This window comes from uncultured Treponema sp., from assembly GCF_945873775.1.
Lineage (GTDB): Bacteria > Spirochaetota > Spirochaetia > Treponematales > Treponemataceae > Treponema_D.
Map to the genome: position 1 here is coordinate 1 of NZ_CAMCEC010000021.1, position 40,838 is coordinate 40,838.

39 protein-coding genes are annotated in these 40,838 nt (G+C 39.7%); 23 read left to right on the top strand and 16 right to left on the bottom strand.

Features of this window, described 5'->3' with window-relative positions:
• The 4 genes from Q0N70_RS09690 to Q0N70_RS09705 all read left to right on the top strand — a co-directional run.
• On the top strand, window positions 1-519 hold a 519-nt coding region (locus Q0N70_RS09690), incomplete at its 5' end, for an iron-containing alcohol dehydrogenase (protein WP_294016199.1).
• On the top strand, window positions 519-1,331 hold the full coding sequence (locus tag Q0N70_RS09695; RefSeq protein ID WP_294016201.1) for a TrmH family RNA methyltransferase: 813 nt from the start codon (window positions 519-521) through the stop codon (window positions 1,329-1,331). The genes Q0N70_RS09690 and Q0N70_RS09695, both read left to right, overlap by 1 nt.
• A gap of 56 nt (window positions 1,332-1,387) precedes the next feature.
• Window positions 1,388-2,497, top strand: a complete 1,110-nt coding sequence (locus Q0N70_RS09700; RefSeq protein ID WP_294016203.1) for a glycosyltransferase — start codon at window positions 1,388-1,390, stop codon at window positions 2,495-2,497.
• Window positions 2,494-3,537 (top strand): hypothetical protein, encoded by a 1,044-nt coding sequence (locus Q0N70_RS09705; RefSeq protein ID WP_294016205.1) that lies wholly within the window; start codon window positions 2,494-2,496, stop codon window positions 3,535-3,537. Before Q0N70_RS09700 ends, Q0N70_RS09705 begins: the two co-directional genes overlap by 4 nt.
• Here the strand turns inward: Q0N70_RS09705 and yfcE are convergent.
• A complete protein-coding gene (gene yfcE, locus Q0N70_RS09710) occupies window positions 3,509-4,066 on the bottom strand; it encodes a phosphodiesterase (RefSeq protein WP_294016207.1) in 558 nt (185 codons plus the stop codon). The genes Q0N70_RS09705 and yfcE overlap by 29 nt on opposite strands.
• A gap of 86 nt (window positions 4,067-4,152) precedes the next feature.
• Here yfcE and lspA point away from each other — a divergent pair, with 86 nt between their 5' ends.
• A complete protein-coding gene (gene lspA / locus Q0N70_RS09715) occupies window positions 4,153-4,698 on the top strand; it encodes a signal peptidase II (protein WP_294016209.1) in 546 nt (181 codons plus the stop codon).
• A gap of 3 nt (window positions 4,699-4,701) precedes the next feature.
• Window positions 4,702-5,070, top strand: a complete 369-nt coding sequence (locus Q0N70_RS09720) for a hypothetical protein (RefSeq protein ID WP_294016211.1) — start codon at window positions 4,702-4,704, stop codon at window positions 5,068-5,070.
• 4 nt (window positions 5,071-5,074) lie between these two features.
• Here Q0N70_RS09720 and Q0N70_RS09725 read toward each other — a convergent pair whose 3' ends face one another.
• The 5 genes from Q0N70_RS09725 to Q0N70_RS09745 all read right to left on the bottom strand — a co-directional run bounded on the left by Q0N70_RS09725 (window position 5,075) and on the right by Q0N70_RS09745 (window position 12,220).
• On the bottom strand, window positions 5,075-6,850 hold the full coding sequence (locus Q0N70_RS09725; protein ID WP_294016213.1) for a dihydroorotate dehydrogenase: 1,776 nt from the start codon (window positions 6,848-6,850) through the stop codon (window positions 5,075-5,077).
• Window positions 6,851-6,899: 49 nt separating this feature from the next.
• Window positions 6,900-7,808, bottom strand: a complete 909-nt coding sequence (gene pyrF / locus Q0N70_RS09730; protein WP_294016215.1) for an orotidine-5'-phosphate decarboxylase — start codon at window positions 7,806-7,808, stop codon at window positions 6,900-6,902.
• Between the two features lie 165 nt (window positions 7,809-7,973).
• Complete coding sequence (locus Q0N70_RS09735; protein ID WP_294016217.1) at window positions 7,974-9,335, bottom strand: PFL family protein; 1,362 nt, start codon at window positions 9,333-9,335, stop codon at window positions 7,974-7,976.
• A 277-nt stretch (window positions 9,336-9,612) separates the two neighbouring features.
• Entirely contained in the window at window positions 9,613-11,346 is a 1,734-nt protein-coding gene (locus Q0N70_RS09740) for a flavocytochrome c (RefSeq protein WP_294016219.1), read from the bottom strand.
• Between the two features lie 73 nt (window positions 11,347-11,419).
• A complete protein-coding gene (locus Q0N70_RS09745; protein WP_294016221.1) occupies window positions 11,420-12,220 on the bottom strand; it encodes a leucine-rich repeat domain-containing protein in 801 nt (266 codons plus the stop codon).
• Window positions 12,221-12,341: 121 nt separating this feature from the next.
• On the opposite strand from Q0N70_RS09745, the gene Q0N70_RS09750 reads away from it, so the two are divergent.
• The 3 genes from Q0N70_RS09750 (at window position 12,342) to Q0N70_RS09760 (ending at window position 15,036) form a co-directional block, all read left to right on the top strand.
• Window positions 12,342-13,259 (top strand): RluA family pseudouridine synthase, encoded by a 918-nt coding sequence (locus Q0N70_RS09750; protein WP_294016223.1) that lies wholly within the window; start codon window positions 12,342-12,344, stop codon window positions 13,257-13,259.
• Between the two features lie 107 nt (window positions 13,260-13,366).
• Window positions 13,367-14,386, top strand: a complete 1,020-nt coding sequence (locus tag Q0N70_RS09755; protein ID WP_294016225.1) for a methionine ABC transporter ATP-binding protein — start codon at window positions 13,367-13,369, stop codon at window positions 14,384-14,386.
• Window positions 14,383-15,036 (top strand): methionine ABC transporter permease, encoded by a 654-nt coding sequence (locus Q0N70_RS09760; protein WP_294016227.1) that lies wholly within the window; start codon window positions 14,383-14,385, stop codon window positions 15,034-15,036. Before Q0N70_RS09755 ends, Q0N70_RS09760 begins: the two co-directional genes overlap by 4 nt.
• Here the strand turns inward: Q0N70_RS09760 and Q0N70_RS09765 are convergent.
• The 7 genes from Q0N70_RS09765 to putP all read right to left on the bottom strand — a co-directional run bounded on the left by Q0N70_RS09765 (window position 15,033) and on the right by putP (window position 22,762).
• Window positions 15,033-16,277: a DUF763 domain-containing protein gene (locus Q0N70_RS09765; protein WP_294016229.1), complete on the bottom strand. Its 1,245-nt coding sequence runs from the start codon at window positions 16,275-16,277 to the stop codon at window positions 15,033-15,035. The genes Q0N70_RS09760 and Q0N70_RS09765 overlap by 4 nt on opposite strands.
• 1 nt (window position 16,278) lies before the next feature.
• Window positions 16,279-17,043 carry an RsmE family RNA methyltransferase gene (locus Q0N70_RS09770; protein ID WP_294016231.1) on the bottom strand — a complete coding sequence of 255 codons (765 nt, stop codon included), beginning with the start codon at window positions 17,041-17,043 and terminating at the stop codon, window positions 16,279-16,281.
• Between the two features lies 1 nt (window position 17,044).
• On the bottom strand, window positions 17,045-18,274 hold the full coding sequence (locus Q0N70_RS09775) for a cation:dicarboxylase symporter family transporter (RefSeq protein ID WP_294016233.1): 1,230 nt from the start codon (window positions 18,272-18,274) through the stop codon (window positions 17,045-17,047).
• Between the two features lie 57 nt (window positions 18,275-18,331).
• The gene (locus Q0N70_RS09780) at window positions 18,332-19,135 is read right to left on the bottom strand and encodes an ABC transporter ATP-binding protein (RefSeq protein ID WP_294016235.1); all 804 of its coding nucleotides are present in this window, start codon (window positions 19,133-19,135) and stop codon (window positions 18,332-18,334) included.
• Complete coding sequence (locus Q0N70_RS09785) at window positions 19,132-20,049, bottom strand: ABC transporter permease (protein ID WP_294016237.1); 918 nt, start codon at window positions 20,047-20,049, stop codon at window positions 19,132-19,134. The genes Q0N70_RS09780 and Q0N70_RS09785 overlap by 4 nt, the downstream gene beginning before the upstream one ends.
• An 8-nt stretch (window positions 20,050-20,057) precedes the next feature.
• Entirely contained in the window at window positions 20,058-21,032 is a 975-nt protein-coding gene (locus Q0N70_RS09790; RefSeq protein WP_294016239.1) for an ABC transporter substrate-binding protein, read from the bottom strand.
• Between the two features lie 212 nt (window positions 21,033-21,244).
• Window positions 21,245-22,762 carry a sodium/proline symporter PutP gene (putP, locus tag Q0N70_RS09795; protein WP_294016241.1) on the bottom strand — a complete coding sequence of 506 codons (1,518 nt, stop codon included), beginning with the start codon at window positions 22,760-22,762 and terminating at the stop codon, window positions 21,245-21,247.
• Between the two features lie 429 nt (window positions 22,763-23,191).
• On the opposite strand from putP, the gene Q0N70_RS09800 reads away from it, so the two are divergent.
• From Q0N70_RS09800 to aspS, 8 genes are all read left to right on the top strand, one after another.
• On the top strand, window positions 23,192-24,523 hold the full coding sequence (locus Q0N70_RS09800) for an ABC transporter substrate-binding protein (RefSeq protein ID WP_294016243.1): 1,332 nt from the start codon (window positions 23,192-23,194) through the stop codon (window positions 24,521-24,523).
• Window positions 24,524-24,663: 140 nt separating this feature from the next.
• Window positions 24,664-25,512, top strand: coding sequence for a carbohydrate ABC transporter permease (locus Q0N70_RS09805; RefSeq protein WP_294016245.1), 849 nt, complete (start codon window positions 24,664-24,666; stop codon window positions 25,510-25,512).
• Window positions 25,509-26,354: a carbohydrate ABC transporter permease gene (locus Q0N70_RS09810; RefSeq protein ID WP_294016247.1), complete on the top strand. Its 846-nt coding sequence runs from the start codon at window positions 25,509-25,511 to the stop codon at window positions 26,352-26,354. Before Q0N70_RS09805 ends, Q0N70_RS09810 begins: the two co-directional genes overlap by 4 nt.
• Window positions 26,355-26,447: 93 nt before the next feature.
• A complete protein-coding gene (locus Q0N70_RS09815) occupies window positions 26,448-27,485 on the top strand; it encodes a LacI family DNA-binding transcriptional regulator (protein ID WP_294016249.1) in 1,038 nt (345 codons plus the stop codon).
• Between the two features lie 23 nt (window positions 27,486-27,508).
• Window positions 27,509-28,993, top strand: coding sequence for a 4-alpha-glucanotransferase (gene malQ, locus Q0N70_RS09820; protein ID WP_294016251.1), 1,485 nt, complete (start codon window positions 27,509-27,511; stop codon window positions 28,991-28,993).
• Between the two features lie 297 nt (window positions 28,994-29,290).
• Window positions 29,291-31,450, top strand: a complete 2,160-nt coding sequence (locus tag Q0N70_RS09825; protein ID WP_294016253.1) for a glycoside hydrolase family 9 protein — start codon at window positions 29,291-29,293, stop codon at window positions 31,448-31,450.
• A 60-nt stretch (window positions 31,451-31,510) separates the two neighbouring features.
• Complete coding sequence (locus Q0N70_RS09830) at window positions 31,511-32,836, top strand: HD-GYP domain-containing protein (RefSeq protein ID WP_294016255.1); 1,326 nt, start codon at window positions 31,511-31,513, stop codon at window positions 32,834-32,836.
• Between the two features lie 126 nt (window positions 32,837-32,962).
• Window positions 32,963-34,795: an aspartate--tRNA ligase gene (gene aspS / locus Q0N70_RS09835; RefSeq protein WP_294016257.1), complete on the top strand. Its 1,833-nt coding sequence runs from the start codon at window positions 32,963-32,965 to the stop codon at window positions 34,793-34,795.
• Between the two features lie 16 nt (window positions 34,796-34,811).
• On the opposite strand, the gene Q0N70_RS09840 is transcribed toward aspS, so the two are convergent.
• Both Q0N70_RS09840 and Q0N70_RS09845 read right to left on the bottom strand, forming a co-directional pair.
• Window positions 34,812-35,279, bottom strand: coding sequence for a hypothetical protein (locus tag Q0N70_RS09840; protein ID WP_294016260.1), 468 nt, complete (start codon window positions 35,277-35,279; stop codon window positions 34,812-34,814).
• Window positions 35,272-35,547: a nucleotidyltransferase family protein gene (locus Q0N70_RS09845; protein ID WP_294016262.1), complete on the bottom strand. Its 276-nt coding sequence runs from the start codon at window positions 35,545-35,547 to the stop codon at window positions 35,272-35,274. Before Q0N70_RS09845 ends, Q0N70_RS09840 begins: the two co-directional genes overlap by 8 nt.
• Before the next feature lie 194 nt (window positions 35,548-35,741).
• Between Q0N70_RS09845 and Q0N70_RS09850 the strand changes: the two genes are divergently transcribed.
• From Q0N70_RS09850 to Q0N70_RS09870, 5 genes are read left to right on the top strand one after another with little or no spacing between them, the layout of a single operon-like run.
• On the top strand, window positions 35,742-36,377 hold the full coding sequence (locus tag Q0N70_RS09850) for a sulfite exporter TauE/SafE family protein (RefSeq protein ID WP_294016264.1): 636 nt from the start codon (window positions 35,742-35,744) through the stop codon (window positions 36,375-36,377).
• Window positions 36,378-36,397: 20 nt separating this feature from the next.
• Window positions 36,398-37,561, top strand: coding sequence for a 4Fe-4S binding protein (locus Q0N70_RS09855; RefSeq protein ID WP_294016266.1), 1,164 nt, complete (start codon window positions 36,398-36,400; stop codon window positions 37,559-37,561).
• 25 nt (window positions 37,562-37,586) lie between these two features.
• Window positions 37,587-38,999 (top strand): glucodextranase DOMON-like domain-containing protein, encoded by a 1,413-nt coding sequence (locus tag Q0N70_RS09860; protein WP_294016268.1) that lies wholly within the window; start codon window positions 37,587-37,589, stop codon window positions 38,997-38,999.
• A 10-nt stretch (window positions 39,000-39,009) separates the two neighbouring features.
• Window positions 39,010-39,447: a LytTR family DNA-binding domain-containing protein gene (locus Q0N70_RS09865; protein ID WP_294016270.1), complete on the top strand. Its 438-nt coding sequence runs from the start codon at window positions 39,010-39,012 to the stop codon at window positions 39,445-39,447.
• A 13-nt stretch (window positions 39,448-39,460) separates the two neighbouring features.
• On the top strand, window positions 39,461-39,886 hold the full coding sequence (locus Q0N70_RS09870; RefSeq protein WP_294016272.1) for a DUF3021 family protein: 426 nt from the start codon (window positions 39,461-39,463) through the stop codon (window positions 39,884-39,886).
• 16 nt (window positions 39,887-39,902) lie between these two features.
• Here Q0N70_RS09870 and Q0N70_RS09875 read toward each other — a convergent pair whose 3' ends face one another.
• Window positions 39,903-40,238, bottom strand: coding sequence for a helix-turn-helix transcriptional regulator (locus Q0N70_RS09875; RefSeq protein ID WP_294016274.1), 336 nt, complete (start codon window positions 40,236-40,238; stop codon window positions 39,903-39,905).
• Window positions 40,239-40,388: 150 nt separating this feature from the next.
• Here Q0N70_RS09875 and Q0N70_RS09880 point away from each other — a divergent pair, with 150 nt between their 5' ends.
• Window positions 40,389-40,811 (top strand): hypothetical protein, encoded by a 423-nt coding sequence (locus Q0N70_RS09880; protein ID WP_294016276.1) that lies wholly within the window; start codon window positions 40,389-40,391, stop codon window positions 40,809-40,811.
• Window positions 40,812-40,838: the final 27 nt, after the last annotated feature.

A 40,838-nucleotide genomic window follows, 5' to 3' on the forward strand; every position in this document is an offset into this window, starting at 1 on the left:
AGCGATATGATTATAGAAAAATCCGTTCAGCTTTTGAGCTATGCGGAAGATGGTGCGCCGAATCTTTCTGTTACAACTCCGCAGGAAGTTCTTTTGGCTCAAGGCGGATGCATGGCTTCTTTGGGAGCCGCTTCAAGTTCTTTTGGAGCTGCAAATCTTCTTTCGCTTGCAATAAATTCAAGATATAAAATTTCCCGCTCGCTGATTTCTGCAATTTTGCTTCCGTATATTATTGAAGATGCGGCTTCATTTAAGGCTGAAAAACTTGCGGTTCTTTCACGGCTTTTGAATGCTTCCCGCCCGGAAGATTCTGTTTCTTCAGCAGTTGCTTCTCTTGCGGACTATGTAAGGCAGAAAATTGCGAAGATAAATATTCCGGCACGTTTAAAAGACCTTTCGCTTTCTATAGAGCAGCTTTCTGTTGCGGCGGAAGATGCTGGCGAGCTTGAGCTTATAAACAGCCTTCAGCGAAGCATGACAACTGATGATTTGTTTGAAATCATAAAGAAGGCTTACTGATGATAAATCCTGGAAAACTTTTTCAGCTTGAACCGGGACAAAAAAGGCGCAAGCTGGCTCTTACTTTTGGCGAGCTTGAACGCGACATTGCCGGCATTGCGGAACATGGAACTGAATATAATTTTCCGGGAATGACACGTGCCGAATACACAAAAACCGTTGCGCAGATTGTGTTGGATGACCCAAAGCTTCCACAAAGCGCAGCAGAAGAACTAAAAAAACTTATTGAAGCAGAAGTTTTTGATGAGCGAAGAGTTTGCAATTTTGCCCGGAATTCCTTGCTGGCCATAATAGGAACTTTTCCAGCGGAATGGGATTTAGTTATTGCGCCGCATTCCAGTGAAAATCTTTGTGTTCAAAGCAGAAAGTTTTTCAAAGGTGTGAGTGTTTATGCAGAAGACATCCGCTCTCCGTTTAACATTGGCTCTATTTTTAGAACTGCGGAAGCGATGGGCTGCGAAAGTGTTTTTATTTCCCCGAACTGCACAGATCCAAATCAGCCTCGTGCGTTAAGAAGCGGAATGGGCTGCATAGAAACTTTGGGTTACAAAAGATGTTCACTAGAAGAACTTCCGAAGGATAAGCCTGTATTTGTTTTGGAAACAGGCGGAACTCCCATAACTGAATTTTCTTTTCCAAAAGAAGGAATTGTAATAATCGGCTCAGAAGAGCTTGGTGTAAGCCCAGAAGCATTAAAAAGAGCTGACTACGGAAGAGTTTCAATTCCGATGACAGGATTAAAAGCGTCTTTAAATGTTGGCGTTGCTTTTGGAATTCTTATGCAGGCTTGGGTTCAATCTCTTTCAGTCTGAAATTCATTGAAAACAATTCAGATTTACATTAAAATTCATTCATAGGAAAACGAAAAATGAAAGTTGCAATTGTACATGACTGGCTTGTAAATTATGGCGGCGCTGAAACTTGGGTTGAATATATGCTTCGTCTTTATCCAGATGCTGATATTTACACTCTTGTGTACAACAAAAAAAAGATGGGCAGTCATTTTGCCAATAATAAAATCTACACTTCTTATATACAAAAACTTCCTTTTGCTTCTCGAATTTATACAAAGCTTTTAAAATTCATGCCGAATGCGTTTGAGGCTTTTGATTTTTCAGGATATGACTTGGTTCTTTGCTCTTCATCTTGCTGCGCAAAAGGTGTAATTACGCCGCCTTCTGTTCCTCATGTTGCATATATTCATTCCCCGATGCGCTATGCCTGGGATTTGTTTTTTGACTACAGAAAGAGAAGCGGAAAACTGACACGCTTTTTTATGAACCGCTGGATTCCTGCTTTGCGGCAGTGGGATTTTATTTCAAGCCAGAGAATTGATGCTGTTGTAGCGAATTCAAACTATATTGCCCGGCGTATAAAAAAATTCTGGAACTTGGACGCTAAAGTTGTTTATTGTCCTATAAATACTGAACGTTTTTTCCCTGCTGATGTTGAGCCGGAAGATTTTTATGTTGCATTTTCGCGCCTTGTGCCTTACAAGCGTATTGATTTGGCTGTGAGCGCGTGTAAAAAACTTGGACGCAAACTTGTTGTTATCGGTGCTGGCTCTGAAATGGAGAATCTAAAGAAACTTGCAGGAAACGACAAGAATATTCTTTTTGCAGGAAGAGCAGAAGATTCAGAAGTCCGTTCATATCTTCAGCGTTGCCGAGCTCTTATTTTTTGTGCGGAAGAAGATTTGGGGCTTACTCCTTTGGAAGCTCAGGCTTGCGGTCGTCCTGTGATTGCATTTGGAAAAGGTGGAGCTTTGGAAACTGTTGTTGACGGAAAGACAGGCATCTTTTTTGACAAGCAGGAAACAGACAGCGTTGCTGATTCAATTCTTGAATTTGAACAGCTTGATTCAAAAGGCACTTTCAAGAAAGAAAAAATTATAAGCCATGCGCGCCAGTTCAGCATAGAAAAATCGCTGGAGCAGTTCCAAAAAATCATCAAGGAAACACAGGAAAAGTTAAAATGACAAACCAGACTTTGGCAGACTTGCTTGTTCTTGCTCTGCTTTTTATAGGAAACGCCAGATTTGTTTTTGTGAACCATTCCAGAAAAGATTCGCTGTCGATTGCGCCTTTTGCGGGGCTTTTTATTGCGGTTGTAAATATTTTTGTTTTTACGCTTTCTGTTGAAAATTTTTTTATTTTTGCGCTTGCATTTTTGTCTGCCGTTTGGAATGTCCGCTCTGTTTTGAGGATGTTCTCTGATGTTATTTTGGATCAGTATGAATTAAAACTTATTTTGATTTGCTCGCTGAACGCTCTTTTTGCCGCGCTGATGATTTTTGCAGTTATCTATTTCCGCCCGATGAATCCTAAAAAAAATCGCTTGCCTGTAAAACAAAAAACTGTTTTGTATTCAGGAAGTTTTCAAGAAGGATTTTCTGAGCTGAAAAAGCCTTTCACAATTCCTTCTGCAAAGCTTTATAATTTTGAGCCGGAAACAGAAAGTCCCGCAGGAAGAAAAATTGTTTTGTTTGCGCCGCCAGAAACAGCAGATTCTGAAATTTACACATCATTTTTTTACAAGCTTGCGTATAACGGATTTTCTGTTTATTCTTTGGATTTTTATAAAGAAATTGATCTGGCCTCAAAAAAGGGTACAGATTTAAAATGGATAAGGCGATTTTTGGCAATAAAGCAAAAGATTTTTAACCCTGATAAATATGAACAGATTCAAAAAAAATCAGATTCTACAAGCGAAAAATTTTGGATTCTGCTTTCGTTGTGCAACCCTACAAAAAAGGATACAGTTTTCTTGGTTACAGATGAAGATTTGTCTGGTTCAATGCAGTATGTAAGCCAGAAAAGCTTTGTAAAGATATTTGGCAGTTTTGATTTGGCTTATATAGATGACTATACCACAAAAGGCTTTGGTCCTGTTGAAAATACGGAGCCAGTTTTGGGTGCAGTTCTTGGGGTACAGCCAGACAGAAGCGGTTATATGTCAAATCATTTGGGTACAGTTCTGACAGATTTTATCAATACTCAGATGATAAGCGGATACTAAGTTTTTCCTCATCGCTTTCTAGGTCTTTCCAGCAGAATCTGTCCCCATCAAAAATTATATAGCTGTGCCACGAATTTTCTTTTGGCAGAGAAACTGACCCTGTGTTTAGGTACAGATAGTTTTCATGCTTAACAATTTTTGGAACATGGAAATGTCCGCAGAGCAAAACACTTTTATTTGGCATTTTTAAAGGATTTGTTTCATTAAAAATATGTCCATGAGTTGCAAAGACAAGTCTGCTTCCAACATCTAGGATTGCATATTCCGCCATAATCGGAAAGTTTAAAACCATTTGGTCTACTTCGGAATCGCAGTTTCCTTTTACACAAGTGATTTTTTCTGAAACTTCATTTAAAAGCTCTGTTACAATTTTTGGATTGTATTCTTTGGGTAAGTCGTTTCGTGGACCGTGATAAAGAATGTCGCCTAAAAGCAAAAGTCTGTCTGCCTTTTCCGCAGTGAATCTTTCAAGAAGTTTTTTGCAATAAAAAGATGAGCCATGTATGTCAGAAGCAATCAACCATTTCATGCTAAAATAATAGAGAAAATGAGAAGCCAGTTCAAGTGCATTTTGAATTGTTGTAAAGCCTGGCGTTTTTGTACTATAATTATTTTATGAATCAGAACACAAAAAATAAACTTTTGCCGCTTACACTTTCTTTTGCGGTGATTCTTCTTGATCAGATTACAAAATGCCTTGTTGTGAAATTTATTCCGCGCCTTACAGTTTTTGCCGATGACGCCGTAATTGAAATTTTTGGAAAATATCTGCGCTTAATCCACGTGCGCAACAATGCTATTGCGTTCAGCATGGGATCGGGGCTTTCTGATGGTCTTAGGGGAATTCTTTTTGCCTTGCTGCCGCTTTTTGTGATTATTGCAGTTTACGTGATTTATTTTAGAAACAATGAATTTACAAAGCTTCAGCGGTGGGCTATCTGCGGAATTCTTGGCGGCGGAATTGGAAATTTAATTGACCGTTTTTTCCGGCCGGAAGGAGTCGTTGATTTTATTGACTGCTATTTTTTTGGACTTTTCGGAATGGAACGCTGGCCGACATTCAATGTTGCGGACTCTGCGGTTGTTGTCTGCGGAATTATTTTTGTAATAACATTTGCGCTTCAGGTAAAATCTGACAGCAAAAACAATAAAAAGGAATAAATTATGAACAAAAAAGTTTTTTATCTTCTATATATATTGATTTCAAGCATTGTAAACATTCTTTTTACAGCTCTGATAATAGGCTCGCTTTTTGGAATTTGCTTTGTCTTTTTGAAGTTTGTTTTCCATGCTGCAAATTTTGAAGTTTATGGCAACGCGCTGTTTGGAAGTTTTACAATAGGGCTTGTCCTAAGTTTTTTTCTTTATTCAAAAATCACGACAAAAATTGTAAAAAAATATTCGCTTGATGAAAAATTCGGCGGTTCACCTAAAAAAACAAGAGATTCTTCTGAAAATACAGTTGCCGCAAAGAAAACAGTTCTTCCAGATTCTGTAAAAGAAGAGGAAGAAGATGAAAAATGGCGTGAATAGAATTTTATACTTGTGCTATTCCGCGGAAATCGTCAATTTTCTTGTATCCGTGGGATTGCATAAATTTTTTCAGGCCTTCGATGATTTCTATCATTGTCTTTGGATTTGAAAAAGTTGCTGTTCCAACCTGAATTGCACTAGCTCCAGCCATTATAAATTCTACTGCGTCCTGCCATTTTGAAATTCCGCCCAAACCGATTACAGGAATTTGCTGTTCTTTCGGAAGCGAGTTCACTGCTTTTACAACATCATAGACCATGCGGAGCGCAATTGGCTTTACAGCAGGTCCACAAAGTCCGGCTTTTATATTGTCGAATACAGGACGGCCGCTTTCAATGTCTATTGAAACTGCTTGAATTGTATTAATCAGGCTTAATGCGTTTGCTCCGGCTTTTATGCAGGCAAGGGCCACAGAAACCAAGTCCGGTGCGTTAGGGGACAGTTTTACAATCAAAGGCTTTGATGTAGCTTTTCTAACTGCGCTGACACAAGTGAATGCGGCTTCTGGATTTATTCCCCAAGCCATTCCGCCTGCCTTTACATTTGGGCAGCTTATATTCAGTTCGATTGCTGGAACTGGAGTTTTGTCCAAAAGCTCTGCGCCTTTTACGTAGGAATCTAGGTCGTGTCCTGCAAGGTTCGCAATTGAAACTGTGTCTAGTTTTAGCATTTCCGGCAGCTCGTTTTGAATAAAGTGCGGAACTCCAGGATTTTCAAGACCAATTGAATTTATGTCCCCAGATGAAACTTCGATAACACGTTCACCGGAATTTCCAGCTTTTGGATCTAAAGTAAGACCTTTTGAGCTTATTCCTCCTAGCTTGGAAACATCAAAAAATCCACGGTAATTTTGTCCAAAACCGAATGTTCCGCTTGCTGCGATCACTGGGTTTTTAAATTTTATTCCTGCAATTTCAACAGATAAATCTGGCTCTATGTTTTGCGGCAATGGATTTCTTTTTGCAAATGACGGTTTTTCAAATTCTAGGATTTCAGCGTCAAAAATAGGGCCGTCTTTGCATACCCTGCGGTTTCCTTCTTTTGTGCGTATTGTGCATCCAAGGCAAGCACCGGCACCGCAAAGCATCTTTTTTTCTATGCTCAAAAAACATTTTACGCCTGCTTCTTTTGCAATTTTTTGTATATAGGCTAACATTGGTGTGGGGCCACAAGCGTATACTGCACTGTACCCTTCATTTTTTATGGTGTCAGATGTCAAGGCGGCTGTTACCATTCCATGTATTCCAACAGAACCGTCATCAGTTGTTATTATGAGTTTTTCTGGTTCTATGTTTTCTAAGCCATAAGAGCCGCTTTTAAAGCTTGCGTAGAAGTCGTAGCTTTTTGGTGGAAGCGATGAAGCGAAATTTGCAACTGGAGCAACTCCGATTCCGCCGCCGCAAATGCAAAGTTTGCCTTCTGTTTTTTCAAAACTGTTACCTAAGGGGCCAGATAGTTCAACTAAATCATTTTTTAAAAGGTGGCAAAGCTCAACTGTACCTTCTCCTTTTTGCAAAATTAAAAACTGCACCCTTAAATTGGTGTCGGATTTTCGTTCGACATGATAAACACTTATTGGGCGGCCAAACTGAACATTGCTTCTTGAGCTTTTTACAAGATAAAATTGGCCTGGCAAAGGCGAAATTTGAGTTTTCCGTTCAAGCTCAAGTTCTGTTTCTAAAAGAAATACATTGCTGTGAATTTCCTTGCATTCTATAACTTTTGCATTTCCTGAAAAAAGAATTCCGTTTCCGTCTTTGTCAATCTCTGGCTTATCCATAAAAAGTTCCTTGTTTTATTGCTGACCGTTAGTTTGTGTGTTTTTGATTTTAACGAATGTTAGTTAATTCATTTTTTGAGGCTATGGCAGCTTTTGCAGCGGCTTCTACTATGTCATCAAATGAAAGAAGTTTTCCGTCTTGCTGTTTTTTTATGCAATCAGAATCTTTTTTCCAAGCGCATAGAATTCCGCGAGAAGAATTTACTGTTCCGCCTGCGTTTTTTAACAAAGCTGCGCAAATGCTTGCAGCTCCTCCTTGCGCACCGTATCCTGGAATTAAAAAGAAAATGTCTTTATAAGTTTGCCTAAGATAGTTTGCGTCGCTTTCTTCTGTGCATCCTACAACTGCTCCAACTGGGCTGCATGTTTGTTCTGGAAATATTGCTTTCATTTGGCTGCTGATCCGTTCCAGTTCTTTTCCAACTTCGTCCAGCACGCGTCCGCCTGATTTTAGTTCCTTTTGCTCAATGTCTGTCATTCCTGGATTGCTTGTTCTAAGCAGGACAAAAATTCCTTTCCCTTTGGAAGCGCAGAATTCTGTAAATGGCTTTAATGTGTCGAATCCCATGTAAGGATTTATTGTGATTATGTCTGATTCAAAATCGCCTGAAAAATGAGCTTTTGCATACGCGCTTGCTGTGGCTGCAATGTCGCCTCTTTTTATGTCTGAAATGCAGATTAGCCCGGAATCTTTTACTGTCTTTAAAGTTTCGGAGTAAACTTTAAGTCCTTCAATTCCCATTGCCTCGTAGTAAGCAATCTGGACTTTAAAGCAGCATGCGCTTTTGTCTTGTGTAATTCTTTTTATTAAAAGCTTATTGTATTCAAGAACAGCTTGCGCCGGAGAAAACTGTTCAAGTAAATTCTGCGGAATGTAAGAAGGATCTGTGTCTAGCCCAACGCAAAGAGGTCCGTTTTTTGAGGCTAGCTCTTGTAAAATTTGCATATTGTGTTTCATGCGCTGATTATACCATGAGCTAGTTTTAAAAGTCTATTGCTGTGTAAAACTGAAAAGAAATTCCCCAGTCAAGCTGGGGAATTACAAAGTATGCAAGTATAGACATTATCCGATAATGGCAAAAGTGAGATGCATTATCTGGCTCAATGCAATGCCTATATATTTTTAGTTTCTGAAGCTATGGATTGGAGCCGGGATTCTTCCGCCGCGGTTTATAAAGTCTGCGCAACCGAATTTATTTACATCGATTACAGGGCAGCCTCCAAGAAGTCCTCCGAACTCAACCCATTCACCGGCTTTTTTTCCTGGAGCTGGAATAAGACGCACGGCAGTTGTCTTGTTGTTTACCATTCCAATCGCCATTTCATCCGCCATGATTCCGCTGATTGTTGTTGCCGGTGTGTCGCCTGGGATTGCAATCATGTCAAGTCCGACAGAGCAAACACAAGTCATCGCTTCGAGTTTTTCAAGAGTAATTGAATGTTGCTTTACGGCGTTAATCATGCCTTCGTCTTCGCTTACAGGAATAAATGCGCCGCTTAATCCGCCTACGTTTGTTGAAGCCATTACACCGCCTTTTTTTACCATGTCGGTAAGCATTGCGAGTGCTGCTGTTGTTCCTGGCGCGCCTGCTCCTTCAAGTCCGATTTCTTCAAGAATGCGGGCAACGCTGTCTCCAACTTCCGGCGTAGGTGCAAGTGAAAGGTCTAGGATTCCAAAGTTTACTCCAAGACGTTTTGCGGCTTCTGTTCCGACCATTTGTCCCATGCGTGTAATCTTGAACGCCATTTTTTTAATTCCGTCTGCAAGCTCATTGATCGGGCGGCCTTTATATTCACGGGCAGCTGCAAGAATAACTCCTGGTCCTGAAACTCCAACGTTTATTACAGCGTCTCCTTCTCCTGGTCCATGGAATGCTCCTGCCATAAACGGATTGTCTTCCGGCGCATTTGTAAAGACTACAAGTTTTGCGCAGCCGTTGATTTCGCAGTTGCGGGAAACTTCGGCAGTTTTCTTTATAGTTTCTCCCATGAGCTTTACGGCATCCATGTTGATTCCGTTTTTTGTTGTTCCCACGTTTATGCTTGAGCAGACGAAATTTGTTGTTGCAAGGGCTTCTGGAATTGAGTCAATTAAAATTCTGTCTGCTGGAGTAATTCCTTTTTGAACAAGCGCGCTGAATCCGCCAATGAAATTTACACCGAGCTCTTTTGCGCATTTGTCGAGAGTGCGGCAGTATTCAACGTAGGATTTTTCTCCGCTTGCTCCTGCAACCAATGCGATTGGAGTTACAGAAATTCTTTTGTTAATAATTGGAACTCCGTATTCTTTTTCTATGTCCTGGCCTACACGAACAAGTTTTCCAGCGTAGCGCATTATTTTATCATAGATTTTTTGATTTGCTTTTTTTGCGTCTGAATCTGCGCAGTCTAAAAGCGATATTCCCATTGTTATGCACCTTACATCAAGCTTTTGGCGCATGAACATATTTACTGTTTCTTCGATTTCTACAGGTGAAAAAATCATAAATCCCTCAAAGTTCTAAAATGAATTTTATTTTACTTTATTGCGTGGATTGTTGCAATTGATAGGGTAAAAAGCGGATTTTTGTTTTTAATAAAAGGATTCCCTTGTCAAGCAAGGGAATGACAGTTAAAGTTGTGCAATTACGGTTGCAATAAGAAGTGTCATTTTCGGGCTTGACCCGAAAATCTATTTTAGATTCTCGTATCAAGTACGGGAATGACAGTTAAGAATGCACCATTATTTGTCATTATCCGGCTAGACCGGATAATCTTATATTTTATTTTTTTATTTCTTCAAGCGCGGTGTCGGCGGCGATTTTTCCGTAGATGCAAATGTCTGCTACTGCGTTTCCTCCAAGTCGGTTTGCGCCGTGGATTCCGCCTGTAACTTCGCCAGCCGCATAAAGTCCAGGCACAGGATTTTTATCTGCGTTTAAAACTTGCGCCTTTGTGTTTATTGTTATTCCGCCCATTGTGTGGTGGACTGCAGGACCTACTTCAACAGCGTAGAACGGAGCTTTTGTAAGTGGTCGCGGCATTTCTGAAGACTTTCTGCCAAATGGGTCGTTTCCTGATTTTTGAATCTGCACATAATCTGCCATTGTTTTTTCAAATTCATCGCTAGGAATTTCAAGTTTTTCCGCAAGTTCTTTTGCAGTTTCGCCTTGGGTAATAAGTCCGTTTTTTATATAAGTTTCAATTGCCTTGAGGGATTCGCGCACATCCTGGTCAAATACAAGAAATGCTGTTTTTCCTTTTTGCTCAAGAATTGCCTTTGACATTACATCGCGTGTCGCCATTTCTGTGCAGAATCTTTTTCCATCGCGGTTTACAAGAATTGCTCCGTTTCCGCGGACAGCTTCTGTAATCATTGTGCCGTTTCCTGGAACAACAGTTGGATGAGTTTGTATTTCTTCCATCTGAGTAAGACCTGCGTTGAATTTTTTTATCCAGCCGAATGCGTCTCCAGTTGCGCCCTTGTGGTTTGTAGTTCCAAATCCTTCTAGTTCAGGCTTGTATGAAACGACCATCTGCGGATTTGCTCCGAATCCTCCGGTTGCAATTATTACGGCTTTTGCGCTGATTGTATATTCGCTGCTTCCTGCTGAAACTTTTACGCCAGCTGCTCTTCCGTCTTTTTCTGTTATGTCGAGAACTTTGTTTGAATAGCGGATTTCTGCTCCAGCGTTCAATGCTGCCTTTTCAAGCGCGGGAATCAGGTTTGAGCCAACTGCGGCTCCTCCTTGCGGGCGGTGAGTGCGCTTGTTTGTGGAACCTGCCATTTTTCCAACATCAGTCAAGTCTGCGCCAATTGAAATAAGCCAGTCCACGGTTTCTGCGGATTTTTCAGTCATGTTGCGCACAAGTTCTGGATTGTTTTTGTAATGTCCGCCTTTCATTGTGTCTTCAAAAAACTGCTCGTTTGTGTCTTGAATTCCAAGCTTTTTTTGAATTGAAGTTTCACTCGCATTGAGTCCGCCTGTCGCAGAAATTGTGTTTCCGCCAGCGTTTCCCATTTTTTCAAGGACGATTACTTTTGCGCCTTTGCTTGCGGCTTCTGTTGCTGCAGAAAGTCCTGCTCCGCCCGCTCCGATTATAACAATGTCGCAGGAAGTATCTTTGTATTCTGTCTGTTCTGATTTTTTTCCGCGGGCTGAATTTATTGCGTTTCCCAATGCCGCTAAAGTTGCCTTGGAAGTTATTGTTGCGCCAGAAACTGTGTCGATTCCGGCAGTTTTTCCTGTTGAAGCGAATTTTTCAAGAATTGATTTTATTGCAGGTTTTGCAAAATCTGTTTCTTCTTCTTTTAGAATTTCTGTGGAAGTGATTTTGCCGTCTTTTACAGAAAATGCGATTTCAATTGCGCCGTTTCTTCCGTCTGCTTTGCCAGAAAATGTTCCGTCCGGCAGTGGTTTTGGCTTTGAACAAGCTGACATTACAGCTATTGAAATTCCTGACGCAACTATAAAAACTGCCGCTGCCAGTGAATTCCGTAGATTCTTGTGATTCATATATTCCTCCGAAAAATTTATTGCCGGTAAAAATATACATTAAAAACACAAGTTAGCATAGACTAATTGTTGCTTAAAATTCTTCGTCTTCAAGCTGGACGCAGTTTGGATTGTTGCGGCACCAGTTTTCTGAATATGAAGTTTTTTTGCAGAAAATTTTTACAGAAGTTCCGAATGCGCTGTTTTCAATAAAATCCACTGATTCAGGAATTATTACTTTTGTGTTGCTTCCGCAGTTTACAAAAGATTCTTCGCCGATGCTTATAACGCCTTCCCGAAGCTTTATAGATTCCATGTCTGTTCCAAAAAATGCTCTTCTTCCGATTCCCTTTATTCCTTCAGGAGTTACGACATTTTTTTTGCTTCCGCTGTAAAACAAAAGCATGCTGTTGAATGTGTTGAGCATCATTCCGTCTTCGTACTTGTAGTTTTTGTTTATTGGAAGATATTTTTCACTGTTTGGAAATGCTGATTTTGCGCATGAAATCAAGTTGTCTGGAAGAACAAGATTTTTTATTCCAGTGCAGTTTGCGAATGCCTTTTCATTTATGGAAGTAATGTTTTCGTGCAGAACAATTGACTGAAGCCCTGTGCAGTCTTCAAAAGTTCCTTCTTCAATTGTTGTGATGTTTGAAGGAATATCTACGGATTCAAGGGATGCGCAGTTGTAGAATGCACGCTTTCCGATTGCCATTAAATTTGCAGGAAGCTCAACCGACTTTAAATTCACACAGTCGGCAAATGCGTTTTCCCCGATTACAAGGACGCTTTCTGGAATTTTTATAGAAGAAACCATGCGGTGGTTGTGAAAAGTTGTTCCTGTTATTTCTGTTGTTCCCTCTGGAATTTCAACATCGATTAAAGGCAAATCCATTTTTAGCTCCGATATATAATTAATTATATTATATTATCATTCTTGGCTTTTGATGTCTAATGTTTTTTCGGATTTGTGCGCAACGTTTGAACTTTATTCAGATTATTTATATAGTAGAGACATGAAAGAAACTTTGCATTTTGTAAAAGCCAGCACAAGATACAAGAGAGAGCATAAAAGCGACTATGGAAAGGAACGCATAGAAATTCTGTATGAAGACAAGGATCTTGTTGTTATAAACAAAGCATCTGGGCTTCTTTCTGTTCCGTATCCGGGAAGCAAATCTCGCACAGCAATTGAGCTTTTGGAAAAAATCATGCGTAAAAAAGGAACTTTTTCTGAAAGCCACCGACCCTTTGTTGTGCATCGTTTGGACAGAGACACAAGCGGAGTTATGATGTTTGCCTTGAATGAAAGGGTACAGAAAAAAATAATGTCCAGCTGGAAAACTATGGTTACAGATAGGCTTTACCGTGCTGTTGCAGAAAACCCTAGAAGAAATCATACTGAACTGCCGGATTCTGGCCTCATAGATGAGCCGCTTGCAAAAAATGCGTGCCACCAAGGTTATGTTCCAAAAAAACTTGATGACAAGGCAGAAACTTGTGAAGCGCGCACAAATTTCCGTGTTGTATTGCGGGGCAGAACTCATACACTTTTTGAGCTGTCTTTGGATACAGGCAAGAAAAACCAGATAAGGGCGCATTTGGCTTCAAAGCATTATCCGCTTGCCGGAGATGAAAATTATAGGGCCAGAACTGACCCCTTCCACAGGCTTGCGCTTCATGCAAGGACTTTGGCATTTATTCATCCTGTTACTGGGGAAAAAATGAACTTTGAAATTCCAGAGCCAGAAGAATGGGAGCAGTATGTTCAAAAAGGAGATTTGCATCCAGAAATTCCAGTTTGGGCTAACGAACGTAAGGAGCGGATTCAACATAATGCGCAAGTTGAAAATATGAAAACTCCCGACCATTCGTTACGTCGGCAAGCTAGAAAAATGGATTTTATTGCACGCGGAAAATCAGGAATAAAATAAAACTAACGATAGTTTTTTATTATCACACTGATTTATTAGAAAAAACTATAGCTGGCTATAAAGAAAATCTTCTTGTAGCACAACTTGAATTTCACTATTATTTTATTATGCAGATTAAACTTAACAATTTGAAAAAAACATATTCAGGTCCAAACGGAAAAATTGCCGCTGTAAATGGAATTTCACTGGATATTCCTGAAAATACAATTTTTGGAATAATCGGAAAAAGCGGCGCTGGAAAAAGCAGCCTTGTTCGTTTGATAAGCCTTCTTGAAAAGCCAGACGAAGGTGAAATTTTTTATAACAATGACAGAGTTGACAACCTTGGCAAGCGTGAGCTTATTTTGCGCCGCAGAAAGATTGGTATGATTTTTCAAAATTTTAATCTGTTCAGCTCAAGAACCGCTGAAAAAAATATCGCTTATCCTCTTGAAATTTGCGGAACTCCAAAGGAAGTCATAAATCCGCGTGTTCAGGAAATGCTTAAGCTTGTCGGACTTGAAGACAGAGCTGCTTCTCCGATAAGCACACTTTCCGGCGGACAAAAGCAGAGAATTGCAATTGCCCGTGCGCTTGCAACTCAGCCGGATATTCTTTTTTGCGATGAAGCCACGAGCGCGCTTGATCCGCAGACAACAACTTCAATTTTGAATTTAATCCGCGACATTCAGAAGAAAATGAATTTGACAGTTGTAATGATTACCCATCAGATGGAAGTTGTGCGCGATGCCTGTGAGCAGGTTGCTGTTGTTGATTCTGGAAAAATTGTGGAGCAGGGAAGCGTAAAGGAAATTTTCAGCTGTCCTAAATCAGAAGTTACAAAAGAATTTATGAGAGGAATTGCTTCAAATTCCAAAGATGAAATTGTGCGCTGGTCTGATGAAGGCGGGCAGTTTGAACTTCATTTTGTCGGAGAAAAAACTGGAGAGCCTGTTCTAAGCCGCATGGCAAAGCAGTTCGATGTGGAATTTAATATCAGGGCAGGCGGAATTCAGCGTATAAAAAACGAAGACATTGGAGCTATGTTTGTTGATTTTTCCGGCAAAAAAACTGAAATAGAAAAGGCTCTTGATTTTCTGAGGGAGCAAGGCATTATTGTTGAAGACGTTTCTGGAGGAAAAAAATGAGTCAGATTTTTGTTTTAGTTGGCCAGTCATCTTTGCAGACTTTGGAAATGGTTTTCTTTTCCACATTGTTTTCTCTTGTGCTTGGTTTTCCTGTTGGCGTTTTGCTTTACATTACAAATCCGACTGGAATTTCTTCGCGTCCTGTTTTGAATCAGATTTTAAGCCGGATTGTAAATGTCCTGCGTTCATTTCCGTTTATCATTTTGATGATTGTGCTTTTTCCGCTTTCACGTCTTATGCTGGGAACAAGCATTGGAACAGAAGCTACAATTATTCCGCTTAGCATTGCTGCGGCTCCTTTTGTTGCCCGTGTAATTGAAACTGCTTTAAGCGAAGTTGATTCGGGAATGATTCAGGCTGCAAGAGCGATGGGCTCAACAAACTGGCAGATTATTTACAAAGTTGTTATTCCAGAAGCTTTTCCGTCTGTGATTTCAGGAATAACGCTTACAATTATAAATTTGATTGGATATTCTGCGATGGCTGGAACAATTGGCGGCGGCGGACTTGGAGACTTGGCGATTCGATACGGATACCAAAGATTCCGCACTGATGTAATGATTGCGGCAGTTGTTGTTATTCTTGTGCTTGTTGAGCTGATTCAGTTTGTAGGAACTGTTCTTGTAAATAAAATGCTTAGCAAACGCTAGACTGTTTTTCCGCCCCAGCGAATAGAATTCTGCCTTTCATAGCTGATTGCTTTGTCAAAGTCAGCTTTTGGATCGCAGTTTTTTTCTATTTGAAGAGCAGCTGCATGAAGCCTGTTTATGCATTGGCTTTTGTCATTGTAGCCGAGCTTTGATTTTTCTATTGCGTCTCCAAGAACTCTTATACTTTCATCGTAAATTCTAATCGGAACAGGAAACGGATGTCCGTCTTTTCCGCCGTGAGCAAAACTGAATCTTGCCGGATCTTTGAATCTGCTTGGAGTTCCGTTTATAACTTCGCTGATTAAAGTTAAAGACTGCAATGTTCTAGGACCAAGCCCCGGAGTTAAAAGGAGGTTTTCAAAATTTTCTGCAGGACTTTCATAGGCGGTTGCAAGAACTGCTCCAAGGCGTTTTAAATCTACATCTTTTTCTGTTACATTGTGATGAGCGGGAAGTGTTATGTTTCTTTCATTTTGAATTTGGATTTCAGTTTCGTCTTCAAAAAGTTCCTGCTGAATTTTTTGCGGCAGTCCGAATTTTTGCACGGATTTTATTTCAGCGATTATTTTTTCAGGTTTTTCTTTTGAAAGTTCCAGAATTGAATTTCTTGTGGTGGCTGCGGAAGAATCTGTGAGATTTAAAATCAGGCCTTTGTTTTCTCCTGTGATTCCTGAATGCGGTTCTTCAACAAATGAATTTAAATTTTGCGAGCACCAATGGTAGCGGCGCGCTGTTTTGGCTTGAGTGTTCATGCCTTGCTGAACGATTGCCCAGTCGCCTTGGTCGCTTAAAATAAAATTGTGCTGATAAAGCTGAAATCCGTCTTGAACTGCGGCTCCGTCTACTTTTGCTGAAAGGCGGCTTGCGTTTATAAGAGAAGTTCCGTCCAAGCCTGTCGCTTCGCTTAAATATAAAAGTTCTTGTGGAGTTCTGCGCGAATATTTTCCTCTTCCGCCGCAAATGCAAAGTCCGAATTCTCTTGCCCGTGGATTTATTCCGCGCTTTAAAGCATACATTACGCTCGTAGTTATTCCAGAAGAATGCCAGTCCATTCCAAGAACTGCCCCGAATGACTGAAACCACAAAGGATCGCTTAGCCTGCGCAAAACTTCTTTTTTTCCGTATTGAATTAAAAGCGATTCTACAATCAGAGTTCCAAGATCCCGCATTCTGTCTGCAAGCCATTTGGGAACTGTTCCAACATGAAGCGGCAAGTCTGCGTGTCCTGTGCGTTTTATCATTTTAGTCCAAGACTCCCATGGAATCCAAGATAAGTGAAGTCGCGACTGTTGACGCTGTTTCTGTCCGCAGAATTCTTTTTCCCATGCTTAAAAGCTCAAATCCATTTTGCTTAAAAAGCTGGCGTTCAGAATTTGTCCAGCCACGCTCGCTTCCGATTGCGGCTACTGCTTTTTGAGTTTTTTCTTTCAATGCGCAGGAAAGATTTCGGGATGGATCAATATTGTCAAGCGCAAAAAGTTTTCCTTCAAGGTTTATTTGCTCAAGGCAGTTTTTTAATGTTTGGTGAATAAAAAGTTTTGGAACTTGTGTAGAGCCTGCCTGAATGCTTCCGTCCAAAAGAAATTTTTCTGCCTCGCCTTTTGTTGCAAGGTCTGATTTTAAATACGATTTTTCACCAAGCTCTGTTCCTGTAAGGTGAACTTCCTGCACGCCCAAAGATGCCATGTCGCGCAAAAGCCGTTTGAGCTGAATCGGCCGGGGAAATCCAATAATCATTTTCAGCGGATAAAGTTTTTTTCCATCGGATTCTGGTGTAAAGTCAAAATAAATTTTTCCGCCTTTAAATGTTTTTTTTCCGTCAGAAGATTTTTTTTCTTCGACTTCAATTTTTTTTATGACGGCAGTTCCGGCTTGTCCTCCGATAATTCCTGCTGAAAAACTTTCGCCTTCTTTTTTATGAAGGATTTTCAAAATGTGCTGGGCGCGCTCGTCTTGAATGTCAAGCGGATTTAAAATTTCTTCCGGGGAAAAAAGACAAATGTTCATTTTAAATGAATTTTCTAAGCTCCTGATGATGAATCATTTTTGTTTTTACAGCAATTATATAGCTTCCGAACATTGCAGTAAGTGAATCGATTCCGGCTGCATAGGCGCAAATAACGGGAACTGCATTTTTCAAAAGAAGATAGCCTGATTCAAATCCGCGTCCGTACAAAATGCACATTGAAGTGATTGCGGCAAACGGTCCGCCTAAAGGAATTTCTGCCAAGGCAAATGAAAGCAAGAACGAAACTCCTGCAATCCACAAAACGTCCAGCACTGGAATTCCGAGGCTAGAGTAAGAGCGCAAAATCAGAACAAAGCCCGCCGCCTGAACTAAAGCTGCTCCTCCGCGTCCAAAAATAGAAAAAAGCGGAAACGAAAATGCATTGATTCTTCTTTTTATTCCAAGGCTTTCTTTTCCGTGCCGAAGATTCAATGCAAGCGCAAGGTTTGTGTCTCCGCTGAAAAACGCGACTAAAAAAGGACAAATGGAAGCGTACAAAACTCTATACGGATGCATTTCGTGGCAGAGAAATCTTAATATTAGCGGATAGATAATAAAGGCTACTATGAGCAAATCCGCAGTGAGCATTATTATAAGTCCGTTGTAAACTCCGCTGCTTATTGCTGAAATAAAATCTATTGTCCAGCGACACATTACGGCAATCATTCCGACTGCGAAAATTTCAATGAAAAAACTCAAGACAATGTAAAATACTTTGCTGAGCGAATCAAAAAGTCCGACCGCTGCTTTTGAAGCGTTTTTATCACTGGCGGCTCCAGCTCCTGCAAGTCCTGCAAAAATAAAGCAAGGCAAAAGGTACGCTCCGTCCATTAAGGATTCAAATCCGGAGAAAGGAAAAAGTTTTGTTATCAAAGTCTGCCATGCGAATGAAGAAGCTTCTGAAGCTTTTTCAGTTGTGATTGGAATGCGCGGAAGTTTTATTGCAAGCGCGGAAACAAGTCCTAAAAGCATAAGCGCAAACGATGATGAAAATATTACGCCGAATGTCCAGGCAGATGCTTTTGTTAAAAGCTTTTCATCCCGAAGCTTAAAAAATGAAATTGAAACAGAAAAAAACAAAACTGGAAGCAGCGCGTATCTTCCGAAGCGGACTGCAATTTCCACAATAAAATCAAGAGCCGCTTGTCCTTGAACAGTTGAAGGTGAAAAAACAAGGGCGGAAATTAAACCGATTGCAATGCCAATTAAATATTTAAGCCAAATTCTCATAGCAACGGATTATAGCAAGGCTAAGGGAAAAATACAATTAAGCAAAATTTCCGTGGACTATTGAAGCAGCATCTGGTCGTTTTGAAGCGAATGTTTTTTTATGGCGCGGAACTTTTCGATTATTGAATCCATTGTAAGCTTTTGTTTTTCTTCTTTTCCTATGTCCATTATAATTTCGCCTGAATCCATCATCAAAAGCCGTGAGCCGTAGTCAAGCGCGTGCTGCATATTGTGAGTTACCATCATAACTGTAAGATTGTATTCCTTTGCAAATTTCCGTGTAAGTTCCATTACAATCGCAGCGTTTGAAGGATCAAGAGCCGCCGTGTGCTCGTCAAGCAAAAGAAGCGAAGGCTTTGACATTACAGCCATAAGAAGTGTTAAAGCCTGTCTTTGTCCGCCTGAAAAAAGCTCAACATTGTCGCTAAGCCGGTTTTCAAGTCCCATGTTCAGCTTGGAAAGCTCTTCCTTGAAAAAACTGCGTGTTTTATTGTTCAGGCTGATTTTAAGTCCTTTGAATCCTTTTTTTGATGCAATGACCATGTTGTCTTCAAGCGACATTTTTCCGGCTGTTCCTAAAAGCGGATTCTGGAAAATTCGTCCGATATACTTTGCGCGTTTATATTCTTTGTCTTTTGTTATGTCCTTTATTCCGTTTTCTGTTTCAAGAAAAATCGCGCCTTCAGTTGGAGAATATGTTCCGGAAATAACATTGTACAAAGTTGATTTTCCTGCTCCGTTGCTTCCGATTACAGTTATAAAGTCGCCTTTATTAATTGAAAGATTTATGTTTTTAAGCGCGGTGTTTTCGTCTGGAGTATTTTTGTTAAATGTAATTCCAATGTTTTTTAGCTCAATCATTTTGAAGCTCCGTTTTTGAACGATTTGAATTTTTCTTTTAAGTTTGTGCGGGAAATAATGAGGCAGATTATGATTAGAATTCCTGTTGCAAGCTTTAAGTCATTTGGCGTTATGTGGATTTTGTATCCATAGCTACGGGCAAGCATCATGAGCGCTCTGTAAATAAAAGAGCCTGCGATTACGCGGAATGTCTGCACTGAAATTTTATTTGAGCGGATTGCAAATTCTCCGAGCATTAAAGAAGCGAGTCCTGAAACTACAATTCCAGTTCCCATTCCAACGTCAGCAAAGCCATTGTACATTGCCGCAAAAGCTCCTGCCAATGCCGCAAGTCCGTTTCCGAAGCAAATTCCGATTCCTCTTAAAATGCTTGGATTTATTCCCTGCGAAACTATAAGCTGCGGATTCGCTCCGAGCGCGCCCATTGTAAGCCCAAGGTCAGTATGATAAAAAAGATCAAGCAGAGCCTTTAGTGCTAAAACAAAAATAATCAGAAAAACAACGATTCCCCATTGCGGATCAACTGAAGGAAAATATTCGTACATTGAATCAGAAATTTTTGAAAACAATGTTGGAATCTTTAGGAAAGAAACATTCGCCTTGTTTGACATAATTCTAAGATTCACGGAATAAAGCATTGTCATTGTAAGAATTCCTGCGAGCAAATCTGGAATCTTGAGTTTTGTGTAAATCGCGCTTGTTACAAGACCTGCAATGAGTCCTGCGCAAAATGAAATGAAAATCGCCGCCGCCGGATTTATGCCTTTTAAAAGACAAGATGCAAGAACACAAGCTCCCAAAGGAAAAGAGCCGTCAACTGTCATGTCGCAGAAATTCAGGATTCTGAATGTTGAAAAAACACCCAGAACCATTATTCCGTAAATCAGACCTTCAATTATTATTGATGAAATCATAAGTCGCTTTATTTTTCTGAAAGTTTTCTGTTTTGATATATGAAGTTTGCTGAATCAATATATTTTTTGTCTATTGAAATTCCGCAGTTTTTCGCTGAATCCAAATCAATCAGAAAATCTGAATCTGAAGGATCTGTCATAAATTTTACAGGAAGGCTTGCAGGCTTTGCCCCGTTAAGAATTTTTACAACCATTTCTCCTGTTGCGCGGCCTGCTTTGTAATAATTGAATCCGCTTGCCATAAAAATTCCGCCTTCTTTTGCCGCTGTAACGTCTCCCGAAAAAATCGGCTTTTTTGCTTTTCCAAAAACATTCACGAGGCTTGCAATTGCGCTGAAAACCGTGTTGTCCGTGGAAAGATAAATTCCATCCACTCTGTTTACAATTGCTTCTGCGGCTTGCTTTACTTCATCGGATTTTGTGATACTTTGAGTTACAAGTTTTATTCCTGCTTCTTTGCATCCTTTTTCTACGAGTGAAAGTGCGCTTGCTGAATTGTCTTCGTTGCTTGTGTAAATATATCCGAGAGTTTTTATTCCGGCGACTTCCTTAAAAAGCTTTATGTGCTGTTCTGTCGGAATCGCATCGCTCATTCCTGTTACATTGCGCTGTCCGTGCTCTACTGTTGAAACAAGCCCGGCTCCAACAGGATCTGTAACTGTTCCAAAGACAACTGGAGTATTTTTTATTGATGTGGCAAGCGCGACTGCTACTGGAGTTGCTATTCCAACTGCGACATTTACTTTTTCCGCTTTAAACTGATTTGCAATTTGTGCTGCTGTTCCAACATCTCCATTTGCATTTTGCAAGTCGTAATCCGCATCAATTCCAGCGTCCTTTATTGCGTCAACTACGCCGCGCTCAATGTCGTCCAATGCAACGTGCTGAACAATTTTTGCAATTCCTATTTTAACTTTTTTTGCTGGCTTGGCATAAACTGAAAATGCAGAAAAAAGAGCTGCGATAAAAATAAGTTTCTTCATATTTTTTCTCCTAATATAAGAATGAATTTTGCTTTTGTAAAATTTTCAATGCTTATATGTTACTGTTAAAAGAAACATTTGTAAAGAGTTTTTTGCAAAAAAAAACTGTCCATTAAAGATAAAACTTTGCTGGACAGCTTCTATTAAGATTGCCCGGTCATGCCGGACAATGACATAAAACTTTAAGCCTGATAATGACAATAAGTCATAATTTATTTTTTACTTAATGATTTGTACTTGTCGAATTCTGCAAGCATTTCGGCATCTTTGTTTTTGTCAAAAAGACTTACAACTACAGAAACCAAAAGACAGATTATAAAGCCAGGAAGAATTTCGTAAATGCTGAAAATTCCGCCGGACATATTATGCCACAGAACAACAGTGATTCCGCCTGCAATAAGTCCTGCAATTGCGCCTTTGTTTGTCATTCCGCGCCAGAACAACGCAAGCAGAACGAGCGGTCCGAATGTTGCGCCGAATCCAGCCCAGGCATAGCTTACAAGTCCGAATATTGAGCTTTCAGGATTTAACGAGAGGAAAAATGCAACTGCCGCAATTGCAAAAACCGTTATGCGTCCTACATTTAAAACTGATTTTTCATCCGCATCTTTTTTTACAATTCCCTTGAAGAAATCCCGGCTTACTGCGCTTGCTGCTGAAAGAAGCTGGCTGTCTGCCGTGCTCATTGATGCCGCAAGAATCGCGCAAAGGAAAATTCCCGCTATAAATGCCGGATACATTTTAAGCATTGTTTCGCTGAAAACTGTTTCGGCTGCTGCTCCAGAAAGAAGCTTTGGCAGAAGATATGCGGTTCCGAGTGTTCCGATTAAAAAAGTTCCGATGTACGAAATAACCATCCAGACTGTTCCGATTCTGCGTGCTTTAGTAAGCTCCTCTTCTGAGCGGATTCCCATAAAGCGCACAATGATGTGAGGCATTCCAAAATATCCAAGTCCCCAGGCAAGAGCTGAAACAATTGAGCTTGCGCTGTAGTTTTTGTTTGCCGTGAATTTTGCAAGCATTTCCGCGCCGAATTCTCCATTCATGGCTTTTTCGCTGAATTCCGCTGCCTTTGCAAACGCTTCCGCAGGTCCGCCGAGCGCAAAAATTGCAACCAAAGAAGAAACGACAAACGCCACAAAAATCAAAAGTCCCTGAATAAAATCTGTTGTGCAGACCGCAAAATATCCGCCCATAATTGTATATGAAAGAATAACAACAAGTCCGATTACAAGTCCTGCATGGTAAGGAAGATTGAATACAGAATTGAAAAGCTTGGCGCAGGCTACAAATCCCGAAGCTGTATAAATAGTAAAGAAAAGAACTATGAAAATAACGGAAATAAGTGAAAGAAGATGAGTCTTGTCTTTAAAGCGGTTTGTAAAAAATTCTGGAATTGTTATGGAATCTCCAAATGCTATTGTGCAGCGGCGAAGCGGTTTTGCAACAAAAAGCCAGTTCAAGTAAGTTCCTGCAATAAGTCCAATCGCTGTCCAGAAAGTTTCCTTGATTCCTCCAAGATAGCAAAGTCCAGGAAGTCCCATCAAAAGCCACGCTGAAGAGTCAGAAGCTTCCGCGCTTAATGCTGTAACCCAAGGTCCGAGTTTTCTTCCGCCTAGAAAAAAATCAGAAGAATTGTTGTTTTTCTTTGCATTCCTAAGTCCGATGTAAACCATAAAGCCAAGGTACAATGCAAAGGCTATGATTTTTGCAATCATTTGTGATGTCATAAGTGCTCCAATGTTAAATATATGCAATTTTAGTGCATAAATATGATGTTTTCAACAGGAAGATTTGCCGGAGTTGCCACGGTTTTATGCTGAAATATTGTTAAAAACGACTTCTTAACTGTCATTCCCGTGCTTGACACGGGAATCTTTTACATTATATTAGATTATCCGGTCGAGCTGGATAATGACGTTAAATTATAAAACTTGATATTTGGGCTAATTTGTTTGTTGAAAAATGCGACAAATTCTAAGAACGTTTCCACAAAAATATAATGAAATCTTCTAAAAAATAAAACAAAATTCATTCAAATAAAACTTTTGAAAAAAAAATTGACAATATTTTTATAATGTGTATACTGAAACTATGGAAACGTTTCCACGTTCCATGCTATGTATTTTATTGTTTTGGATTTTTTTTTAGGAGGAAAAATGAAAAAATTTGTTAAAGTTGCAGCTGCCGTTGCTATGGCGGCATCTTCTGCTTTTATGCTTGCTTCATGCGGCGGAAAAAAACAGCTCACAGTTCGCTATTTGAACTTCAAGCCGGAAGTTGCAGGTGTTTATCAGGAACTTGCAGATGAGTATGAGAAAGAAACTGGCGTAAAAGTTGTTGTTGAAACAGCGGCAAACAATTCCTATGAACAGACTCTTATGTCAAAAATGTCAACAAAAGAAGCTCCAACTCTTTTCCAGATTAACGGACCACGCGGATATGCAAACTGGAAATCATATTGCGCAGATCTTTCAAACACAGAAATCTACAAGCATCTTTCTGACAAGTCTTTGGCTGTAACTTCTGGAAAAGGAGTTTACGGTGTTCCTTATGTTGTAGAAGGCTACGGAATCATTTACAACAAGGCTCTCACAGACAAATATTTTGCTCTTTCAAACAAGGCAGTTCCATATTCAAGCATGGAAGAAGTAAACAACTTTGCAAAGCTCAAGGCTGTTGCTGATGATATGCAGAAGAACGCAAAAGTTCTTGGAATCGATGGTGTTTTCGCTTCTACATCATTGAAAGCCGGCGAAGACTGGAGATGGCAGACTCACCTTGCAAACCTTCCAGTTTACTATGAATTCAAGAACAACAAAATTGACCTTGCTTCTGACGCAACAAAGAAAATCAAGTTCCAGTACGGAAAAGAATTCCAGAACATTCTTGACCTTTATTTGAACGATTCAACTGTTGACCGCAAGGCTGTTGGAACAAAAACAGTTACAGATTCTATGTCTGAATTTGCTCTTGAAAAATGTGTAATGGTTCAGAACGGAAACTGGGCTTGGGGACAGGTTGCTGGTGTTTCGGGAAACAAAGTTCTTCCAGAAAATGTAAAATATCTTCCAATCTACACAGGAGTTGAAGGCGAAGAATCACAGGGCTTGTGCATTGGAACAGAAAACTTCTATTGTATCAACGCAAAAGCTTCAGCAGAAGAGCAGAAAGCTACAGCAGACTTCGTATACTGGCTCTATTCAAGCGACTTTGGAAAGAACTATGTAACAAACAAGCTTGGATTCATTGCTCCGTTTGACACATTCTCTGACAGCGAACGTCCAACAGATCCTCTTGCAGTTGAAATCAGCAACTGGATGAGCAAGCCTGGAATTACTTCTGTTGCATGGAACTTCACATTGTTCCCTTCACAGACATTCAAAGACAACTTCGGAGCTTCTTTGCTTAGATATGCACAGGGTTCAAAGAGCTGGGACGATGTTGCAGCTGATGTTGTTTCTACATGGGAAAAAGAATCTAATATGTAGAATTTTCGCGGAGTCTGAAAAAGATTCCGCGTGTCTTTCACAGTCCTTCATTAGTTAAAAATATATCTGTTCCTGCGGTGGGGCTTATCATGCAATTGGTTTTGCCGCAGGAATGCCTTTCAATTCTTCAGAGGTGAAAAATGAAAAAACCATTGGCGGGGTATTTCCCTATATTTCTTTTGCCTACTTTGCTGGCATTTGCAATGTTTTTCGTGATTCCTTTTTTAATGGGAATCGGACTTTCTTTCACGGACTTTCCTACTGTTACAGATGCTACTTGGGTTGGCTTTGCGAACTATATCAAGGCTTTTACCGCGGACAATGAATTTATTCACGCTCTGGGTTTTACTTCATTATTCACTGTTGTTTCAATTGTAACTGTAAATGTTTTTGCATTCAGCCTTGCGGTTCTTCTTACAAGGGAACTTAAAGGAGTTTCGATTTTCCGCTCGATTTTCTTTATGCCGAACTTAATTGGCGGAATCGTTTTGGGATATATTTGGAATCTTCTTATAAACGGCGTTCTTTCGCACTTTGGAATGGACATAACTTTTAAGACGCAGTTTGGTTTTTGGGGACTTGTAATCCTTACAAACTGGCAGCTCATCGGATATATGATGGTAATTTACATTGCCGGACTTCAGAATATTCCGAATGATCTGATTGAGGCGGCTCAGATTGACGGAGCTTCTTCAATGACTGTCCTTTTCAAGATAAAAATTCCAATGGTAATGCCTTCAATTACAATTTGTACTTTCCTTACGCTTACAAACACATTCAAGATGTTTGACCAGAACTTGGCATTGACAGCCGGCGCTCCAGAAAAAACAACTGAGATGCTTGCTTTGAACATATATAACGCTTTCTACGGACGCAATATGCACTGGCACGGAGTTGGACAGGCTAAGGCTGTTGTTTTCTTCATTATAGTTGCGGCTATTGCATTTATTCAGCTTAAGCTTACAAACCAGAAGGAGGTTGAACAATGACACTTTCAAAGCAGAAGACCTGCAGCAACACAATAGCTTTTGTTTTTCTTTGCTTGCTTTCGGCTATATTTTTAATTCCGATTTTGCTTGTTTTGCTCAATTCCTTTAAGTCTCGCCTTTATATTTCAAGTTCGCCGTTTGCAATGCCGAACTCAGAGACTTTCGTTGGTTTTGAAAATTACCTGAACGGACTTTCGTCTTCGGGATTCTTTATTTCGTTTATCCGCTCTGTGTGGGTTTCAATTGCTTCGGTTCTTGTGATTATTGTCTGCACATCAATGGCTTCCTGGTTCATTGTCCGTGTAAAAAACAAATTTACAAAGGCAATTTATTTCCTGTTTGCATTCAGCATGATTGTTCCGTTCCAGATGGTTATGTACACAATGACTTTCATTGTAAACAGAATCAGCTTTGACAATGTTTTTGGAATTGTCTTTGTTTACCTTGGATTCGGAGCCGGACTTTCTGTGTTTATGTTTACGGGATTTGTAAAGGCTGTTCCGCTTGAAATTGAAGAAGCTGCTGAAATTGACGGCTGCAATCCGCTTCAGACTTTCTTCCTTGTTGTTTTCCCGATTCTAAAGCCTACTATTATTACGGTTTCAATCTTGAATTCGATGTGGGTTTGGAACGACTATTTGCTTCCTTATCTTATTTTGGGAACTGACCACAAAACTGTTCCTGTTGCAATTCAGATTGCAATGCAGGGAGCTTACGGCGCAACTGATTACGGCGGATTCATGGCGATGCTTGTTCTTGCGATTATTCCGATTGTAATTTTCTACATTGCTTCGCAGAAATACATTATAAAAGGCGTAATTTCCGGGGCGGTAAAAGGCTAAGGACACATTCAGGCTTGAGGGCGGATTTCCGCTCTTTTGCCGTATTGCTTTTAAGGTAAAAACAGCTTATTTAAAAATGCAGGAAGGTTTTATATGACAATCAAGGATATTGCTAGAGAGTGTGGCTGCGCCGTTGGAACTGTTTCGCGTGTTTTAAATAATCAGGCTTACGTAAGCGATGAAATGCGCAAGAAAGTTCTGGAAGTTGTAGCCAAGCATGACTTTGTTCTTAATAAAAACGCAAAGGAACTTAAATCCCGCGGAAGCAAGACAATTGTGATTATTGTAAAAGGAACAAACAATATGCTTTTTTACAATATTCTTGAGCTTATGCAAAAGCGGATTGAAAAACTTCCATACAATGCAAGCGTTGTTATTCTTGATGAATATGACAACGAGATTGTCGGTGAATACAGCAATGAAGCCCAGTGCGCCTTGAATATCTACTACGAAAAAAAACCGCTCGGCTTTGTCTTTTTGGGCGGAAATCCAGAACGATTCAGCGAGGACTTTAAAAAAATAAAAGTGCCTTGCATTCTTATTACTACCAAGCCAAAAAAAGAAGGCTTTGAAAATCTTTCAAGTGTAAGCACTGATGAATTTCAGGCTTCGCTTTATGTTGCCCGCTATTTTGTAAAGCACGGACACACAAAAATCGGGGTGATTGGCGGCGACTTTGAAAGTTCTGAAACTTCTAAAAACCGCTACGACGGATTTATTGAAGGCCTTGAGCTTGCAGGACTTGATTTTGATTTTGAAAAATCTTACGTTACAACCCGCTACAGTTTTGAAGGCGGAGCTTCCGCGGCGGAAGAGCTTATAAAAAAATTTCCTGACTTGACTGCAATTTTCTGTATGTCTGATGTTATGGCGATTGGAGCGTGCCGTAAACTTAAGCAGATGGGCTATTCAATTCCAGAAGATATTTCTATAATCGGATTCGACGGACTTTCCATTGCGGATTTTTATTGTCCTAGAATTACAACTGTAAAGCAGTCAAATGAGGATCTGGCTATACAAGGACTTAAAACTTTTATAGACTGCGTTGAAAAAAAAGCTCCGGCAGTTCATAAGATTATTCCGTTTGAATTTGTCGAAGGCGAAACTGTGAAATCAATTGTAAATAAATAAATTTAATATTTACGAGGAAATATATGTTGAACAAACGTGCTTGCGGTGTGCTGATGCACATTTCATCTTTACCTGGAAAAACAGGAATTGGAACAATGGGCAAAAACGCCTATGAGTTTGTTGATTATCTGAAAAGCGCAGACCAAAAGTACTGGCAGATTCTTCCGGTTTGCCCTACAAGCTATGGAGATTCGCCTTACCAGAGCTTTTCTACTTTTGCCGGAAATCCTTATTTTATTGATTTTGACTTTTTGGCGGAGCAGGGATTTTTGCAGAAATCCGACTACGAAAATGTAAACTGGGGCGGCAACGAGCGTTATGTGGACTACGGAACACTTTATATTGAACGCCATAAAGTTTTTTCAATAATCCAGAAAAATTTCAACAAAAACATTCCATCTGACTTTGATTCTTTCTGTGCTGAAAATGCGTTTTGGCTTGAAGACTATTCGCTTTTTATGGCGATAAAAGATGCGCACGGTGGAATCGCGTTTGACTTTTGGGAAGAAGACATTCGCTGCAGAAAGCCAGATGCCCTTGATGCTTGGAAAAAGAAATCTGCGGAACGTATGCAGTACTACAAAATGCTTCAGTATTTCTTCTTTAAGCAGTGGTACGCCCTTAAAAAATATGCGAATGAAAAAGGAATTCAAATTATAGGCGATATTCCGATTTATGTTGCGGCAGACAGTTCAGATGTTTGGTCAAATCCAAGCCAGTTTATGCTTGACGAAAATTACAAGCCAATTGAAGTTGCCGGCTGCCCTCCAGATGGTTTTTCTGCGGACGGTCAGCTTTGGGGAAATCCTGTATACAACTGGGAATACATGAAGCAGACTGATTACGCCTGGTGGAAAAAACGCCTTGAAAAAAGCATGGCGATTTACGATGTTATAAGAATTGACCATTTCCGCGGATTTGATTCTTTCTATTGTATTCCTTATGGCTCTACAAATGCGAAAGTTGGCGTTTGGCGTCAGGGACCGGGAATGGATTTGTTCAATTCTCTTAAAAAGCAGTTTGGCGAAATGCCTGTTATTGCGGAAGACCTTGGATTTCTTACAGACAGCGTAAAGCAGCTTTTAAAGGATTCAGGATTCCCTGGAATGAAAGTTCTTCAGTTTGCATTTGATTCACGTGAGACAAGCGACTACATTCCTTACCGCTACACACAGAATTGCGTTGTTTACACAGGAACTCATGACAACGACACAATTCTTGGCTGGACAGAAACTGCCGCGAAAAAAGACGTAGAAAATGCAAAAGAATATCTTCGTGTAAAAGAAAACCGCGATGTTGTAAAAGAAATGATGATTGCCGCAATGTCAAGCGTTGCAAATACTTGCATTCTTACTATGCAGGATTTGATTGGACTTGGCAAAGAAGCCCGCATGAATATTCCGTCAACAGTCGGAAACAACTGGAAATGGCGCGCAACAAAAGAGCAGTTTTCAGAAGATTCCAAGAATTTCCTTGCGCACTTTACGCATCTTTACGGAAGAGCTTAATTTTTAAAGCGCAACTGAATATTCCCCGTGCAGAATTTAAATTTTTGTTTTGCGCGGGGATTTTTTTTGCAAAGTTGAGTTTTACAACAGATTGCCGTGTCAAGCACGGCAATGACAACCTTGTTAACATTGGAATGACAGTTAGGCAGCTATTTAGAAATTTGTTTTAATATCAAGATTTTATCAAGCATTTATATAAATTTTGTTAAATTTATATTTCAGACCTTTCTAATTTGCAAAAAGCGGATTATAATCTATTCCGAGTGTCAAATCAGCTTATATTTCATAGGAGCTTTTATGAAAAAACTGATTTTTTCTCTTTTGGTGGCATCGGCTTTGCTTGTTTCGTTTGCTTTTGGAAAATCCGCAAAAAACGAAGAGCCGGAAGAATCTGAGCCAACTTCAAATCTTATAAAAAACGGAGATTTCAGCAAAGGAAAAAAATTCTGGGATATGTTCCTTTCAAATGGAAGCGCGGATCAGCTTGTAACTGAAAACGGCGAAATGGAAATCCGCATAAAAAATCCCGGACCTTATGAATATGCAATTCAGCCGTATTTTGACGGATTTTCTTTGTACAAGGGCGGCGTTTACAAATATTCTTTTGACGTTCATTCTTCTATAGAAAGAACTTTTGAATGGCGGCTTCAGGTGAACGGAAGAGATTACCACGCTTATGTTGGCGGCTGGGATTCTGTGGGAAAAGAAACCAAGCACATTGAATCTACATTTACAATGCGTGAGCCTACAGATTTTTCTCCGCGGCTTGTTTTGAATGTTGGAATGGGAAAAGGTTGCCCGAAAGACATGAAGGGACATTCAATTTTCTTTGATAACTTTGATCTTGAGCTTGTTGACGCTTCTGGAATTACTGAAATTGTTACTTCAACAACGACTTCAAATGTCAATTTGAACCAGCTGGGGTATTTGCCTTCCGCAAAGAAAACTGCTGTTGTCCGTTCAAAGAAAAGAGCGAAAATTTCTGGAACTTTTGATGTTATAGACACAAAAACTGAAGCTGTTGTTTTTTCCGGTAAGCTGAAAAATGCAAAATTTAATGAAGCTTCTGGCGAGCAGACTGCAATTGCGGATTTTTCAAAACTTTCCGCGGAAGGAACTTACAAAATCAAGGCTGGAAAATACGGCGAGTCATTCGAGTTTAAAATTGCAAACAATATTTACGATGGAATTTTAAAAAGCGCAATAAGATTTTTTTATCTGCAAAGATGCGGAACAAAAGTTCAGGATGCGGATTTTGGTCACCCGGAATGCCACACAACGCGCGCAGTTGTTTACGGCAATGTTGAAACTTCTTACGATGTGAACGGCGGCTGGCACGATGCCGGCGACTACGGACGCTATGTTGTTCCTGCCGCAAAGGCTGCCTGCGACCTGATGCTTGCCTATGAGCACAACAAAAATGCGTTTGCTTCTGAAAATATTCTTGATGAAATAAAATACGAGCTTGACTGGATGCTTAAAATGCAAATTCCAGAAACCGGGGCTGTGTTCCATAAAGTTTCTTGCAGAGAATTTCCTGGAGAAGTTATGCCGCAGGACGAAAAAGACAGACTCGTTTTGTGTCCTGTTTCAACTGCCGCTACTGCTGATTTTGCCGCTGCAATGGCAATGGCTTCAAGAATTTTCAAAGAATATGAGGAAAGCGCAAAATATTCCGATGCCGCAAAAAAGGCATGGGGCTATCTTGAAAAAACTCCTTTTGACGGAAAAGGTTTTACAAATCCGATTTTGTTTACAACCGGAGCTTACAATGATTCGCAGGATGCTGATGAAAGATTTTGGGCGCTTGCAGAGCTTTATAAAACTTTTGGGGACGAAAAATATCTTGAGCTTTTAAAAGTTTATGATCCGTTTGAAATCGGACAGGATCTTGGTTGGCAGCAGGTTGGGCTTTACGGACTTTTTGAATATCTTTCAAGTGATGCTCCAAAAGATTCATTTTATCAAAAAGTACAAAAGGCGTTTCTTTCAAAGACTAATGAAAAACTCAAGAATGTTGCCGCGGATTCTTACGATGTTTCACTTTCAATGTATGAATATGTCTGGGGAAGTAATATGGGAGTCGCAAACAACGGAATGCTTTTCTTGCTGGCGGACAGAATTTCTCCAAACAAAAAATACAAAGAAGCTGCAAAATGCCAGATTGACTATTTGCTTGGAAAAAATACAACTTCGTACTGTTTTGTAACTGGATTTGGAACACTTTCTCCGATTCTTCCGCACCACAGACCTTCGCAAGTTGCCAAAAAGCCTATGCCGGGAATGCTTGTAGGCGGCCCTGACTCAAAGCTTGAAGATCCTTTTGCGCGTGCAAATCTTTCTGACGCTCCTTATGCTGCCTGCTACATAGACAGTGTTCAAAGTTATTCATGCAACGAAGTTACAATTTACTGGAATTCGCCGCTTGTTTATTTGATTTCAGGCTGCATGGAATAAAAGAGCTTAAAAAACTGTCGTGTAAAAAGTACGGCAGTTTATCATGGAAAAGATGCTGCTATGAAAAAGTTCTTAAAGAAAATTTATATAGTTCTTCTCGCAGTTTCGTTTGTGGCTGTAACAGTCGGATTTTTTATATTCGCCACAACAAAGGAATTTATTACCGAAAATGATATTTCTCCAGATGTTCAGTTTTCAATAGGAAAACGTCAGCTAAAAGGCGATGTCTGGACAACTTATGTTCCTTACATTGCTTCTATTCATCCGGGAAAAGGAAATCTTACAGGCAGAATTTACACTGGAGTTGTAAAAAATCTTAACAAGCGCGCAATAAAAGACTGGAGCGTGGAAATAAACATAACGCAGCCTTGCTATCTGAACAATGCCTGGAACGGATTTGTTGAAATTTACAAAAGCCGGGCTGAAAAAAATCCGTCTCAGCCTTTAATAGACTTAAAAAAAGCGAAGGAATCTGACTTTTCAATTAGGACAATAAAAAATCTGAACAACATTCTTATTCCGCTTGATCCTGGAAGCAGAATTGTTTTTTATCCAAGCATAGAAAAATATATTCCGGGCAGAGTGCAGGATGTGAACAGCATTTCCATGGGCTTTGTTTTCTACACAGAAGATACAGACAGCTTAATGAAATTCAAATCTTGGAAAGTAAATTACAAGTTTGAAAATGATTTATTTTACCGTCCGTTTTTCTATGCCTTTTTGCTTTTTTACATAATGTGGCTTTGTCTTGTGATTTCAAGAATCAGGCTTCATTCGATAAGGCTTGCAAAAGAAAGGGAGCGCGAGCACGACAGGCTTACTCTTGAGCAGGTAATAAAAGCGTTTACAAAATTTATCGATGCCAAGGACATTTACACAGGCGGACACTCTGAACGCGTTGCAAAATACTCGTATATGCTTGCAAAGGAAATGGGCAAGTCCAGCGATGAATGTCTTAATGCCTATTATTGCGGACTTTTCCATGACTGCGGAAAAATCGCTATTCCTGACGAAATTATAAGAAAGCCTGAAAAGCTTACTGATGATGAATACAAGCTTATGCAAAGCCACACAACAACAGGCTACAATCTTCTAAAGGAACTTACATTGATTCCAGACGCTTGCCTTGCCGCCCTTTATCACCACGAGCGCATTGATGGCACAGGATACCCTAAAGGCCTTAAAGGAAATGAAATTCCTGAAATTGTGCGCATTATTTCTGTTGCTGATGTTTTTGACTGCATGAGCCAAGACCGCTGCTATATAAAGGCTTTTCCGCTGGAAAAAATTATAGAGGACTTTAAGATGAACAGCGGCAAGCAGTTTGACCCTGATGTTGTAAAAGCGTTCCTGAGCCTTGCAGAAAAAGGCGCGTTCAAGGTTTAAATTTGTCCGGCTTGCTGCTTAAAAAGGTTGTTGTAAAAAAAATTGTGAAACATTAAAATATTTTCTTGTAAATTTTTCGCAAATAAAATCAACGCGGATTCATGCCGCGGCAAAAAGGAATATCTTATGAAAAATTCTAAGAGAACTGTAACTTGCGGCGAGCTTACAAAGGCTGACGTCGGCAAGAAAGTTGTATTGAACGGCTGGGTTAGCCGCACACGCGACTTGGGCGGACTTGTTTTTATCCGCTTGCGCGACCGCTATGGAATCACACAGGTGATGGTCGGCGACAATGCTTCGGACGAAGTTAAGAAAACCGCCGCTTCCTTAAAGTCAGAATATTGTATCGCTGTTGAGGGCGTTGTTGCAGCCCGCGCGGAAAAAGACGTGAACAAGGAAATGGCGACTGGCGAAATCGAAGTTGAAGCAATCGACATCGAGATTTTCACAACTTCGCAGGAGCTTCCATTTTCTATTGAGGAAGTTCGCCAGAAAGACGGAACAGTTGTTCTTCCAAACGAGGATTTGCGTCTAAAATACCGCTATCTTGATTTGCGCCGCGAGCCTATGCAGCACAACATCATCTTGCGTTCGGCGGTAACTTTTGCAACACGCGAATTTTTGACTTCAAAAGGATTTTTGGAAATTGAAACTCCTACATTCATAAAGTCCACTCCGGAAGGCGCGCGCGACTATTTGGTTCCGAGCCGTGTTCACCCGGGAAAATTCTATTCTTTACCGCAGTCGCCTCAGCTTTACAAGCAGCTTCTTATGGTCTCTGGATTCGACAAGTATTTCCAGATTGCACGCTGCTACCGCGATGAGGATGCTCGTGGAGACCGCCAGCCGGAATTCACCCAGATTGATATGGAAATGAGCTTTACAAACCGTGAGGAAGTTCTTGATACAACAGAAGAGCTTATGCGCCACATCTTCAAAAAGACGCTGAACTACGAGCTTCCGGTTCATTTTGACAGAATCAGCTGGGACGACGCATTTGACCTTTACGGAAGCGACAAGCCGGATCTGCGTTTTGACATGAAGATGCAGGACGCGGCGTTTATGGCGGATTTGAGCGACTTTAACGCATTCAAGGCTGGAGCCGCAAACGCAGACAAGAACATTGAGCGACACAAGAGAAGCGGACTTAAAGCCCTTGTTGTGAAGAACGCTGCGGACAAATATTCAAGAAAGCACATCGAAGCTCTTGAAGCAGTCGCAAAAATCAACCACGCGAAAGGCCTTGCATGGTTGAAAATTGACGCGGAAGGAAAATTTGAAGGCGGAATCTCAAAGTTCTTTGCCGGAAAAGAAGCTGAAATTTGCTCAAAGCTCGGTGCAGAAAAGAACGACCTTCTTCTGTTCGTAAGCGATGAAAAATGGCAGACAGCGTGCGTTGCGCTCGGTGCTGTCCGAAAGCAGCTCGGAAAAGACTTGAATCTTTATAATCCGAAAGATGAATTCCACTTCGCATGGATTATCGACTTCCCATACTTTGCATGGAACGAGGAAGAAAACAAGTGGGAAACAGAACACCACATGTTCACTCTTCCGCAGAAAAAATACTGGGATACTTTGGAAAGCGACCCGGGAGCAGTAAAAGGCGACCTTTACGACCTTGTCTTGAACGGATACGAGCTTGCTTCTGGCTCAATGCGTATCAACGACCCGGCTCTGCAGGAGCGCATTTTTGAAATCGTGGGCTACAGCCGCGAGCGCGCAGAAAAAGCATTCGGCTTTTTGGTACAGGCATTCAAGTTCGGCGCGCCGCCGCACGGAGGAATCGCTCCGGGACTCGACCGCCTTATCATGCTGATGTGCCATGAGGAAAGCATACACGAAGTAATCGCTTTCCCGAAGAACAACTTGGCAGCCAGCCCTATGGACGAATGTCCGAGCGCGGTTGACGAGCAGCAGCTGAAAGACTTGCATATCAACTGTTACGATGTCGAAAAATAAAAAAATTAACTAAAAACTACAAGGCGGCTTTCGGGTCGCCTGTTTTATTTGATTCTAAATAATCATTGAAAGCTTTTTTTATAATGTTCCAAAAATCTTTCATTTCTAAAAATAAATGCGAGCATTTTTCCCATTTTACTGTATAACCATAAGTATGACGATAAAAATGACGGAATCCCATATATTCTGTAAGTCGTAACCTTAGTTTTTGCTGTAGAAAATTAGGTTGGGCAAACATAAAATCAATTAATGCTCTATGCCATTGCGGAGATGTTTTGAAATCAAAATTCAATGATTTTGCAATAAGAACAAAAATATTTTCGATTCCATTATAAAAAGATTGAAGAATGCCGCCGATTGCAGTTATTTCAATAAAATCAGGTTCTTTATTTTTGCATAACGAAATTAGCACATCTGATTTATCTACAAGAATATCAATTTCTGAAATTTCGTAATTTATTTTAAGTATTACAGATTTATCCAATTCTTTTTAATTCTCCTAGATTTTGAAGAAGTGCAAAAAATTGCGGCTTTTCATCAAAGTCAATTAAATCAACATTTTTTCCAGTAGCATCTTCAAGTTTTGAATGGAGTGCAAAAAATTTATGTGGAGGCAAACCTTTTATTCCAATATCTATGTCAGAATTTTCATTTGCTTCACCTGTAATATGAGAGCCAAAAAGATAGCTTTCGCTGCAACCTTCATTAATAAGTAAAGTTGATATTTCGGATGTCATTTTTTCTGAAAGCAAAACAAGCCTCCTGCAATTAAAAATATAAGTGAGTTTATGTAAAAAAGCAATGATTTTAAGAAGAGTTTTTCATTCCTTCTAATTTTTACCTTTCAAATTTTGCATTTTACGTTCATGTTTTTGCAAGTTGCTTAAAATCATCTTTTCTATTTTTTTGCTAGCCTGTAAAGTTTTGCTTAAAAGTGGAGGCAATAATGATTTTAGAAGCTGTGCTTTTGGGGCTTTCAACAGGAACTTACTGCGCAATGTACTGCGGTCCTGTGCTGATTCCTTTTTTATGCGGAACAGAAAGAATTTCTTGTAGGCGGAATGCTGGATTGCTTTGGCTATTTTTGGCTTCAAGGCTTGCAATGTATTTTTTCCTTGGATTTATTTTTAGCATGATGGGAATTCTTGCAAGTGAATTTTTTGATCCGTATTTTGCAAGACGGCTTTCTGTGTATGCCTACATTTTCTGTGGAACTGCGCTTCTTTTAAATTCATTTGGCGCAAAGTTTCCGTGGAAAAAAAATGGGTGCAAATGCGTTTCTTTAAAAATAGCCGGCAATGATTTTTTGACTGCGGTTTTTGCGGGGCTTGCAGTGGGACTTCATATTTGCGCTCCTTTGTGGGCTGCCATTGCGAGGTCTGTATTTTTTGCAAACAGGCTGAAGGGAATTTTTTATCTTGTTTTCTTTTACATTGGAACGCTTCCGTTTTTTCTTCCGCTCCTTGGAATTCCGCTTGTTCAAAAAATATTTCCTGTGATGAAAAGAATTTCACGGATTGCGCAGTTTTTAATCGGTTTTTATTTCCTTATTTTTGAAGGCTTAATAAAGCTGTTTTTTTAATTTTTTTAATAGAGGAAAAAATGATTGTTTCAGTTGTTCTTTGTGGCTTGATGTCGATTGTCATTTTATTTTTTGTCGTGGCAAATAACGGATTTTCGGCTGTGTCTATTTTTTATGGTTTGTTCCTTATGTTTATTTACGGCGGAATGACTTTTTCAGAAAACAAAAAGAAAGGAAGCGGAACCATATACCGCAGAATTTTTTTGACAACTTATGCTGTGTTTTTTTGCATTGGATTTATTGCAAATCTTTTTGCAGAAAGGGGAAGCATGGCAATTACCAACGAGGCTCTTGCAACTTGCGAGCTTCCGTTTTGTCATATTGTAATTCCTCAGGGACTTTTGTCTTATCTTGCAACGCAGACTGTAATTTTTCCTGCAAGAGTTTCTGGGCATTTTGCTTCAATTGCAAGTATGCTTGCAATCTGGCTTGTGTTTACTCTTGTTCTTGGCCGCGGCTGGTGTGCCTGGGTTTGTTTTTACGGCGGCTGGGATGAAGGTTTTTCGCACATTGCAAAAAAAAGGCGGCTTAATCTTTTGGCGCATAACAAGGAAATCCGCGACTTTCAGTTTGGATTTTTGTTCTTTTTGGTTCTTGCCTGTTTTGGAACTATGTCGGCTCTTTATTGCGACTGGTTCTGCCCGTATAAAATTGTGACGGAATTTTTTCCTATGACGACAATTCCTGGACTTATTGCGGGAATTATTTTTATAGGGCTTTTCTTGGGGCTTGTGGTTGTGCTTCCGATTTTGACTAAGCGCAGAACACAGTGCAGTATGCTTTGTCCGTTTGGCGCATTTGCTTCTTTGACCGACAAACTAAGTCCGTTCAAAATGCGCATTGACACTGAAAAATGCAAAGGCTGCATGAAATGTGCGCAGGCTTGTCTGTTTGGAGCGATTGATGTTGCAACAATTCAGCAGAAAAAAGGCTCGCCGGAAATTACTTGTGCAAAATGCGGAGAGTGCATTGCGGTTTGTCCTGAAAAGGCGATTTCTTATCAGTTTAGATTTAACAAAGGATGCTGCGCACCTGAACCAAAATCCAGACTTGCAAAAGGAATTCAAAAATTCTTTGCGCCAGAAAATTTGTTCAGGTTTGCAGCTTTTACATTCGGAGCAATTATGTCTTCGGCTTTTGCAATTGATTCAATCAAAGTGATTTTGAATTTCTTTGTGCATTAAACATCAACTTATTAAGGAGATTTAAATGAAAAAAATTATTTATTACTTTATGGTTTTTCTGTGCGGCTTTACTTGTCTTGCCGGTGTTTCGCTGTTTTTTATAAATGAAGATTCTGTGCAAAATTTTATGGTGAAATCGCTGAAGCTAAAAAATTCTCCTTGGCTTAACGGCGGAAAAATTGCTTCGGATTTCTTTGACGAATCTTGTGATGACAACGGAAGCGGAAAATTAAATTATCCAGATTATGAGCAGTTTGAAAAAGGTTCTCTGGACTTGATTCGCTACACCGTGCATAAACCTGTTTACGAAGCAGTCTGGCAGCAGAACCCGGAATACTGGCAGCTTGACCTTGAGTTTAAATGCGGAATTCCTGATGTGCGAAACATTATGGTTTACATTGGCGCGGAAAATATAAACGGCGGTTCAACAGAGCCTTTGTTTGCGGATTCGGAAAATGTAAAGTTTGATATTTTTCATCCGTGGAATTTTGCAGTTTGGGTAAACAAGAAAAATGGAACTGTTTATAATTCAAGCCGGACTTTAATTTGCGAAACCGAAAATTATTTTAAAAATAACGGAAAAGAAATTTTTGTGAGAATTCCGCTTGCAAAAAAAGAACTTCAGAAATTCTACACTTCAAAAGTTACGTGGCACTATGTTGTTGCTGGAGGATTTTCTGAATGGGACAAAGGTGGATTTTTGCCTTCAGATTCAGATGAAAAAATTTACGATTTGCTCGACGGATATTCTGCGCAAGTTTCTCAGAGCCAGCAGCTTTCTTCGCGCACTCTTTTTCCAGTTGAAGTAAAAATGAAAAATGAATCTTCGTTGCAGAATTCAGATTTTGAAAATGCAGTCAAAGAACGTTACAATGAATTTCAAAAGCAAAAAATAATTCCGCTTGATGAAACAAAAGATACGCCTGTTTTATTTTCAGAAAAACTTGAATATGCAGTTTGCGTTTTTGAGCAGGGAGAATATAAAAAGGCCGAAAAACTTTTTTCAGAGCTTGTAGCCGAGCAGGAAAATTCTGCGCTTGCAAATGCGTATTATGGTTCGTGCCTTGCAATCCGTGGAGGAAATTCAAATGTGTTTGCGGCAATGAAACTTGTAAAGCAGTCGTTTGTGTATTTGGACAAAGCTGTTTCTCTTTGCGCCGGAACTGCTGATGAAATGGAAGTTCTTTTGAACCGCGCCAATGTTGCTTCTTCAGTTCCAGAAAGCGTGTTTAAAAAATCCGCAGTAGCTGGAGCAGACTTTGAGCGCATTGCAGAGCTTTATAAATCTTGTGCAGAATTTGACGAAGTTTCCGATGAAAAGAAAACAACGCTTGCATATTATTACGTTTGCGCAGCGGAAAATTTCAGGAAAGCAGGACGCGAAACAGATGCCAAGCGAAATGCCTGGTACGCAGAAAAAATTTTTCAAAAGCAGTAGAATATAGAAAATGAAAATTACAATTTTAGACAAGGATTCAGGAAGCGAAGACGAAATAATTGTAAAGTGCTCAAACCTTAGTCCCGATATAATCCGGCTTTTGAATTCTTTTAAAAGCGGAAAAGACAAACTTGCGGTTTTTAAAGATTCGCAGATTGTCGTCATTGAGCCAAAGGAAATTTTTTATTTTGAATCCGTGGACAACAATGTTTTTGCATACACAAAAGAAAATGTCTACGAGTCAAAGAGCAAGCTTTATCAGCTGGAGGAAGAGCTTCTTTCCAAGGATTTTATCAGAGTGAACAAAGCTGTGGTTTTGAACATAAATAAAATCGCCAAACTTGTTCCTGCGTTCGGCGGAAGATTTGAAGCTGTCTTAAAAAACGGCTACAAAGTTATAATTTCAAGAATGTATGTTCCATTGCTAAAAGAAAAGCTTGGAATGTAAACGGAGGCTAAAAATGAATTCAGTTGCAAGAATCGTAAGCATGTTTTGTGTTATTTCAACAGGAATTTTTCTCTGTTCTGGAATTTACTGCTATGTTTGCTGGGGCGCGGATATTGAGCTGCATTTGTCCTACATTTTTGGAGTTTTTCTGATTGCTTTTATTTCTTCTATTTTATACATTCCGTTTTTGAAAGAAGATGAATTTTCGAAAGGAAAACTTATTGCTCTGCGGATTTTATATTTTTTGATTATAAATTTTTTAGTTCTGGCTGTCGGCTATAAACTTGATTGGTTCAGATTTGGAAACATTAAAATGCTCGTTGGAATGGAACTGACTTTTATTGTGGTTTTCTTTATTGTGATGCTTGTTGAATACTTAAAAGGTCTGCAGGAAGCAAAAAAAATGAACCTGCAGATTGCAAACCGCCAAAAGGAATAGATGGGGTTTTAATATTTTACTTGCTGCTGTTTAAATTTTTCTTTATGCATTCATGCACGGCAGTTTCAATAGAATCCTTTAGAGATTCTTCAAGATCGTAATAGAAAACTTTTTTATTTATAGCTGAAACAGGCTCTTCTTTTTCTGTTTCAAACAAAGCTGTGTATGGAATCGATAGAGATTTTGCAAGAAGCTCTATTGTTTCCATGCTCGCGCCTCTTTTTCCATGTTCAATGTTTGCTAAAAAGGTCTGAGAAACGTCTATTCTTTCTGCAAGCTCCTCTTGTGTCAGTTTTAAAAGCTTCCTGTATTTCTGCACATTTTTTCCAAACACACTTTTTATTTCCTGCATATAATATCAAAATATTACTCAAAGAAATAATTTGACAGTATCTTTAGGATATAATAAAATATATCTTACAGAAATAATAGAAATTCCCAACTCAGATAAGCAGTGGCTTGTAAAATACAACAGGCATAAAGAAAGAGGGAAAGAAAAGAGATGAAAAATAAAATCAATGTAGAAGAAATGATTATTCAGCAAATTAATCAGAATTTGGAAATTAAAGACCGCATTGAATCTAAGGCTGTTGGATATTTGGCTGTAATTACTTTGATATTAACAATGCTTGGACAATTTATGGAATATATAAAATCAGCACAAATATGCATTTTATTTAAAAATACAAGCATCAGTTTTTGCGCCTTGTTGTTTTTATATGGAACAGGTTTGTTGATTTTTTGTATTAGCATTATTTTTCCTAAACGTGTTTCTTATTTCAATATTGATGAATTGGTAGAATTTCGAAAGAAAAATCCAGATGGAAATGACGATGAACTTATAGAAAATGCAAGACGTTTTACAAATGAAAATAGAGATATTGTTAATAATATTTCAAAAGGCTCTGTCACAACAAATGGTTGATTTTTGACGAGAAATAGCGTATAATAA

Bases quoted from the DNA above. Each gene is read 5' to 3' on its own strand.
- Q0N70_RS09695 (WP_294016201.1), top strand. From the start codon at position 519: ATGATAAATCCTGGAAAACTTTTTCAGCTTGAACCGGGACAAAAAAGG.
- Q0N70_RS09700 (WP_294016203.1), top strand. From the start codon at position 1,388: ATGAAAGTTGCAATTGTACATGACTGGCTTGTAAATTATGGCGGCGCT.
- Q0N70_RS09705 (WP_294016205.1), top strand. From the start codon at position 2,494: ATGACAAACCAGACTTTGGCAGACTTGCTTGTTCTTGCTCTGCTTTTT.
- yfcE (WP_294016207.1), bottom strand. From the start codon at position 4,066: ATGAAATGGTTGATTGCTTCTGACATACATGGCTCATCTTTTTATTGC.
- lspA (WP_294016209.1), top strand. From the start codon at position 4,153: ATGAATCAGAACACAAAAAATAAACTTTTGCCGCTTACACTTTCTTTT.
- Q0N70_RS09720 (WP_294016211.1), top strand. From the start codon at position 4,702: ATGAACAAAAAAGTTTTTTATCTTCTATATATATTGATTTCAAGCATT.
- Q0N70_RS09725 (WP_294016213.1), bottom strand. From the start codon at position 6,850: ATGGATAAGCCAGAGATTGACAAAGACGGAAACGGAATTCTTTTTTCA.
- pyrF (WP_294016215.1), bottom strand. From the start codon at position 7,808: ATGAAACACAATATGCAAATTTTACAAGAGCTAGCCTCAAAAAACGGA.
- Q0N70_RS09735 (WP_294016217.1), bottom strand. From the start codon at position 9,335: ATGATTTTTTCACCTGTAGAAATCGAAGAAACAGTAAATATGTTCATG.
- Q0N70_RS09740 (WP_294016219.1), bottom strand. From the start codon at position 11,346: ATGAATCACAAGAATCTACGGAATTCACTGGCAGCGGCAGTTTTTATA.
- Q0N70_RS09745 (WP_294016221.1), bottom strand. From the start codon at position 12,220: ATGGATTTGCCTTTAATCGATGTTGAAATTCCAGAGGGAACAACAGAA.
- Q0N70_RS09750 (WP_294016223.1), top strand. From the start codon at position 12,342: ATGAAAGAAACTTTGCATTTTGTAAAAGCCAGCACAAGATACAAGAGA.
- Q0N70_RS09755 (WP_294016225.1), top strand. From the start codon at position 13,367: ATGCAGATTAAACTTAACAATTTGAAAAAAACATATTCAGGTCCAAAC.
- Q0N70_RS09760 (WP_294016227.1), top strand. From the start codon at position 14,383: ATGAGTCAGATTTTTGTTTTAGTTGGCCAGTCATCTTTGCAGACTTTG.
- Q0N70_RS09765 (WP_294016229.1), bottom strand. From the start codon at position 16,277: ATGATAAAACGCACAGGACACGCAGACTTGCCGCTTCATGTTGGAACA.
- Q0N70_RS09770 (WP_294016231.1), bottom strand. From the start codon at position 17,043: ATGAACATTTGTCTTTTTTCCCCGGAAGAAATTTTAAATCCGCTTGAC.
- Q0N70_RS09775 (WP_294016233.1), bottom strand. From the start codon at position 18,274: ATGAGAATTTGGCTTAAATATTTAATTGGCATTGCAATCGGTTTAATT.
- Q0N70_RS09780 (WP_294016235.1), bottom strand. From the start codon at position 19,135: ATGATTGAGCTAAAAAACATTGGAATTACATTTAACAAAAATACTCCA.
- Q0N70_RS09785 (WP_294016237.1), bottom strand. From the start codon at position 20,049: ATGATTTCATCAATAATAATTGAAGGTCTGATTTACGGAATAATGGTT.
- Q0N70_RS09790 (WP_294016239.1), bottom strand. From the start codon at position 21,032: ATGAAGAAACTTATTTTTATCGCAGCTCTTTTTTCTGCATTTTCAGTT.
- putP (WP_294016241.1), bottom strand. From the start codon at position 22,762: ATGACATCACAAATGATTGCAAAAATCATAGCCTTTGCATTGTACCTT.
- Q0N70_RS09800 (WP_294016243.1), top strand. From the start codon at position 23,192: ATGAAAAAATTTGTTAAAGTTGCAGCTGCCGTTGCTATGGCGGCATCT.
- Q0N70_RS09805 (WP_294016245.1), top strand. From the start codon at position 24,664: ATGAAAAAACCATTGGCGGGGTATTTCCCTATATTTCTTTTGCCTACT.
- Q0N70_RS09810 (WP_294016247.1), top strand. From the start codon at position 25,509: ATGACACTTTCAAAGCAGAAGACCTGCAGCAACACAATAGCTTTTGTT.
- Q0N70_RS09815 (WP_294016249.1), top strand. From the start codon at position 26,448: ATGACAATCAAGGATATTGCTAGAGAGTGTGGCTGCGCCGTTGGAACT.
- malQ (WP_294016251.1), top strand. From the start codon at position 27,509: ATGTTGAACAAACGTGCTTGCGGTGTGCTGATGCACATTTCATCTTTA.
- Q0N70_RS09825 (WP_294016253.1), top strand. From the start codon at position 29,291: ATGAAAAAACTGATTTTTTCTCTTTTGGTGGCATCGGCTTTGCTTGTT.
- Q0N70_RS09830 (WP_294016255.1), top strand. From the start codon at position 31,511: ATGAAAAAGTTCTTAAAGAAAATTTATATAGTTCTTCTCGCAGTTTCG.
- aspS (WP_294016257.1), top strand. From the start codon at position 32,963: ATGAAAAATTCTAAGAGAACTGTAACTTGCGGCGAGCTTACAAAGGCT.
- Q0N70_RS09850 (WP_294016264.1), top strand. From the start codon at position 35,742: ATGATTTTAGAAGCTGTGCTTTTGGGGCTTTCAACAGGAACTTACTGC.
- Q0N70_RS09855 (WP_294016266.1), top strand. From the start codon at position 36,398: ATGATTGTTTCAGTTGTTCTTTGTGGCTTGATGTCGATTGTCATTTTA.
- Q0N70_RS09860 (WP_294016268.1), top strand. From the start codon at position 37,587: ATGAAAAAAATTATTTATTACTTTATGGTTTTTCTGTGCGGCTTTACT.
- Q0N70_RS09865 (WP_294016270.1), top strand. From the start codon at position 39,010: ATGAAAATTACAATTTTAGACAAGGATTCAGGAAGCGAAGACGAAATA.
- Q0N70_RS09870 (WP_294016272.1), top strand. From the start codon at position 39,461: ATGAATTCAGTTGCAAGAATCGTAAGCATGTTTTGTGTTATTTCAACA.
- Q0N70_RS09875 (WP_294016274.1), bottom strand. From the start codon at position 40,238: ATGCAGGAAATAAAAAGTGTGTTTGGAAAAAATGTGCAGAAATACAGG.
- Q0N70_RS09880 (WP_294016276.1), top strand. From the start codon at position 40,389: ATGAAAAATAAAATCAATGTAGAAGAAATGATTATTCAGCAAATTAAT.